Source organism: Gordonia sihwensis (genome assembly GCF_029632925.1).
GTDB lineage: Bacteria > Actinomycetota > Actinomycetes > Mycobacteriales > Mycobacteriaceae > Gordonia > Gordonia sihwensis.
Genome location: NZ_CP121248.1, coordinates 570,736 through 626,436, shown reverse-complemented (window position 1 = coordinate 626,436; position 55,701 = coordinate 570,736). Strand labels below are relative to the sequence as shown.

The 55,701-nt window shown below is 68.6% G+C and carries 56 protein-coding genes and 1 tRNA gene (2 of these 57 cut by a window edge); 20 read left to right on the top strand and 37 right to left on the bottom strand.

The window, feature by feature from the left end; genetic code table 11:
• On the bottom strand, positions 1–73 hold the beginning of the coding sequence (locus P5P27_RS03150) for a sigma 54-interacting transcriptional regulator (RefSeq protein ID WP_006894686.1). It extends 1,379 nt beyond the left edge of the window; only the first 73 of its 1,452 coding nucleotides appear in the window; its start codon is at positions 71–73; its stop codon lies off the left edge, out of view.
• Between the two features lie 103 nt (positions 74–176).
• Between P5P27_RS03150 and P5P27_RS03145 the strand changes: the two genes are divergently transcribed.
• On the top strand, positions 177–776 hold the full coding sequence (locus tag P5P27_RS03145; RefSeq protein ID WP_278126330.1) for a TIGR03086 family metal-binding protein: 600 nt from the start codon (positions 177–179) through the stop codon (positions 774–776).
• A 19-nt stretch (positions 777–795) separates the two neighbouring features.
• Here P5P27_RS03145 and P5P27_RS03140 read toward each other — a convergent pair whose 3' ends face one another.
• The 4 genes from P5P27_RS03140 to P5P27_RS03125 form a co-directional block, all read right to left on the bottom strand.
• Positions 796–1,362 (bottom strand): maleylpyruvate isomerase family mycothiol-dependent enzyme, encoded by a 567-nt coding sequence (locus tag P5P27_RS03140; protein ID WP_006894684.1) that lies wholly within the window; start codon positions 1,360–1,362, stop codon positions 796–798.
• A complete protein-coding gene (locus P5P27_RS03135) occupies positions 1,359–1,853 on the bottom strand; it encodes an SRPBCC family protein (RefSeq protein WP_278126327.1) in 495 nt (164 codons plus the stop codon). Before P5P27_RS03135 ends, P5P27_RS03140 begins: the two co-directional genes overlap by 4 nt.
• Complete coding sequence (locus P5P27_RS03130; protein WP_006894682.1) at positions 1,850–2,212, bottom strand: ArsR/SmtB family transcription factor; 363 nt, start codon at positions 2,210–2,212, stop codon at positions 1,850–1,852. Before P5P27_RS03130 ends, P5P27_RS03135 begins: the two co-directional genes overlap by 4 nt.
• A gap of 148 nt (positions 2,213–2,360) precedes the next feature.
• Entirely contained in the window at positions 2,361–2,756 is a 396-nt protein-coding gene (locus P5P27_RS03125; RefSeq protein ID WP_006894681.1) for a YchJ family protein, read from the bottom strand.
• 96 nt (positions 2,757–2,852) lie between these two features.
• Here P5P27_RS03125 and P5P27_RS03120 point away from each other — a divergent pair, with 96 nt between their 5' ends.
• The 3 genes from P5P27_RS03120 to P5P27_RS03110 are packed head-to-tail and all read left to right on the top strand — an operon-like array spanning position 2,853 to position 4,863.
• Positions 2,853–3,242 (top strand): GntR family transcriptional regulator, encoded by a 390-nt coding sequence (locus tag P5P27_RS03120; RefSeq protein WP_006894680.1) that lies wholly within the window; start codon positions 2,853–2,855, stop codon positions 3,240–3,242.
• On the top strand, positions 3,239–4,165 hold the full coding sequence (locus P5P27_RS03115) for an ABC transporter ATP-binding protein (RefSeq protein ID WP_006894679.1): 927 nt from the start codon (positions 3,239–3,241) through the stop codon (positions 4,163–4,165). The genes P5P27_RS03120 and P5P27_RS03115 overlap by 4 nt, the downstream gene beginning before the upstream one ends.
• Positions 4,162–4,863 carry a hypothetical protein gene (locus tag P5P27_RS03110; protein WP_006894677.1) on the top strand — a complete coding sequence of 234 codons (702 nt, stop codon included), beginning with the start codon at positions 4,162–4,164 and terminating at the stop codon, positions 4,861–4,863. Before P5P27_RS03115 ends, P5P27_RS03110 begins: the two co-directional genes overlap by 4 nt.
• A 29-nt stretch (positions 4,864–4,892) precedes the next feature.
• On the opposite strand, the gene P5P27_RS03105 is transcribed toward P5P27_RS03110, so the two are convergent.
• The 20 genes from P5P27_RS03105 to sucC all read right to left on the bottom strand — a co-directional run bounded on the left by P5P27_RS03105 (position 4,893) and on the right by sucC (position 27,039).
• On the bottom strand, positions 4,893–5,648 hold the full coding sequence (locus P5P27_RS03105) for a sulfite exporter TauE/SafE family protein (protein WP_006894676.1): 756 nt from the start codon (positions 5,646–5,648) through the stop codon (positions 4,893–4,895).
• 45 nt (positions 5,649–5,693) lie between these two features.
• The gene (gene purH / locus P5P27_RS03100) at positions 5,694–7,295 is read right to left on the bottom strand and encodes a bifunctional phosphoribosylaminoimidazolecarboxamide formyltransferase/IMP cyclohydrolase (RefSeq protein WP_278126324.1); all 1,602 of its coding nucleotides are present in this window, start codon (positions 7,293–7,295) and stop codon (positions 5,694–5,696) included.
• Entirely contained in the window at positions 7,292–7,873 is a 582-nt protein-coding gene (gene purN / locus P5P27_RS03095) for a phosphoribosylglycinamide formyltransferase (RefSeq protein ID WP_222111768.1), read from the bottom strand. The genes purH and purN overlap by 4 nt, the downstream gene beginning before the upstream one ends.
• Positions 7,874–7,922: 49 nt before the next feature.
• Positions 7,923–9,362, bottom strand: coding sequence for a cell division protein PerM (locus tag P5P27_RS03090; RefSeq protein ID WP_278126323.1), 1,440 nt, complete (start codon positions 9,360–9,362; stop codon positions 7,923–7,925).
• A gap of 134 nt (positions 9,363–9,496) precedes the next feature.
• Positions 9,497–10,405 carry a DUF5336 domain-containing protein gene (locus P5P27_RS03085; RefSeq protein ID WP_006894672.1) on the bottom strand — a complete coding sequence of 303 codons (909 nt, stop codon included), beginning with the start codon at positions 10,403–10,405 and terminating at the stop codon, positions 9,497–9,499.
• A 109-nt stretch (positions 10,406–10,514) separates the two neighbouring features.
• Positions 10,515–12,473 carry an acetoacetate--CoA ligase gene (locus P5P27_RS03080; protein ID WP_082781316.1) on the bottom strand — a complete coding sequence of 653 codons (1,959 nt, stop codon included), beginning with the start codon at positions 12,471–12,473 and terminating at the stop codon, positions 10,515–10,517.
• The gene (locus P5P27_RS03075) at positions 12,470–14,122 is read right to left on the bottom strand and encodes an AMP-binding protein (protein WP_278126322.1); all 1,653 of its coding nucleotides are present in this window, start codon (positions 14,120–14,122) and stop codon (positions 12,470–12,472) included. The genes P5P27_RS03080 and P5P27_RS03075 overlap by 4 nt, the downstream gene beginning before the upstream one ends.
• Before the next feature lie 73 nt (positions 14,123–14,195).
• The gene (locus tag P5P27_RS03070) at positions 14,196–15,050 is read right to left on the bottom strand and encodes an HpcH/HpaI aldolase/citrate lyase family protein (RefSeq protein WP_101841611.1); all 855 of its coding nucleotides are present in this window, start codon (positions 15,048–15,050) and stop codon (positions 14,196–14,198) included.
• Positions 15,051–15,076: 26 nt separating this feature from the next.
• Positions 15,077–15,577: a MaoC family dehydratase gene (locus P5P27_RS03065; RefSeq protein ID WP_006894664.1), complete on the bottom strand. Its 501-nt coding sequence runs from the start codon at positions 15,575–15,577 to the stop codon at positions 15,077–15,079.
• Positions 15,574–16,722 carry an acyl-CoA dehydrogenase family protein gene (locus P5P27_RS03060; protein ID WP_278126321.1) on the bottom strand — a complete coding sequence of 383 codons (1,149 nt, stop codon included), beginning with the start codon at positions 16,720–16,722 and terminating at the stop codon, positions 15,574–15,576. Before P5P27_RS03060 ends, P5P27_RS03065 begins: the two co-directional genes overlap by 4 nt.
• 185 nt (positions 16,723–16,907) lie before the next feature.
• A complete protein-coding gene (locus P5P27_RS03055; protein ID WP_006894661.1) occupies positions 16,908–18,986 on the bottom strand; it encodes an acetyl/propionyl/methylcrotonyl-CoA carboxylase subunit alpha in 2,079 nt (692 codons plus the stop codon).
• A 5-nt stretch (positions 18,987–18,991) separates the two neighbouring features.
• Complete coding sequence (locus P5P27_RS03050; RefSeq protein ID WP_006894660.1) at positions 18,992–20,563, bottom strand: carboxyl transferase domain-containing protein; 1,572 nt, start codon at positions 20,561–20,563, stop codon at positions 18,992–18,994.
• Between the two features lie 164 nt (positions 20,564–20,727).
• Entirely contained in the window at positions 20,728–21,342 is a 615-nt protein-coding gene (locus P5P27_RS03045; protein WP_006894659.1) for a TetR/AcrR family transcriptional regulator, read from the bottom strand.
• A 13-nt stretch (positions 21,343–21,355) separates the two neighbouring features.
• Positions 21,356–22,732, bottom strand: coding sequence for a carboxyl transferase domain-containing protein (locus P5P27_RS03040; protein ID WP_411815779.1), 1,377 nt, complete (start codon positions 22,730–22,732; stop codon positions 21,356–21,358).
• Between the two features lie 113 nt (positions 22,733–22,845).
• Positions 22,846–22,986 (bottom strand): hypothetical protein, encoded by a 141-nt coding sequence (locus tag P5P27_RS03035; RefSeq protein ID WP_157225298.1) that lies wholly within the window; start codon positions 22,984–22,986, stop codon positions 22,846–22,848.
• Positions 22,987–23,115: 129 nt separating this feature from the next.
• Positions 23,116–23,793, bottom strand: coding sequence for a DUF5336 domain-containing protein (locus P5P27_RS03030; protein ID WP_039866715.1), 678 nt, complete (start codon positions 23,791–23,793; stop codon positions 23,116–23,118).
• Positions 23,794–23,858: 65 nt separating this feature from the next.
• Complete coding sequence (locus P5P27_RS03025) at positions 23,859–24,299, bottom strand: RDD family protein (RefSeq protein ID WP_006894656.1); 441 nt, start codon at positions 24,297–24,299, stop codon at positions 23,859–23,861.
• Entirely contained in the window at positions 24,292–24,855 is a 564-nt protein-coding gene (locus tag P5P27_RS03020) for a hypothetical protein (RefSeq protein ID WP_006894655.1), read from the bottom strand. Before P5P27_RS03020 ends, P5P27_RS03025 begins: the two co-directional genes overlap by 8 nt.
• Positions 24,856–24,956: 101 nt before the next feature.
• Positions 24,957–25,859, bottom strand: a complete 903-nt coding sequence (sucD, locus tag P5P27_RS03015; protein WP_006894654.1) for a succinate--CoA ligase subunit alpha — start codon at positions 25,857–25,859, stop codon at positions 24,957–24,959.
• A gap of 16 nt (positions 25,860–25,875) precedes the next feature.
• The gene (sucC, locus tag P5P27_RS03010) at positions 25,876–27,039 is read right to left on the bottom strand and encodes an ADP-forming succinate--CoA ligase subunit beta (protein ID WP_006894653.1); all 1,164 of its coding nucleotides are present in this window, start codon (positions 27,037–27,039) and stop codon (positions 25,876–25,878) included.
• Between the two features lie 299 nt (positions 27,040–27,338).
• Here sucC and P5P27_RS03005 point away from each other — a divergent pair, with 299 nt between their 5' ends.
• Positions 27,339–28,349: a M23 family metallopeptidase gene (locus tag P5P27_RS03005; RefSeq protein WP_006894652.1), complete on the top strand. Its 1,011-nt coding sequence runs from the start codon at positions 27,339–27,341 to the stop codon at positions 28,347–28,349.
• A 197-nt stretch (positions 28,350–28,546) separates the two neighbouring features.
• Here the strand turns inward: P5P27_RS03005 and P5P27_RS03000 are convergent, their stop codons facing one another.
• Together P5P27_RS03000 and P5P27_RS02995 are read right to left on the bottom strand one after the other, a co-directional pair.
• Positions 28,547–31,054: a UvrD-helicase domain-containing protein gene (locus tag P5P27_RS03000; RefSeq protein WP_062367658.1), complete on the bottom strand. Its 2,508-nt coding sequence runs from the start codon at positions 31,052–31,054 to the stop codon at positions 28,547–28,549.
• A gap of 65 nt (positions 31,055–31,119) precedes the next feature.
• A complete protein-coding gene (locus P5P27_RS02995) occupies positions 31,120–32,976 on the bottom strand; it encodes a TgpA N-terminal domain-containing protein (RefSeq protein WP_278126319.1) in 1,857 nt (618 codons plus the stop codon).
• Positions 32,977–33,109: 133 nt separating this feature from the next.
• Between P5P27_RS02995 and P5P27_RS02990 the strand changes: the two genes are divergently transcribed.
• Positions 33,110–33,397 carry a chorismate mutase gene (locus tag P5P27_RS02990; protein ID WP_231650238.1) on the top strand — a complete coding sequence of 96 codons (288 nt, stop codon included), beginning with the start codon at positions 33,110–33,112 and terminating at the stop codon, positions 33,395–33,397.
• A 27-nt stretch (positions 33,398–33,424) separates the two neighbouring features.
• On the opposite strand, the gene pgi is transcribed toward P5P27_RS02990, so the two are convergent.
• Both pgi and P5P27_RS02980 read right to left on the bottom strand, forming a co-directional pair.
• Positions 33,425–35,119 (bottom strand): glucose-6-phosphate isomerase, encoded by a 1,695-nt coding sequence (pgi, locus tag P5P27_RS02985; RefSeq protein WP_006894648.1) that lies wholly within the window; start codon positions 35,117–35,119, stop codon positions 33,425–33,427.
• A gap of 48 nt (positions 35,120–35,167) precedes the next feature.
• Positions 35,168–35,908 (bottom strand): SDR family oxidoreductase, encoded by a 741-nt coding sequence (locus P5P27_RS02980; RefSeq protein ID WP_006894647.1) that lies wholly within the window; start codon positions 35,906–35,908, stop codon positions 35,168–35,170.
• Between the two features lie 149 nt (positions 35,909–36,057).
• Between P5P27_RS02980 and P5P27_RS02975 the strand changes: the two genes are divergently transcribed.
• Positions 36,058–37,416 carry a DUF4185 domain-containing protein gene (locus P5P27_RS02975; RefSeq protein WP_278126318.1) on the top strand — a complete coding sequence of 453 codons (1,359 nt, stop codon included), beginning with the start codon at positions 36,058–36,060 and terminating at the stop codon, positions 37,414–37,416.
• 114 nt (positions 37,417–37,530) lie between these two features.
• Complete coding sequence (locus P5P27_RS02970; RefSeq protein ID WP_006894645.1) at positions 37,531–38,733, top strand: DUF4185 domain-containing protein; 1,203 nt, start codon at positions 37,531–37,533, stop codon at positions 38,731–38,733.
• Positions 38,734–38,780: 47 nt separating this feature from the next.
• Here P5P27_RS02970 and P5P27_RS02965 read toward each other — a convergent pair whose 3' ends face one another.
• On the bottom strand, positions 38,781–39,677 hold the full coding sequence (locus P5P27_RS02965; RefSeq protein WP_006894644.1) for an Fpg/Nei family DNA glycosylase: 897 nt from the start codon (positions 39,675–39,677) through the stop codon (positions 38,781–38,783).
• A 104-nt stretch (positions 39,678–39,781) separates the two neighbouring features.
• Here P5P27_RS02965 and P5P27_RS02960 point away from each other — a divergent pair, with 104 nt between their 5' ends.
• A complete protein-coding gene (locus tag P5P27_RS02960; RefSeq protein ID WP_278126317.1) occupies positions 39,782–40,531 on the top strand; it encodes a 3'(2'),5'-bisphosphate nucleotidase CysQ in 750 nt (249 codons plus the stop codon).
• A 9-nt stretch (positions 40,532–40,540) separates the two neighbouring features.
• Here P5P27_RS02960 and cobF read toward each other — a convergent pair whose 3' ends face one another.
• Complete coding sequence (gene cobF, locus P5P27_RS02955; protein ID WP_006894642.1) at positions 40,541–41,293, bottom strand: precorrin-6A synthase (deacetylating); 753 nt, start codon at positions 41,291–41,293, stop codon at positions 40,541–40,543.
• Positions 41,294–41,298: 5 nt separating this feature from the next.
• Positions 41,299–42,123, bottom strand: coding sequence for an SDR family oxidoreductase (locus tag P5P27_RS02950; protein ID WP_006894638.1), 825 nt, complete (start codon positions 42,121–42,123; stop codon positions 41,299–41,301).
• A gap of 211 nt (positions 42,124–42,334) precedes the next feature.
• Between P5P27_RS02950 and P5P27_RS02945 the strand changes: the two genes are divergently transcribed.
• The 5 genes from P5P27_RS02945 (at position 42,335) to P5P27_RS02925 (ending at position 46,076) form a co-directional block, all read left to right on the top strand.
• A tRNA-Arg gene (locus P5P27_RS02945) sits at positions 42,335–42,407 on the top strand.
• Between the two features lie 79 nt (positions 42,408–42,486).
• Positions 42,487–43,350, top strand: coding sequence for a sunset domain-containing protein (locus P5P27_RS02940; protein ID WP_278126316.1), 864 nt, complete (start codon positions 42,487–42,489; stop codon positions 43,348–43,350).
• 317 nt (positions 43,351–43,667) lie between these two features.
• Positions 43,668–44,204 carry a hypothetical protein gene (locus tag P5P27_RS02935; RefSeq protein ID WP_045539179.1) on the top strand — a complete coding sequence of 179 codons (537 nt, stop codon included), beginning with the start codon at positions 43,668–43,670 and terminating at the stop codon, positions 44,202–44,204.
• Between the two features lie 73 nt (positions 44,205–44,277).
• The gene (locus tag P5P27_RS02930; protein ID WP_278126315.1) at positions 44,278–45,327 is read left to right on the top strand and encodes a hypothetical protein; all 1,050 of its coding nucleotides are present in this window, start codon (positions 44,278–44,280) and stop codon (positions 45,325–45,327) included.
• Complete coding sequence (locus P5P27_RS02925) at positions 45,324–46,076, top strand: hypothetical protein (RefSeq protein WP_278126314.1); 753 nt, start codon at positions 45,324–45,326, stop codon at positions 46,074–46,076. Before P5P27_RS02930 ends, P5P27_RS02925 begins: the two co-directional genes overlap by 4 nt.
• Before the next feature lie 24 nt (positions 46,077–46,100).
• Here the strand turns inward: P5P27_RS02925 and P5P27_RS02920 are convergent, their stop codons facing one another.
• Positions 46,101–46,538, bottom strand: a complete 438-nt coding sequence (locus P5P27_RS02920; RefSeq protein WP_006894629.1) for a type II toxin-antitoxin system Rv0910 family toxin — start codon at positions 46,536–46,538, stop codon at positions 46,101–46,103.
• On the opposite strand from P5P27_RS02920, the gene P5P27_RS02915 reads away from it, so the two are divergent.
• Positions 46,516–47,169, top strand: coding sequence for a DNA-3-methyladenine glycosylase (locus P5P27_RS02915; RefSeq protein ID WP_062367679.1), 654 nt, complete (start codon positions 46,516–46,518; stop codon positions 47,167–47,169). The two genes, P5P27_RS02920 and P5P27_RS02915, sit on opposite strands and share 23 nt — an antisense overlap.
• Before the next feature lie 18 nt (positions 47,170–47,187).
• Here the strand turns inward: P5P27_RS02915 and P5P27_RS02910 are convergent, their stop codons facing one another.
• From P5P27_RS02910 to P5P27_RS02900, 3 genes are read right to left on the bottom strand one after another with little or no spacing between them, the layout of a single operon-like run.
• Positions 47,188–47,448 carry an antitoxin gene (locus P5P27_RS02910; RefSeq protein ID WP_039866711.1) on the bottom strand — a complete coding sequence of 87 codons (261 nt, stop codon included), beginning with the start codon at positions 47,446–47,448 and terminating at the stop codon, positions 47,188–47,190.
• 51 nt (positions 47,449–47,499) lie between these two features.
• Positions 47,500–50,037, bottom strand: coding sequence for an HAD-IC family P-type ATPase (locus P5P27_RS02905; protein ID WP_278126312.1), 2,538 nt, complete (start codon positions 50,035–50,037; stop codon positions 47,500–47,502).
• Positions 50,034–51,086, bottom strand: a complete 1,053-nt coding sequence (locus tag P5P27_RS02900; RefSeq protein WP_006894624.1) for an MBL fold metallo-hydrolase — start codon at positions 51,084–51,086, stop codon at positions 50,034–50,036. The genes P5P27_RS02905 and P5P27_RS02900 overlap by 4 nt, the downstream gene beginning before the upstream one ends.
• A 143-nt stretch (positions 51,087–51,229) precedes the next feature.
• Here P5P27_RS02900 and P5P27_RS02895 point away from each other — a divergent pair, with 143 nt between their 5' ends.
• Both P5P27_RS02895 and P5P27_RS02890 read left to right on the top strand, forming a co-directional pair.
• Entirely contained in the window at positions 51,230–52,480 is a 1,251-nt protein-coding gene (locus tag P5P27_RS02895) for an alanine racemase (RefSeq protein ID WP_045539187.1), read from the top strand.
• Entirely contained in the window at positions 52,477–53,796 is a 1,320-nt protein-coding gene (locus P5P27_RS02890; RefSeq protein WP_045539188.1) for a D-arabinono-1,4-lactone oxidase, read from the top strand. Before P5P27_RS02895 ends, P5P27_RS02890 begins: the two co-directional genes overlap by 4 nt.
• Positions 53,797–53,812: 16 nt before the next feature.
• Here the strand turns inward: P5P27_RS02890 and P5P27_RS02885 are convergent, their stop codons facing one another.
• Positions 53,813–54,544 carry an enoyl-CoA hydratase gene (locus tag P5P27_RS02885; protein WP_045539190.1) on the bottom strand — a complete coding sequence of 244 codons (732 nt, stop codon included), beginning with the start codon at positions 54,542–54,544 and terminating at the stop codon, positions 53,813–53,815.
• A 97-nt stretch (positions 54,545–54,641) separates the two neighbouring features.
• Here P5P27_RS02885 and P5P27_RS02880 point away from each other — a divergent pair, with 97 nt between their 5' ends.
• The 3 genes in view from P5P27_RS02880 to P5P27_RS02870 are tightly spaced (at most 9 nt apart) and all read left to right on the top strand, a layout consistent with a single transcriptional unit that may run on beyond the window.
• The gene (locus P5P27_RS02880) at positions 54,642–54,914 is read left to right on the top strand and encodes a helix-turn-helix transcriptional regulator (protein ID WP_006894618.1); all 273 of its coding nucleotides are present in this window, start codon (positions 54,642–54,644) and stop codon (positions 54,912–54,914) included.
• A complete protein-coding gene (locus P5P27_RS02875; RefSeq protein ID WP_006894616.1) occupies positions 54,907–55,482 on the top strand; it encodes a hypothetical protein in 576 nt (191 codons plus the stop codon). The genes P5P27_RS02880 and P5P27_RS02875 overlap by 8 nt, the downstream gene beginning before the upstream one ends.
• Before the next feature lie 9 nt (positions 55,483–55,491).
• On the top strand, positions 55,492–55,701 hold the start of the coding sequence (locus tag P5P27_RS02870; protein ID WP_006894615.1) for an ABC transporter ATP-binding protein. It continues 681 nt past the right edge of the window; the window shows 210 of its 891 coding nt (coding positions 1–210); it begins with the start codon at positions 55,492–55,494; its stop codon lies off the right edge, out of view.

Genomic DNA, 55,701 nt, shown 5'->3' with positions numbered 1-55,701 from the left:
AGGCACGCAGTTCGCCGACGGTGGTGAGAGCCGGTGCAGGAGTGTCGATATCGGTGACAGCCACGTCATCCACGCTACCTCCCGATCCGGCCCGCCCGCTGAAGGCGGCGAATTCGTCCGTGGTCTGTCAGTGCTCGTCGATACGCTCTACTCACCTCTTCGGAAGGATTCGCATCATGTCCTCGAACACCGCTCCCTGGGATTCCCTCGACACCTACGACAACGGGCTGACCTTCTTCACCGGCGTGGTGGAGACCGTGCCCGCCGACCGCTGGACCGCTCCGTCTCCCTGCGACGGATGGACGGCACTGGACGTCCTCGGGCACGTGGGCGAGGCGGCACTGGTCGGCGCGCGCATACTCCGCGGAGGCGAGCGCGAGTTCAACAGACACGATCCGCCCTCGTCGGCGGTCGAGGGCGACCCGGCGGTGTGGTGGGCGGCCGCAGCGGCACAGGCCCGTCAGGCCCTGGCCGAGGTGACCGATCTGGACCGCGAGGTCGACAGCCCCGTCGGACGCCGGACGGTGAGGGAGGGTCTGTCCTTCCCCGCGGTGGACTTGTACCTGCACGGTTGGGACCTCGCCGCGGCCACCGGCTCGCGCGTGCGGTTCCCGGCCGCAGCCGTCCAGTTCATCCGCGACGTCTTCGCCCACGTCCCCGACGAGGTGACCCGCAGGCCCGGCGTTTTCGGCGCCCCCGTCGAGGTCGGCGCGGATCGCGACGAGACGGACCACATCCTCGGATTCGCCGGCCGGGACCCGGACTGGTCCGCCTGAGGGCCCTGCTCCGGGACGGCTATCGGGCGTCGGCGAAGTGCGGGTCGCGGCCGATGAACGCCGCCAGGCGCATCACTGGGTCGGCGCCGGCCGGTGCGGTCTTCGCGGGACCGTACTGACCGGACGAGCGCAGCACCTCTTCCATCCCCCGCAGTCCGTCCAGCAACTGCGCCGCGAACTCCGCGTCCAGGTCCGGGCGACGGCCGCTCGCCTGCGCGAGATCCCAGGTGTGCATGAACACGTCGGCTGTGTAGAAGCGGTCGACGGCATCAGCCAGCGGCATCGTGCCCACCCTCGGGTGCGAGAACTCGACGTCGTCGCGCATGAACAGCTCCTGGACGCGCGCCGAGTGCGCCGACCAGACGGCGGCCGGATCGTCGGCCGACGGCGCCGCGTCGAACCGAACGCCGCCGTCGGCGAGAAACGCCGGAAACCACCCGGTGAGGTGGGCGACGACGTCCCGTGCTCGCCAGCCGTCGACGGGCGACGGCGCGTCCCAGTCGGCCGTGGCGGCCGCCTGCGAACCGAAGTCGGAGGCGACCACGCGGTGACGATCGGACGCCGTGAGACCGCTCAGTCGGCTCACGTCCGGACCTCGCCGTCGGCGAGCAATCGGTCGAGCTTCGCATAGCCCTCCCGCACGCCGACCTCCATACCCGACCGCAGCCAGGCGTCACGGACCTCGATGGAGTCGCAGAGCGACTGCGCCTCCAATCGGGTGCGCCCGTCGCCCAGATCGATGAAGCGGAGGGTCTCCAACGACACCTCGTCGGGCATGCCCTCGAAGGTGAAAGTCTGAACGATGCGATCGTCGCCGACGGTGTGGAAGCAGCCCCGGAACCCGAACTCCTGCCCCTCGTGTTCGGAGACGTACCGCCATTCGCCGCCGCTGCGGGCATCCCAGATCACGACGCGCGAGGTGATGGCGTCGGGTCCCACCCACCGCATGAACAGTTCCGGGTCGAGGTGCGCTTTGGCGAGTTGGGCCGGTGTGGCCCGGAAGTCGCGGGTGATCCGGATGATCGGCAGCGCCGGGTCGGCGTCGATCGCGGCTTCGGGATAGGTCTCGGTGTTCATGATGCGGCCCCTTCGGTGTCGGTGGAGTGCGCGGCATCGGCGCCCGTCATCTCTGCGAGGACTGCGTCGAGCCGCTGGTACCGCGCTTCCGCTCGGCGGCGATACCGTTCGATCCATTTGGCCATCAGGTCGAAGACCTCGGTCTCCAGGTGCACCGGACGTCGTTGCCCGTCCCGTGAGCGCGTCACCAGGCCGGCCTCTTCGAGCACCTTCAGATGCTTGGAGATCGCCTGCACGCTGACGTCGTAGGGTTCGGCGAGCTGCCCCACGGTCGCGTCCGCGGACGTGAGACGCGCGACCATGTCTCGACGCGTCGGATCCGCCAGTGCCGCGAATATGAGAGACAACTCGTCGGCCATCGCCGTCGACCTCCTTATTCAACCAAATGGTTGTCTACGAGTAGACGCCGCGTGAGGTGCGTTGTCAACCCCTTGGTTGAGCATCGACGACCGCCGCCTGTCGCGGGAGAACGCCGCGGCAGCCCGTTCACAGCGCGTGGCGGCCGCTTCACCCCGCGTGCACGCCGTCCACGTAGAGCCAGACACGGCCGACTCGGACGAATCTGCTGCGCTCGTGCAGTTCACCGCGGCCTCCGGAGTCGCGGAAGACGGCAGTGAAGGCGACGACGCCCGTCTGATGAAAGGGCGACCCGTCCACCACCTCGTCGATATGGAGATGCAGCCAGCGCGTGCCGGGGTCGGGTGCACACTCGTCCGGCCTGGTGTCCGGATGCCAGGTCGCGAGCAGGTGCTCCTCGTCACCGAGTGCGAACGCCGTGAACCTGCTGCGCATCAACGCTTCGGCCGTCGGCGCCGGCCTCCCCACACCGAGGCCCGTGAGGTAGCGCCCGCAACACTCCGACAGCACCTCTCCCGAACCGCACGGGCATCGCCGATCGCTCATTCGGCCAACCTATCGCACCGCACCCCTTGACAACCTCCGACGACTGGTTGCATGGTTAGTTAGTCGAGTAATTAACCAAGAAACCGAGGCGGTCCAATGATTGACGACGGGAGGGCCATCTTCCAGCAGGTCGCCGACCACGTTGCCGATTCGATCATCGACGGCACCCTGCCCGAGGAGACTCGCGCGCCCTCCACCAACGAACTCGCCGCCTTCTATCGCATCAATCCCGCGACCGCAGCGAAGGGCATCAACCTGCTCGTCGACCAAGGCGTCCTCTACAAGAAGCGCGGCGTGGGAATGTTCGTCGCCGCCGGGGCCCGCGCCGCATTGAGCGTGCGTCGCCGGGAGGCCTTCGCCGACCGGTTCGTGACTCCGCTGCTGGTGGAGTCACGCCGGCTGAACCTGACCACCGACGACGTCGTCGCCCTCATTCACGAACGTTCCACCACCATCGATCAGCCGTCGGAAGGAGTCCGGCCATGACCAGCCAGACCAGCGCACCCGCCATCAGCGCGCGAGGCCTCACCAAGCGATACGGATCGACGAACGCCCTCGACGACGTGAGCTTCGACCTTCCGGCGAACACCGTCTGCGGGCTGTTCGGCCGCAACGGCGCGGGCAAGACCACGCTGATGTCGATCCTCACCGCTCAGAACTTCGCGACGTCCGGTGAGCCCCGGATCTTCGGCGAAGACCCGTACGAGAACACGCACGTCCTGCCGCGCATCTGCTTCGTACGCGAGAGCCAGCGCTACCCCGAGGACTCCACTCCGGCCCAGGCTTTCCAGATGGCACGGTTGTTCTTCCCGAACTGGGACCAAGAACTCGCCGACCGCCTCGTGGAGGAGTTCCGGCTTCCCGACTGCCGGCGCATCAAGAAGCTCTCCCGGGGTCAGCTGTCCGCGGTCGGAGTCATCATCGGCCTCGCCTCCCGCGCCGACGTGACCTTCTTCGACGAGCCCTACCTCGGTCTCGACGCCGTCGCCCGACAACTGTTCTACGACCGTCTCCTCGAGGACTACAGCGACTTCCCCCGCACCATTCTGCTGTCGAGCCATCTCATCGACGAGGTCTCGAACCTCGTCGAGCAGGTGCTCGTGGTCGACGAGGGCAGGCTCGTCCTGAACGAGTCGGCCGACGACCTCCGCGGCATGGCGTTCACCGTGGTCGGCGCCGAATCCGCCGTCGACGCCTTCATCGGCGACCGCGAAGAACTGCACCGCGACCGACTCGGCTCCGTCGCCTCGGTGACCGTCCTGGGACGACTCGAGGACACCGACCTGGCCGAACTGTCCGCCCGCGGCATCGCCACCGCTCCGGTCTCGATGCAGGAACTGATCGTCCGTCTCACCACTCGCGCCGACCGGCGTGAGCGAACCTCTCGTCCGATGGGAGCCTCGCGATGAACCGCACAGCGAACGTCGTCCGCATGCAACTGATCAACAAGAAGATCTTCGTCTGGCTGCCGCTGACGATCTTCGGCGCCGCGTTCGCGATCTCGCTGATCATCTACGGCGCGATCTACGCCTCGGTCAGCGACCTCACCGACCCGATCTACGGCGGCGCATCACAGGCACCCCTCTGGTACTTCGCCGTGATCGGCATCCAGGCGATGTCGCTGACCTTCCCGTTCTCCCAGGCCATGAGCGTCACTCGTCGCGAGTTCTATCTCGGGACCACCCTCACCGCCCTCCTCGCGTCCATCGGCCTCGCCGTGCTGTACGTGATCGGCGGCCTGATCGAGAAGGCCACCGACGGTTGGGGGATCGACGGCTACTTCTTCGCGGTGCCGTGGATCTGGAACCAGGGACCCGCGGCCGCCGGCCTGCTGTACTTCATGGCGCCGATGCTCACGTTCACCATCGGCTTCTTCGCCGCCACCGTGTACAAGCGGTTCGGCATGCTGACACTGGTCCTCATCGGCATCGGTCTGGCCGCGGCGATCGCCCTCGCGATCTTGGGCATCAGTCTCGGCGGCGGCTGGCCGGCCGTCGGACGCTGGTTCACCGGTCTCACGCCGGTCGCGGTAGGCGGTTACGGGCTCGTCCTGGTGGCGGCGCTGTCGGGCGTCTCGTACGCGACTCTGCGGCGAGCGATTCCGTAGGACGCGTACGGCTCAGGTACGCGTACGGCTCAGCCGGCCGGACGGAGGCCGAGCCATACCGCGAGTCCGAGACCGCACAGACCGATCGCGATCCGCAGGGGCCGGGCAGGCAGCCGAGCGACCAGCGGCGGCCCCATCCAGCCGCCGAGCAGACAGCCGATGCCCATCGCCACCGCCGCCGGCCAGTGCACCGGACCGAAGACGATGAAGGCGACGGCCGCGACCGCATTGGCGACGCCCAGAAGCGCCGATTTCAGCAGCATGGAGTGCCACAGCGGCAGACTCGTCAGGAGCAGCGCGAGCGCGAGAAAGATCACGCCGGCTCCCGCACCGAAATAGCCGCCGTAGATCGACACCACGAACACCGCGACCGGCCAGGCCACCGGACGGTCGGAGCCGTGCTCGATCCACCGTCGAAGACCGGGCTGCGCCAGCAGCGCGACCGACGCCAGCGCCACCAGGTACGGAACGACGTATCCGAACGCCGCGGCGGGCGCCAGCAGCAGCAACGCCGCACCCACGATTCCGCCGGCCAGCGCCATCAGCGACGAGCGCAGCAGCGACCGGCCGCCGTCGTCGGCAGTGAGCGCCCGGCCCGACTTCGCGAAACTCCCCACACCGACGGCGACCAGAGCCACCGTGTTGGTGACATTGGCGGACAGGGGCGTCAGGCCCGCCGCGAGCAGCGCCGGATAGCTCACGATAGAAGCCAGCCCGGTCACGTAGCCGACCACGCCCGCACCGAATCCCGCGGCCACGAGTGCGAGGAGCCCGATCACCGTCATGCGGCGAGAGCGCTGTTCATGCGCGCCTCACGTGCCGTACGGCACTCAGTGTGCGAAGTGACGCGCCCCGGTCAGGTACATCGTGACGCCCGCAGCCTTGGCGGCCTCGATCACCTCGTTGTCGCGGACCGAACCGCCCGGCTGGACCACCGCGCGCACGCCGGCGTCGATCAGCACCTGAAGACCGTCGGGGAACGGGAAGAAGGCGTCGGACGCACCGACCGCGCCCGCCGCGCGCTCGCCCGCCCGGTTCACCGCCAGATGCGCGGAGTCGACGCGGTTGACCTGACCCATTCCGACGCCGACCGACGCACCGTCGGAGGCGAGCAGAATGGCGTTCGATTTGACCGCACGGCAGGCACGCCAGGCGAAGACCAGATCGCGCAGCGTCTGCTCGTCGGCCGCGGTACCCGTGGCGAGCGTCCAGTTGGCCGGATCGTCGCCCTCGGCGTCGATCACGTCGCGCTCCTGCAGGAGCAACCCGCCCGAGACCGGACGCATCTCGATACCGCTCTCGGCCGGAGCCTGCGCGACGAGGATGCGGATGTTCTTCTTCCGCGAGAGGACGTCCACCGCGCCGTCGGCGTAGCTCGGCGCGATGATGACCTCGGTGAAGATCTCCGCCACCTGCTCGGCCATCTCGACCGACACCTCGCGGTTGGTGGCGATCACGCCACCGTACGCGCTGACCGGATCGCAGGCGTGCGCCTTGCGGTGCGCTTCGGCGATGTCGGCCCCCACCGCGATGCCGCAGGGGTTCGCGTGTTTGATGATCGCGACCGCCGGTTCGGTGTGGTCGTAGGCGGCACGCCAGGCGGCGTCGCCGTCGGTGTAGTTGTTGAACGACATCTCCTTGCCGTGCAGCTGCTCGGCCTGAGCCAGCCCCGGTGCTGCGTCGGTGTCGACGTAGAGCGCGGCCCCCTGATGCGGGTTCTCCCCGTAGCGCAGGGTGGCCGACCGCTTCCAGGTGGCGCCGGCCCACACGGGGAACTGCGCACCGGTGGTCGCACCCGGTTCGCCTGCGGTCTCCTCCGACGGCGCGACCACCGAGGTCATCCACGAGGCGACGGCGACGTCGTAATCGGCTGTATGACGGAAGGCCTTGGCCGCCAGCTGCTTCCGCTGTGCCAGGGTGAACCCGCCACCGGCGACGGCGGCGGCTGCGTCCGGGTAGTCGGCGGGATCCACCACCACGCCCACCGACGGGTGGTTCTTGGCGGCGGCACGGACCATCGAAGGACCGCCGATGTCGATCTGCTCGACGCACTCGTCGGGGGCGGCACCGGAGGCGACGGTCTCGGTGAACGGGTACAGGTTCACGACCACCAACTCGAAGGGCGCCACGCCCAGCTCGTCGAGCTGCGCCAGATGATCGTCCTTGCGAGTGTCGGCCAGGATGCCCGCGTGCACCCGCGGATGCAGGGTCTTGACCCGCCCCTCGAGGCACTCCGGGAAGCCGGTCAGTTCGCTGACCTCGACCACCGGAACGCCCGCACCGGCGATGGTCTTGGCGGTGGAGCCGGTCGAGACGATCTCGACGCCCGCGCCGTGGAGGGCGGTCGCCAGTTCGGTGAGCCCGCTCTTGTCATAGACGCTGATCAGCGCGCGCTTCACCGCGCGAGCTCCGGAGTCTGCAGGTGCATTCACTTGATGTGTGCCTTTCGTCCATCTGTGACAACGCCACGGGTCACGACCGCATGCACCACTTCCGGCAGCAGCACACGTTCGACTTCTTTGATGCGTTCGTGAAGGGTCTCTTCGGAATCGTCGGGCAGCACCTCCACGATGCGCTGCGCGAGGATCGGTCCGGTGTCGACGCCGTCGTCGACGAGGTGCACCGTGGTGCCGGTGACCTTGACGCCGTACGCGAGGGCGTCGGCGACCCCGTGCGCGCCGGGGAACGCGGGCAGCAGCGCGGGATGCGAGTTGAGGATCCGGCCGCCGAAACGGTCGAGGAATGCGGGGCCGAGGATCTTCATGAAGCCTGCGGTGACCACCCACTCCGGGGCCAACTCCGCGACCGAGGCGGTGAGCGCCGCGTCCCACGCCTCACGGTCGGGGTACTCCCGCAACTCGCAGAGGATCACGGGCAGGTCGGCGTCGACGGCGCGGTCGGCGGCCCCGCAGTCGCGGTCGACCACTACGCCGACGACGCGGAAGGGTGCGTCGTCGGTTGCTGCGAGGTCGAGGACTGCGGCCATCAACGATCCGGTGCCGGATGCCATGACGACCACGGGCACACGGGCGTCCTGGGCTGATGTCACGACCTACAGCTTAGTTGTCCAGTTCCCGCACTGAACCGGGAGGTCGGTCCCCCGCCGGGGGTCCGTGGTCTGCGCCACTCGCGACCGCCGGATCGACGTCGTCGAGCGCCTCGGTCCCGTCCCCGTCACCCGAGTCCGGGTCTTGGTCCGAATTCGAGTCCGAATCCGCGTCCGCTCCTGAGTTCGAGTCCGCATCCGCGTCCACCGGTTCCGGCTCGTCGAGCAGTTCGTCAAGATCCAGGTCGGGAGCCCCGTACGCCCGCCGACCGCCGAACCTGCGGTTGAGCCAGAGGATCCCGGCGGTCGCCGTCGCCGTCACCCCGAGCGCGGTCAGTGTGAAGACCCCGGCCAGCGGAACACTGACGCCGGCCTCCCCCATCTCGCCGAGCGTGCCGCCCGAGAACGCCACAGCCACCACCATCAGCAGTGAGGCCACCGCCGCCCCCACGCCGATCGCCCGCAGATGGGCGACGAGGTCGTCGCTGCGGGTGTGCCAGCCGATCAGCACACCGGCCAGTGCGGGCACGGCGTAGAGCAACGCCCCCCAGGCGCCGAGATCGGAGCCGGGGACCACCGCCGCGATCGGCACCGGCGGCAGCGTCCCCGGATGCGTGCTCAGCGCATCGATCGTCGTGCCGCCCAGCGTCGCGCTCGCGCCCGCGGTGACGGCCGCGGCGTTCACCACGAAGTTCGGCAGGTAGAGGATCGACAACACCGACAGCCCGAGGTAGCCGTCGAAGGTGTTGCCTCGCGAGACGAGATCGGAGACCGCGCCGAGATGCGCGAGGAAGCCCGCGAACACGGCGACCCCGCCCCCGGCGATCAAGGCGAAGAAGGCGGCGACCCCGGCTTCGGCGCCGATCCGGTCGGACGCCGCGACGGCGAACTCATCGAGGAACGGCCCGATCACGCGAGGGACCACGCCTGCCAGCGCCGCCACACCGTGGACCACGATCGTCATGCCGAACGCGACGAGCGGACTCGGACTGCCCACCGGACCGGACGAACTGCCGTCGGCGACCACCGCGAGAGCGAGCGCGGTCGCGACCAGTGGCCCGACCACAGCCGTTCCAGCGATGCGCAGGAGCTCGTTGAACGAGGTCGCGTCGACCGTCGCCCGACGGACCACGCGGTACGTTCCGTATCCGATCAGGAGTGTCGGAACCAGCGGAAGCACCCCGATGGTGACGCCGCCGACGGTCAGCGCCGTCTGATTGGCCGCGAGCCATCCGGCCGCGGTCGCAGACCCGAAGCTGGAGAACCCCGCGCCCGCCGCGACCTTGGTGATCAGCACGATCACCGCCGACACCAGCCAGGCGACGGTCGGAACGGTGAGCCCGACCTTGATCACGTCCCAGGTGGCGGGCAGTTTCGGCTCCTGGTCGGCACGGCGGGCCAGACGGACCTGCCGAAGACGGGCCGCCAGATTCGAAGTTGAAGGCGCGGACATCGCTTACCAGGGTGTCACGGTCCGGCAGTCGAGCCCCGCCGACGCGCCGCACTCCCCTGCCCCGAACGAAAAACTGTCGAGTTCGTACCCCGTACGGGTACGAACTCGACAGTTTCTTGACTGAGCGAGCAGTGCTACTGCTTGTCGGCATCCTCCGGCTTCACGAAGGCGGTGGTCGCCCCGGCGTCCGAGGCCGGCGGGGTGTCGGCCTGACCGTACGACGGTGTCGCCGACGGCTGGCCGTAACTCGAACCGGGCTGGTAGGAGGCCTGCGCCTGCTGACCGTATCCGGCCGCCGGCTGCTGGGCCGCCTGCTGCTGGGCCTGCTGACCGTAGCCGTAGCCGTACGACGACGCCGCGGGATCCGCCGCCGGCGCCGCGTGGGCGGCGGCGGGAGCCGCGGCCGCGGCCGACGCATCGGCGGCGGCCGTCTTGATCTGACCCGCCTCGATGAGCAGCCACACCACCGCGGCCAGGAAGGCCAGGATGGAGGTGATCAGCAGGATGATCGCGCCGGCTCCCTTGCCCGCGTCAGCGGTCGCGAACTGGAACACCGTGATGAGGGCACCGACGGTCGACAGCGCGAACACCACGCCTGCGACCCACTTCTCAGTACCGAGCAGGAAGGTCGCGAGAGCCAGCACACCCGCGACGGCGATCAGACCGTACGGGGTCGCGAACTCGGTCTCGAACAGCTTCGCGCTGTACTGGGCACCGTACGGACCGGTCTCCTTGAAACCCGCCACGAATCCGCAGAACAGCGTGATGACGCCGAGCGCGCCGATGACGGCGGCGAGGATGGTCGTCGTGTTCGCGGGAAGGCCCTGACTCGCGGGCTGCTGCGGCTGCTGGTAGCCGTAGCCCTGCTGGCCGTACTGCTGCTGCGCCGCGTACTGCTGGCCGTAGCCGGCCTGCTGCCCGTATTGCTGCTGGCCGTACTGCTGCTGACCGTAGCCGGACTGCTGGCCGTACTGCTGACCGTAGGCCGACTGGGATCCGGCGTCGCCCTGGCCATAGCCAGACCCCGACTGCGGGTACGTCATCCGATCACTCCTCGTGAGACTAGGGCCACCGTGGGCGATGGCCGGCGAACTTCTGGTCCACGCTAATACACGTCCCTGTCTGTCCGCTGAACGCCGTCCATCGGTCGAATCACCAGCGATGGGCTCTTCCCTGCTCGGCGTACCACTCGATGAGGCCGTAGTCGTCGACCGACTTCGGATCCACGTTGACCTCGCTCCGGCCGGCGAGAATCGCCGTGACCGGCACTTCCAGCTTCTTCCCCGTCCGGGTGTGCGGGATGCCCGGCGCGAGGATCATCTCGTCGGGAACGTGCCGCGGCGACAACCGAGTCTTCACCTCGGCGGCGACACGCGCGGACAGTTCATCGGTGAGTTCGGCACCGGGGACCAGGGTCACGAACAGCGGCATCCAGTACTTGCCGTCCGGTCCGTCGACGCCGAGCACGAAGGCCTCGGCGATCTCCGGCATACCCTCGACCACCTCGTAGATGTCGGCCGAACCCATGCGGATGCCGTGCCGGTTCAGCGTCGCATCGCTGCGGCCGTGGATCACCAGCGATCCGCGCTCGGTGACGGTGACCCAGTCACCGTGCCGCCACACCGGCTTAGCCGGGCCCTCGCCCTCCCATTCGTGAGCGAAGTACGCCTTCCGGTAGCGCTCCCCGTCGGGGTCGTTCCAGAATCTGACCGGCATGGACGGCATCGGCGTGGTGACGACCATCTCGCCCACTTCGCCGATCAGCGGCCGACCGCTCGGCGACCAGCTCTCGAGTCCGACGCCGAGATAGCGTGCCGACAGTTCCCCGGCGACCACCTCCACTCCCGTGGTACCACCCGCGAATGCGCTCACGACGTCGGTGCCACCGCTGATCGAGGACACCGGCAGACCCGCCTTCACGTTCTCGTCGATCCATCCGAACAGATCCGCCGCGAGCGTCGAACCGGTGCTGCCCAGCAGCCGCAGCGCCGAGAGGTCGTGGTCCGCGCCGGGATGGAGTCCGGCCTTGCGCGAGGCCTGCAGCTGTCCCGGGCTGGTGCCGAAGAAGGTGACCCGTTCGTCGGCCACGATCTGCCAGAGGCGGTCCGCGTCCGGGTAGAGCGGCGAACCGCTGTACGTGATGATCCGGGACCCCACCAGCAGCCCGGCGACCTGGTAGTTCCACATCATCCACGACAGGGCCGTCTGCCAGAAGAAGACCGACTCGGTGTCCAGATCCGACTGGATCGCCGCCGCCTTCAGGTGCTCGAGCACCACGCCGCCGTGCCCGTGGACGATGCCTTTGGGGCGGCCCGTGGTGCCCGAGGAGAACAGCACCCACAGCGGATGATCGAACGCGACCTTCACCGGCTCGGGACGGCGACTCTCGTCCGCGATCACCTCCGACCAGCGCACCACTGCGGCGCCGGGGTCGCCGACGTCACCGGCGCCGGGGTCGCCGACCATGATGTGCGTGACCTCGTCGCCGAGCAGTCCGGCGAGCGTGACCGAGTCGGCGCGCTTGTCGACCTCCTTGCCGTTGTATCGGTAGCTCGCGGCGGAGACGAGCACCGTGGGCTCCAACTGCGCGAGCCGGCCGGCCGCACCCTCCGGCGCATAGTCCTGACCGCAGCCCGACCAGATCGCGCCCAGTGACGCGGTGGCGAGGAACGCGATCACGGCCTCCGGGATGTCGGGCAGGTACGCCGCGACGACGTCGCCGCGGCCGACACCCGCCTCGCGGAGCGCGTGCGCGACGGCGCCGACCCGAACCGGGAGTTCGGCCCACGTGACCGACGTGCGGTTGCCGTCCTCGTCCAATCCGACGATCGCCTCGCCGGGCAGATCCGCATGTCTCAGCACCACGTCGACGTAATTCAGTGCCGTACCGGGGAACCACACGGCACCGGGCATGGTGTCGTCGGCAAGCACCGCGTCGTCCCCGTCGCCCAGCGGCGTCTGGGCGATCTCGTCGAGCGCGAAGAAATCCCACACGCACCGCCAGAAGCCCGGCAGATCGGTCACCGACCGTTGCCAGACGTCGTCGTATGAGGTCAGCGGCGCTCCGGCGCGTTCGGAGAACTTCTCGGCGAAACGATCGAAGACGGTCACGACCCCAGCCCCAGGACCTCGATCGCGCGTTCGCGCATCTCCACTTTGCGCACCTTGCCGGTGACGGTCATCGGGAACTCGTCGACGATCTGCACGTACTTGGGAATCTTGTGACGGGAGATGTGACCGGTGGCGAACTCACGGATCGAGTCCGCGGTCAGTTCGTCCGCGCCTTCGCGAACCCGGATCCAGGCCATCAGTTCCTCGCCGTACTTCTCGTCCGGGACACCGATCACCTGGGCGTCGATGATGTCCGGATGCGTGTAGAGGAACTCCTCGATCTCACGCGGGTAGATGTTCTCTCCGCCGCGGATCACCATGTCCTTGATGCGGCCGGTGATTCTGACGTATCCGTTGTCGGCCATGACCCCGAGGTCGCCGGTGGCCATCCAGCCGTCGGCGTCGAGCACCTCGGTGGTCTTCTCCGGATCGTTCCAGTAGCCCTTCATCACCGAGTACCCGCGGGTGCGGAACTCGCCGGTCTCACCGCGCGGCAGGGTCTCGCCGGTCAGCGGGTCGGCGATCTTGATCTCCAAGTGCGGCCCGACACGGCCGACCGTCCCCACGCGAAGGTCGAGGTCGTCGTCCATGCGCGTCTGCGTCGAGACCGGGCTGGTCTCGGTCATGCCGTAGCAGATCGACACCTGCGACATGTTCATCTCGTCGATCACCCGGCGCATCACCTGCTCCGGGCACGGCGAGCCCGCCATGATGCCGGTACGCAGGGAGGACAGGTCGAAGGCGGTGCCCTCGTCGGCGCTCGAGTCCAGGAGAGCCAACTCGGCGATGAACATCGTCGGCACGCCGTAGAGGCTGGTGCACCGATACTTCTCGACCGCCGCGAGTGTGGCTTTCGGATCGAAGGCCGGGGCGGGGATCACCATGGCGCAGCCGAAGGCGATCGCCGCGAGGTTGCCCATCACCATGCCGAAGCAATGGTAGAAGGGCACCGGCAGGCAGATGCGGTCGTGCTGGGTGTACTCCAGCAGCGATCCGACCAGATAACCGTTGTTGCCGATGTTGAGATGAGTGAGCGTGACGCCCTTCGGCGCTCCGGTGGTACCGGACGTGTACTGGATGTTGATCGGATCGTCCGGGTTCAGTCCGGCCGCGATCTCGGCGATCTCGGCCACCTCCGCCGCCGACGGCGGGGTCAGCATCTCGGCGAAGGCATCCGACTCGAACAGCACCACCTCGCGCAGGTCCGGCGTCTGGTCGCGCACGTCCTCGAGCATGACGGCGTACTCCGAGTCGCGGAAGCTCGTGGCCGCCAGCACCAGCGAGGTGCCCGACTGCTTGAGTGCGTACGCGAGCTCGTGGCGCCGGTACGACGGATTGATCACGACCAGGATCGCGCCGATCTCGGCGGCCGCGAACTGAGTCAGCACCCACTCGAACCGGTTCGGGGCCCAGAGCCCCACGCGATCGCCCGGCGCCACCCCGTGCCGGAGAAGTCCGGCCGCCAACGCCACGACGTCGCGGCGGAACTCGGCGTACGTCCAGGTCCGGTCGACGGCGGCGTCGATCAGGGCGTCGGAGTCCGGATAGCTGCCCGCGGTGGCGGCGAGGGTCGCACCGATCGTCTGGGTGAGAAGTGGGGGCTCGGTCTCCCCGATCGCGTACGAGGGGGCGGCGGCTGTGCCGGTCATGGTGTCCTCCGTGAGGGTTGAGGTGTCTCGTGGGGGTCGGGTGGGTCGGTCGGATGCGGGGGCGAGTGCCGGCTCAGCCGGCGGGAGGCTGCATCACCCGGGCGAGGATCGCTCGGGCTTGGGCGATCACCGGGCCGTCGATCATCTGCCCGTCGACGGCGAACACGCCGCCGTCGTGCGCGAGGGCGCCGTCGCACACCTTGCGGGCCCATTCGACGCGCTCGGCCGACGGTGCGTAGCCGGCGCGGATGTGCTCCACCTGACTCGGATGGATGCAGGCGGTGGCCGTGTAACCCTGGGCGACGGCGTCGCGGACCTCCGCCACGAGTCCGTCCACGTCCGCGATGTCGATGTGGACCGCGTCGATCGCCGCCACACCGAAGGCCGCGGCCGCGAGCCGGACCCGTGCCCGGACGTGCCTGGCGATGTCGCGGTAGCCGCCGGTGCCCGGCTCGTCCGCACCGAATCTGCTCGACGTGCCGCCCATCCCGGCCGCGAGATCCTCGGCACCCCACATCAGGCCGACGCAGTTGGGCGCCGCCGCGATCTCCTCGACACGAACCGCGCCGAGAGGTGTCTCGATGAGCGCGATGGTGGGCAGTCCGTGCGCGGTGATCTGCGCCGCGGATTCGACCTTCGCCTGCATCACGACCCGATACGGCGTGCACTGCACCGCGTCCAGATCCCGCTGATGCTCCACGCTGCCCGCGGGGTTGATCCGCACGATCACCCGGTCGGCCGCGATCGGATCGGCGATCAGCGCCTCCCGGGCGTCGGCCTTGTTGACCTCGGCGACGGCGTCCTCGAGATCGAGGATCACCATGTCGGCGCGGTCGAGCGCCTTGGCGTACCGCTCGGGGCGGTCGGCCGGGCAGAACAGCAGAGCCGGTCCGGCCGGCGTCCAGGATTGCGCTGTGGACCCTGTCATTCCCGACCCTCTCACTCCGGACACTGTCATTCCCCTTCGGGTCGAACGCGCACGAGGGTCGAGCGCGAGGCACGGGCCACGATCACTCCGTCCTGATTGCGGCCGATGTGCGTCAGGTCGACGATCCCCTCGCCCGGACGCGACTTGGACAGCCGCTTGCCGGTGCACTCGGTCTCGCCGTACAGGGTGTCGCCGGCGAACATCGGTGCCGGGAAGGCGATGTCGTGGAAGCCGAGATTCGCGACCAGCGTCCCCTGAGTCAGCTGTGCCACCGACAGCCCGACGATCGTCGACAGCGTGAGCATCGAGTTCACCAGCCGCTGACCGCCGAAGCCCGGCTGCGTGGCCGACCACGCCGCGTCCAAGTGCAGGGCCTGGGTGTTCATCGTCAGCGTGGTGAAGAACGTGTTGTCCGCCTCGGTGATGGTGCGCCCGGGACGGTGTTCGTAGACGGTGCCGATCTCGAACTCCTCGAACCAGAGCCCACGCTGCGTGACGTGCTTGGCTCCGCCGTCGGCCGCGGTCATGCCGGCAGTCCCAGCGATCGCGCGATCAGCATGAGCTGCACCTCGGTGGTGCCCTCGCCGATCTCGAGGATCTTGGAGTCGCGGTAGTGCCGGGCCACCGGGTACTCGTTCATGAAGCCGTAGCCGCCGTGGATCTGCGTCGCCGTCCGGGCATTGTCCATCGCGGCCTCCGAGGAGATCATCTTGGCGATCGCGGCCTCCTTCTTGAAGGGCTTGCCCGCGAGCATCTTGGCGGCGGCGTCGTAGTACGCCATCCGCGCGACGTGCGCCCGGGCCTCCATGCGGGCGATCGCGAACGACACCGACTGGAACTCGGCGATCGCCTTGCCGAACGACTTGCGCTCGCGGGCGTACTTGACCGATTCGTCGACGCAGCCCTGGGCGACGCCGGTCGCGAGACCGGCGATGGCGATCCGGCCCTCGTCGAGGATCGACAGGAAGTTCGCATAGCCGCGGCCTCGTTCGCCGAGCAGGTTCTCCCGTGGCACGCGCGCGTCGTCGAAGCTCAGCGGGTGGGTGTCGGAGGCGTTCCAGCCGACCTTGTTGTACGCGGGTTCAGCGGTGAAACCCGGTGTTCGGGCGGGCACAATGATCGTCGAGATCTCCTTCTTGCCGTTGTCGCGCTGCCCGGTGACCGCCGTGACGGTCACGAGCGAGGTGATGTCGGTGCCGGAGTTGGTGATGAACTGCTTGCCACCGTTGATCACCCACTCGTCGCCGTCCTCGCGTGCCGTGGTCGCGGTGGCGCCGGCGTCCGAACCGGCGCCGGGCTCGGTGAGACCGAAGCCCGCGAGACGGCGGCCCGCGAGCAGATCCGGCAGCCAGGTCTCCTTCTGCTCCTGGGTGCCGAACTTGTAGATCGGCATCGCGCCGAGACCGACCCCGGCCTCGAGCGTGATCGCGACCGATTGGTCGACCTTCCCGAGTTCCTCGAGTGCGAGGGCGAGCGCGAAGTAGTCGCCGCCCATCCCGCCGAACTCCTCGCTGAACGGCAGGCCGAACAGGCCCATCTCGCCCATCTGCGCGACGACCTCGTACGGGAAGGTCTTCTTCTCATCGTGTTCGGCGGAGACGGGCGCCACCACCTGCTGTGCGAAGTCGCGCACCGTGTTCACCAGGTCGGTGTATTCCTGCGTCAGTTCCATGGAGTGAGATTCCTCGTCGTATGTGGGGCCGGGTCCATCGGTCCGGCGCTGTCTGTGGATCGCTGTCTGGGGATCGCTGTCTGGGGATCGCTGTCTGGGGATCGCTGTCTGGGGATCGCTGTCTGGGGTTGAAAGTCTCTAGCTGTGGAGCCGTGTGTCGTTGACGTGGTTCGCGTCGAAGCGGCTCAGTCGTCGACCTGGACGTGCGCGAGCAGTTGCTGCGCGTCCACCTTGTCCCCGACCCGGACCTTGATGGACGCGGTTCCGTCGATCGGAGCGCGAAGGGTGTGCTCCATCTTCATCGCCTCGACCACCACCAGCGGGTCGCCGGCCGCGACCTGCTCGCCGTCGACCCCGGGCACCGCGACCACGGTGCCCGGCATCGGACTGACGATGTGGCCCGCGGCATCGCCTTCATCGTGCTCCGACAGCGCGCGGACCGTGTGCAGAATCCAGGTTCCCGGCCGGCCCGACACCCAGCGGCGACCGCCGCGGGCGTCGACCGCCACCTCCCAGCGGTGCGAACGTCCGTCGACGATCAGGTCGAAGGCGTCGCCGGGCACCTGGCGCAGCCGCACCGGGGCCTGCCACGGTTCGCGGTCGAGATCCTCGAAGGAGATCGTCACGTGTGCGTCGAGGGTCCCCGGCCGCGGCGTGCGGTTCTGATCGATCTGCGCCGACACCGTGTAGACGTGCCCGGACTCGGCCAGCCGCGCGAGGACCGGTGACGGTGCGCCGATGCGGAAGCCGATCGCGGACGACCAGAGATCGTCCGGGTCGCCGAGGTCCAGAGCGCCGAGCGCACCCGCGACCAGCGCGTGCGGATCGGGCATCGGGGCGGCGTAGTCGGCGGCGATCCGGTCGAGCAGTTCGGTGTCGAGCACACCGTCGCGCACATCGCGCTGCGCGAGCGCGTAACGGCAGAAGCCGATGTTGGTCACGACGCCGAGCAGCCGGGTCTCCGACAAGGCCTCGTCGAGACGGTCGAGCGCCTCGGCGCGATCGGTGCCGTAAGCGATCACCTTGGCCAGCATCGGGTCGTAATCACTGCCGATCACCGACCCCTCCTCGATGCCGCTGTCGACGCGGACACCGGGCCGCTGAGCCCCGGTGGCGAGCCGAGCCGGCTCCATCGAGGCCGCACGCGGCCACGACAGCCGCGTCACCTCGCCACCGGTCGGCAGGAATCCCTGCGCCGGATCCTCGGCGTAGACGCGTGCCTCCACCGCGTGACCGGTCATCACGATGTCGTCCTGCGTCAAGGCCAGCTTCTCGCCGCGGGCGATCCGCACCTGCTGCTCCACCAGGTCGACACCGGTCACCATCTCGGTCACCGGATGCTCCACCTGCAGCCGGGTGTTCATCTCCATGAAGAAGAAGTCCTCGGGCGCGGTGGCCGAGACGATGAACTCGACGGTTCCCGCCCCGGTGTAGCCGACGCTGCGGGCCGCATCGCAGGCCGCCTCGCCGATCCGCTGCCGGGTGGCCTCGTCGAGCAGCGCCGACGGCGCCTCCTCGATGACCTTCTGGTGGCGGCGCTGCAGGGAGCACTCGCGCTCACCGAGATGGATCACGTTGCCGTGCTCGTCGGCCAGGATCTGCACTTCGATGTGCCGCGGCGTGAGCACGAAGTGTTCGAGGAACAGGGTGTCGTCGCCGAACGCCGACGCCGCTTCGCGACGCGCGGTGGCCAGCGCCTCGGGAAGTCCGGACGGGTCCTCCACTCGGTGCATGCCTTTGCCGCCGCCGCCCGCACTCGGCTTGATGAGTACGGGGAAGCCGACGCCGCCCGCGGCGTCGATCAGTTCCTGATCCGTCAGGCCCGGACGGGAGATGCCCGGGACAACGGGCACGCTGCGTTTGGTGACCGCGTCGCGCGCGGTGATCTTGTCGCCCATCGTGGCGATCGCCGATGCGGGCGGTCCGATGAAGATGATGCCCGCTTCGGCCAGTGCCTCGGCGAACTGCTGGTTCTCCGACAGGAAGCCGTAGCCGGGGTGCACGGCGTCGGCACCGGTGAGCCGGGCCGCCTCGATGACGGCGTCGATCCGCAGATAGCTCTGCGTCGCCGGTGCCGGGCCGAGCCGGACGGCCTCGTCCGCGGCCTTGACGTGCGGGGCGTCCGCATCCGCGTCCGAGTACACGGCCACCGATTTGATGCCCATGTCGTGGAGCGTGGCGATCACACGGCAGGCGATCTCGCCGCGGTTGGCGACGAGGACCTTGCGAATGCTGCGAGTGTCAGTAGTGGTGTTCACGTGCATGTCCCTCACATCCGGAAGACGCCGTAGGCGGGATCGTCGAGCGGCGCGTACCGGCAGGCCTCCAGGGCCAGCCCCAGCACGGTTCGGGTATCGGCGGGATCGATGATCCCGTCGTCCCACAGTCTCGCCGTGGAGTAGTACGCGTCGGATTGACGCTCGAACTGATCGCGGATCGGCGCCTTGAAGGCCTCTTCCTCCTCCGCCGACCAAGTGCCGCCGGAACGTTCGATACCGCCCCGCCGGACCGTGGCCAGGGTGTCGGCGGCCTGCGGTCCGCCCATGACGGAGATCCGGGCGTTGGGCCACATCCACAGGAAGCGCGGCGAGTATGCGCGGCCGCACATGGAGTAGTTGCCCGCGCCGAACGAGCCGCCGATCATCACGGTCAGCTTGGGCACGCGTGCGCAGGCCACGGCGTTGACCATCTTGGCGCCGTTCTTGGCGATGCCGCCCTCCTCGTACTGGCGACCCACCATGAAACCGGTGATGTTCTGGAGGAAGATCAGCGGGATGCGGCGCTGGTCGCACAGTTCGATGAAGTGCGCTCCCTTGAGCGCCGACTCGCTGAACAGCACGCCGTTGTTGGCCACGAACCCGACCGGGTGACCGTGGATCTTCGCGAACGCCGTCACCAGCGAGGTGCCGTAGCCGGCTTTGAACTCGGTGTACTCGCCGCCGTCGGACAGGATCTCGATGACCTCGCGCACGTCATACGGGATCCGCGAATCGGTCGGCACCACGTCGTAGATGTCGGTCTGCGGGCGCTGCGGCGCGCGGGTGGGCACCGTCTCCCACTGCGCGGGCTCGCGCGGGCCGAGGGTGGCGATGATCTCGCGCACCTTGGCCAGTGCCTGCTCGTCGTTGTCGACGAGGTGATCGGTGACGCCGGAGACGGTGGAGTGCATGCTTCCGCCGCCGAGTTCCTCCGCGGTCACGTCCTCGCCCGTCGCCGCCTTCACCAGCGGCGGGCCCGCCAGGAAGATGGTGCCCTGGTTCCGCACGATGACGTTCTCGTCGCTCATCGCCGGGACGTAGGCGCCGCCCGCAGTCGAGGAACCGAGGACTGCCGAGATCTGCGGAATCCCGGCCGCGCTCATGGTGGCCTGGTTGTAGAAGATGCGGCCGAAGTGCTCCCGATCCGGGAAGACGTCGTCCTGGTTGAGGAGCATCGCACCGCCGGAGTCGACCAGGTAGATGCACGGCAGCCGGTTCTGCGACGCGATCTCCTGCGCGCGCAAATGCTTCTTGACGGTCACCGGGTAGTACGTGCCGCCCGACACCGTGGCGTCGTTGGCGACGATCATGCATTCGCGGCCGTGGATCCGGCCGATGCCGGCCACCACGCCGGCCGCCGGAGCCTTGCCGTCGTACATGTCGTAGGCCGCGAGCGGAGCCACCTCCAGGAACGGCGAACCCGGATCGATCAGGGCGTCGATCCGGTCACGTGGGAGGAGCTTGCCGCGCGAGAGATGTCGCTCTCGCGCCTTCTCGCCGCCGCCCTGCGCCGCGGCGAGCAGCCGGGTCCGCAACACGGCCACGTTGGCGTGATGCGCGTCTGAAGAGGATGTCGCCGTCATGCCGCCCTTTCAGTTAGCTTCGATTAACTGAAATACAGGATAGGTGACGGCGCCCACATTCGCCAGTCCCTGGCCGGGTCTCACAGCGGAATGAGTGAATTGTGCAGCTGAGGCGCCCTCGCACGGACCCGAAACGGTCTCGTGGGAGCCTGGCCGGCGTGCCGTCAGCCCTGCAACGCGCCCATCGCCATTCCGGTCAGCAATCCGCGCAGCCGGTCCCGGGGAAACTCCGGAAGCCGCGGTGAGGAGTTGAGCAGACCGAACATGGCGTGGATGCGCACCCGCGCCTCTACCGCTTCGAGTTCGACGCCGCGGTCGATGGCGTGGTCCATCAGCACTCGCACCCACACCTCGACGTAACGGCGCTGCAACGAACGCACGCGGTGCCGCGCCTGCGGCGACAGCGACCACAGATCGCGGTCCTGCACACTGATCAGGTCCGGCCGGGTCACCAGCACGTCGATGTGGAACTCGATGAGTCGTTCGAGCACCTCGACCGGTGTTCCGCCCTCGGCCGCCGCGGCCACGCCGCCGTCGTGCAGCCGCTCGCTGATGTCGATCAGAATCGTGTCGAGCAACTCGGATTTGGACTGGAAGTGCCGGTACATGGCCGGGCCGCTGATCCCGACCTCGGCGCCGATGTCCTCCAGCCGCACTCCGTTGTAGCCGCGCTGGGCCATCTGCCTGGCCGCCGCCGACAGGATCTCCACGCGCCGCGCCGCCTTCGCCTGTTCACGGCGAGTGGCCGGTCGCGGCGTCGGGACGGGTTGCGAAGACATGACGCTGCCGACTCTACCGCCCGACCCGCACCCGCCCCGAGCGATCGGCGACGGGGTCGGTGGCGATCCAGCGGTCGATGGCCGCCACCGTCTCGTCGAGTGTCGTCACGACCTCGTCGACGATTCCCAGCCGGCGCAGCTCGCGCACCCAGACGTGCTGAGCCCGGGCCATCTCAGCCGCATGGCCGACGTCTCCGTGCATGATGACGCTCGCCCCCTCGGGCGGAAGCGGTGCGAGCCAGCCGTCAGCGGCACCGATCACCCGATCGGCCGGGAACATCGCGAGCGCCGCGCCGCCCGTGCCCTGCCCGAGCAGAACCGACGCCGTGGGAGTCGCGGCCGACAGCAGCTCCATCGTGCACGCGGCGATCTGCCGAGCCAGGCCCGATTCCTCGGCCGCCCGCGACAGTTCGCCGCCGCTGGTGTCGACGACGGTCACCAGCGGCAGTCCCCACCGGACGGCGAGCGCGATACCCCGGCGAGCGACGCGAAGGGCGTCGGCCGAGATCGACCGGCCCTCCGATTGGATTCGGCGATCCTGCCCCGCCAGCACCACTGGACGGCCGCCGAACCTCGCGAGCGCGATACGGATCGGCCCGTCGCCCGCCAGCCGCACCGCCCCGAGGTGAGTCTCGAGTTCGGTCAGCCCGGGGCGCATCCGGTCACGTGTGGCGGCCACCGCCGACCACGCGTCGTCGACCTTCGCGGCGAGCGGTCCCGCCGCCTCGTGCCGGACGGCCGCCGCAGCGGGATCGAGCGCCGCGAGGACGCTCGCGACCCGAGCGCCGAGGCGGCGGTGGTCGACGACGTCGTCGACGAATCCCAGGCGGTGCAGGTTCTCGGCGGTCTGCACGCCCGCCGGGAACTGGCGGCCGTGGATGCCCGCGTACACCTTGGGTCCGAGGAATCCGGTCAGCGCTCCGGGTTGAGCCCAGGTGACGTCGCCGAGCGACCCCCAGGAGGCGAAGACCCCGCCCGTGGTCGGATGTCGCAGATACACCAGGTAGAGCAGCCCGGCGTCGCGGTGCTCGGCTACGGCAGCGGTGATGGCGGCCATCTGAAGGAACGCGGGCGTGCCCTCCTGCATGCGCGTTCCGCCGGACGCCGGGAGCGCCAGGAGAGGCAGCCGCTCCGCCGTGGCGCGGCGCACCGCCTCGACGATCCGCGCACCGGCCGTCGCGCCGATCGACCCGCCCGATACGCCGAATTCGCTGACCACCAGGGCGATGGGACGACCGCCGACGCGCCCCGAGCCGGTACAGACCGACTCCGGCTCGGTGGACCGATCCCAGCTGCACCACGTCCCGTCGTCGAGCACGGCGTCGATCATCGCCGCGGCGTCTGGCCGCTCATTACCCGGCCGCCCATTACCCGGCCGCTCAGTACCCATATGCCCGATGATGCCTGACGCCGGGCGTTCGGGCAGTCAACTCATGTTCGGCGTCCACAACGGGTAGCACCAGCGCTGCGGGACCGGCGAGATCGCGTCGATGGCCGCGCAGATCAGAAGCAGACCGTACCCGTGCAGTACATCCGCGGAGGGGGCGCGTGGGTCGGTGCGGCCGACGCGGCCGGTGCCCCGGCGAAGGCGACGGTGAGTCCGACCGCCGCCACGGCGGCGAGGAGCGTGATTCTGCGGATCATGGCGAGCCTCCAATCCCCTGTGGACTGCCTCCGGCGAACGCTCTGTCCTCGACGCTACGACGAGCGACGAGCCTCGTCCAGGGCGCAGCACGATTCGGCCGAACGATCACCGCTCGCGTCCGACCGAGCTCAGAATCGGGGCGGCGGCCCCTGGTCGGCGGGAGCACGACCGTCGATCACCGCGGCGATCGCCAACAACGCCGCTTGGATGAAACCGACCGTCAGCGCCACATAGGCACCGGCCCCGAGACTCAGGAACGGCGGAAGACCCAGTGCGCAGACGAGCAGACCCAGCCAGCCGAAGATCGCGAGGAAGGCCAGCAACGGCAGGTAGCGCCGCCACCTCGGTGCGGCCAGCCCCGCTGCCGCGACACCGACTGTCCCCAGCAGCAGAAAGAACCAGCCGGGACTGAGAATCAGCGACGGGCTGAGGTAAGCGGGCACATCGAAGGTTCCGTTCATGCCAGTGGCCCAGACCTCGGCCTTGTGGTCGATCTCGTCGGAGACCGTCACCCAGCCGAGGAATCCCATGAAGAACGTGACCAGTCCGGCCGCCGTGGACCCGACAGCCATCAGGACCGGCGTCGGAGTGCGCGAGAGGAGCGGGGGCCTGACGGGAGGCGGCGGGTAACCGGGCGCGCCGTACATCATCGGCGGCGGTCCCGGCTGCGCACTCGGTCCCGGACCGTATCCGGGCATCGGGTTGGCGGAAGTCCAGGAATTCGTCTCTTGGCCGAGGGCCTGCTGCGAGTCCGGCTTCGGGTCCGGCTTCGGGTCCGGCTGATTCGGATGCGGCGGGTTGGTCATGTCCGTATCTAACCACCCGGATCCGACACTGCGGGCCCGGTCGACGGCGGCGGTCCGCCCCTCTCTCATCCGTCGGTGTAGATCACCTTGGTCCGCAGCACCGCGTCCTGCAACGACATCCGCCGCGGAGACAGCACAACCCAGAACAGTCCGACCGGGAACACCACGCAGGTCAACGCCCGGAGCAGGATCTGCGCAAAGTGCATCGGCCGTCCGCTGACGCGCACCACACGCAGTCCCATCAGCACGTTCCCCACCGTCCGGCCGGTCACCGACCACCCGGCGACCAGATAGACGAACGCGATGCCGAGGAATCCGCTGGTGGTGAACCACCACCCGACCTGCGGGAAGGCGAAGTTGGTGATATCCATCGTGAACAGGACGAAGGCCGTCCCCAGATAACCGAGACCGAGAAGCGCGACCACCAGCACCACGTCGATGACGGCGGCGATCAGCCTGGTCACGATCCCCGCGGTCCGCGGCCGCGCGTCGCGCGGCTCAGTCATCGTCGGACTTCCGGCGGAAGACCCGGTTCACGAAGCCCTCCACGGCGTCGTCGGCGCGTTCGCTGCTGGTCCGGACGTCGGAGATCATCTCGGTCGTCACGGTGGAACTGGCGTCGCGCACGATCGACGAGAGATCCACGCCGTTGATCACCCGGTTGCCGACCACGACCAGATCGACGCCCGCGAGGACGGCGTCGAGATCGATGCGCCGGACCGCCTTGTCGAGGTCGACTCCGTCGACCACCGCGTCGATGTCGAGTCTGGCCAGAACCGGGTTGAGATCGAGCCGGTCGAGGATCGGCGTCAGGTCGATGCCGTCGAGCACCTTCTGCAGATCGATGGTGTCGATCACCGCGTTGAGGTCCAGTCGTTCCACGACGGCCTGCAGATTCACTTCGCCGAGCACCCGGTCGAGGTCGACGGCTGCGAGCAGCACCTCGGTCAGGTCGATCTCTTCGGTGAGGAATGCGATCGCCTCGGACAGCACGCCGCGGATCACTGCACGCGGAACATCGAGCACGCGGTTCACGGCACCCGAGACCAGATCGGTTATCACTCGACGATTATGGCTGAATGCGAAACGTCCCGGTGCGGCAATGCAGCCGTACCGGGACGTTTCGTCGTCCGACTCTCAGATCCGTCCGGACCGGAGTCCGATCAGAGTGCGTCGAAGAGCTCGCGCGCCAGTGCGGCGGTCTCGCTCGGGGTCTTGCCGACCTTGACGCCGGCGGCCTCGAGGGCCTCCTTCTTGGCCTGCGCGGTGCCGGAACTGCCGGAGACGATGGCGCCGGCGTGGCCCATGGTCTTGCCCTCCGGCGCGGTGAAGCCCGCGACGTAGCCGACGACCGGCTTGGTGACGTTGGCCTTGATGTAGTCGGCCGCACGCTCCTCGGCGTCGCCGCCGATCTCGCCGATCATGACGATGAGCTTGGTCTCCGGATCCTTCTCGAAGGCCTCGATCGCGTCGATGTGGGTGGTGCCGATGACCGGGTCTCCACCGATGCCGATGGCGGTCGAGAAGCCGAGGTCGCGCAGCTCGTACATCATCTGGTAGGTCAGGGTGCCCGACTTCGACACGAGGCCGATCGGGCCCTTGCCGGTGATGTTGTTCGGGGTGATGCCGACCAGCGCCTCGCCCGGCGTGATGATGCCGGGGCAGTTCGGGCCGATGATGCGGGTCTTGGCGCCCTTGTCGACGTTGTACGCCCAGGCGTAGGCCGAATCCTGGACCGGGATGCCCTCGGTGATGACCACGAGCAGCGGGATCTCGGCATCGATGGCCTCGATGATGGCGTCCTTCGAGAAGGCGGGCGGCACGAAGGCGATCGAGGTGTCGGCCCCGGTCTTCTCCATGGCCTCGGCGACCGATGCGAACACCGGCAGTTCGACGGTGTTACCGTCGGCGTCCACGTGCGAGACGGTGGTGCCTGCCTTGCGGGCATTGACACCGCCGACGACGTTGGTGCCGGCCTTCAGCATCAGCGCGGTGTGCTTGGTGCCCTCGCCGCCGGTGATGCCCTGGACGATGACCTTGTTGTTCTTGTTCAGGTAGATCGACATGAGTCTTCTTCGTCTCCTACTGGTTCGCCAGCTCAGCGGCCTTGTCGGCACCCGAGTCCATGGTGTCCGCCAGGGTCACCAGCGGGTGGTTGGCCTCGGCCAGGATCTTGCGACCCTCCTCGACCTTGTTGCCGTCGAGACGGACCACCAGCGGCTTGCTGGCGGCGTCGCCCAGCTTGGCGAGCGCGCCGACGATGCCGTTGGCGACCGCGTCACAGGCGGTGATGCCGCCGAAGACGTTCACGAAGACGCTCTTGACCTGCTCGTCGCCGAGAATGACGTCCAGACCGGCCGCCATCACCTCGGCGGACGCACCGCCGCCGATGTCGAGGAAGTTGGCCGGCTTCACGCCGCCGTGGTTCTCACCGGCGTAGGCGACCACGTCGAGGGTCGACATGACCAGACCCGCACCGTTGCCGATGACGCCGACCTGACCGTCGAGCTTGACGTAGTTGAGGTCGTTCTCCTTGGCCTTGAGCTCGAGCGGATCGGTGGCGTCCTTGTCCGCGAACTCGGCGTGGCCCGGCTGCCGGAACTCGGCGTTGCCGTCCAGCGTCACCTTGCCGTCGAGCGCCAGGATCTGATCGTCCGGCGTGCGCACCAACGGGTTGACCTCGACGAGCAGGGCGTCTTCGGCGACGAAGACCTCCCACAGCTTCTGAATGGTCACGGCGGCCGCGTCGAGGACCTCGGCGGGCAGATGGCCCTTCTCGGCGATCTCGCGCGCGAACGCCAGGTCGACGCCCTTGACCGCGTCGACGGCGATGCGAGCCAGCCGGTCCGGCTTGGTTGCGGCGACCTCTTCGATCTCCATGCCGCCCTCGACCGAGCACATGGCCAGGTAGGTGCGGTTGGCGCGATCGAGCAGGAAGGAGATGTAGTACTCCTCGGCGATGTCACTGGCCTCGGCAACGAGGAGCTTCTTGACAACGTGGCCCTTGATATCGAGCCCGAGGATGTTTTCAGCGTGCGTCTGTGCGTCATCAGGGGTTGCGGCGTACTTGACGCCACCGGCCTTACCGCGGCCGCCGACCTTGACCTGCGCCTTGATCATCACGGGCTTGCCGATTTCCTCGGCGATCGCCCGCGCATCGGCGGCAGTGTCAGTCACCCGACCTGGTGTGGTGGGTACCCCATGCTTGGCGAACAGTTCCTTCGCCTGGTATTCGAAGAGATCCATTCAGCTCACCATCTGAAGTAATGTTTCGCCCGCTCCGGTGTAACGCGGGCCATAGGCGACTCTAAACCCCCGGCGCCGTCGCATTCGAACGCGACCCCAACCTTGTGCCGCATCTCACGCGCTACTGACCAGTAACCCCTTATGCACCGCAATTGTGGCCGCTGAGCAGCCAGAATGAGGACGTCATAGAGAGAGGCGGTGGACTTAGCGCCGACCGTTCGTTACCGTCGTCAGGGTTGGTAACAACTAGGTCACGACATGCGAGCCGCTGCCTCGAGCGGCAGCGCTGAGGATTTGAGGTGAACGACTTGGCAGCACGGAGCCTTCTCGACCGTGACGGCGCAACAGCCGGCCAAGCCGACCCCACTCCTCTCGACACCCCCAGCACTCACGACTTCCCGCTCCCTTCGCGCTCGCTGCGCATCGGCCTCGGCGGGTCCGCACTGAACCAGGACACCGTCAGCACCACCGAGATCCTTCTCACCGACGGCGCAGCGGTCGACGACACCGCTGCCGACACCACCGCCACTGCGGTGGCCGCGCAGCCCGAGACAGGCAAGCCGAAGCACCGCCTCCGCGCCCCCTCGTCGGCCCTGCGTGCTCGTACCGCCCTATTCGCCATCGCCGCGGGCGCCACCGCGATCGCCGTCACCGGCTCCGGATCCGACGGCCAGGCGAGCCCACTCGCCCAGGCCCCCGCCGACCCCGCGCCGGTCGACGGCTCGAACGTCGTCCCGGTGGCGAACACCTCCGCGAGCGACACCGGCCCCGGAGCCGTTCCGGCCGCCTCGCAGGCCGATATGAGCGATTTCGGCGATCAGCTCTCGCAGGGCGTGAAGATCGCCAAGGAGCAGGCGGCCGCCATCGCCGCGAAGCAGAAGCCCCTAGTGGTCTCCCCGATCCCGATGGGCGTCTACAACCTCACGTCGGCCTTCGCGCCCCGCTGGGGCACCTTCCACGGCGGCATCGACATGGCCGCACCGCTCGGTACGCCCATCCATGCCGCCACCGACGGCGTGGTGATCGACGCCGGACCGGCCTCCGGGTTCGGCAACTGGGTGCGGCTCAAGGCGCCGGACGGCACCATCACCGTCTACGGCCATATGGCCTCCTCCGGTGTGCTGGTCCACAAGGGCCAGCAGGTCACCGCCGGCGACACCATCGCGCTGGTGGGCTCCGAGGGGTTCTCCACCGGACCGCACTGCCACTTCGAGGTGTGGATCAAGGGCCCGAGCGGCGCCTACGTGAAGATCGATCCCGCCATCTGGCTCGCCAAGAAGGGCGTCCGCCTCTCCGCACTCACCGGCTAGTCAGACACCGACGGGTTCGGTTCGCCGAGCCGCACCGGCCCACCGACCTTGCCGAGCAGCACCAGCCCCCCAGGCCGGTCGAGTAGCACCAGCCCCCCAGGCTTGCCGAGCAGCACCAGCCCCCCAGGCTTGTCGAGTAGCACGCGAACGTAGTGAGCGAGCGTATCGAGACGTCTGCTCTGCCCACCACCCCCGCCCTACAGCTTCTCCCCCGGCAGTCCGCCGACGGTCATCAACGTCACGCGGCCCACTTTCCCGCCGAAGTCGAACGTGATGCGCTCGGTGACACCGCTCCCCTCCTTCGCCACGGCCTTCCCCATCCCGTACTGCGGATGGTTCATCCGGTCGCCGATCTCGTAGTGGACGTTCTTGTTCCGCCCACGGGTCGGGTCGGACGAGTACGACGACCGTCCGCGCAGCCCCGAGCCGAAACCCGACTCGGAACCGTTGGACGATCCTCCGCCGGCTGAACCGAATCCGAAGCTGCCGCCGCGAGAGCCGAACTCTCGCATGCCACGCTTCGGCTCGGTACGCCGCCAGTCGATCAAGTGCTGCGGAACCTCTTGCAGGAACCGCGATTCCGGATTCGACACCGGCTGTCCCCACGATGCGCGCGACATCGCACGGGTCAGATAGAGACGCTGGCGGGCTCGAGTGATCCCGACATACGCCAGCCGTCGCTCCTCGCTGAGTTCGGCCGGATCGCCGAGAGCCCTCATATGCGGGAAGTGCCCGTCCTCCCAGCCGGTGACGAAGACGACAGGGAATTCCAGCCCCTTGGCGGTGTGCAGCGTCATCAGGGTGACGACGCCCTCTCCCTCGTCGGGCACCTGGTCGGCATCGGCCACTAGGGCCACCTTCTCCAGGAACGCCGCGAGCGAGCCGGGCTCGGGTTCACCGTCGCCAACGATCTCGCCGGCCGCGTCCGTGTCGGGGTCGGTCGGCTCATCGGCCCGCTGCGCGGCTTCCATGCTGAAATCTCGGGCGACGGCGATCAGTTCGTTGAGGTTGTCCATCCGTGCGGCGTCCTGCGGGTCGTTGGACGCCTCCAACTCGGCACGGTAGCCACTGCGATCGACGATCGCGTCGACCAGTTCGCCGATGTCGCCGCCCTCCGTGGTCGCGTCGGCGACGGCGTCGTCGACCGATTCGCCGCCGACGGCGCCGAAGGCCATCAGGAAGTCGCTGCGCAGTCCTTCGATGAGGTCGACGAACAGGGTGATCTGCTTGACCGCGCGTGTATTGAGCAATGGGACGCGGTTCTCGGTCGCCTCCACCAGCGCCTGGTAGAAGCTGATGCCGAGATTCTCCGCATGGACGGCGACGCACGCCTCGGCACGATCGCCGATCCCGCGCCGCGGTGTGTTGAGGATCCGGCGCAGGCTGACCGAGTCGTCGGGGTTCGCCACCACGCGCAGGTAAGCGATCACGTCGCGCACTTCCTTGCGCTCGTAGAACTTGGTGCCGCCGACCACCTTGTAGGGGATTCCGTGGCGGACGAAGACCTCCTCCAGCGACCGCGACCCGGTGTTGGTGCGATAGAACACCGCGACGTCGGCGTACGTGTGGCTCGCCGAACCCCCGATCGAGTAATCGACGAGTTCCTCTATCTCCTTCGCGATGAACGCGGCCTCGTCGCGGTCGGAGTCGGCGACGTAACCGACGATCAGGTCGCCGTCGCCCGAATCGGTCCACAGCTTCTTCTCACGGCGTCCCGCGTTGCGTGAGATGACGGCGTTGGCCGCCGACAGGATGGTCTGGGTGGAGCGATAGTTCTGTTCGAGCAGAATCGTCTCGGCGTCCGGGTAGTCGCGCTCGAACTCCTCGATGTTGCGGATCGTCGCGCCGCGGAAGGCGTAGATCGACTGGTCGGCGTCGCCGACCACGCACAGCTCCGACGGCTCCAGGCCGCTCGGGGTCGTCTGCTCGCCGACGAGCTCCCGCACCAGCACGTACTGCGCGTGGTTGGTGTCCTGGTACTCGTCGATCAGCACGTGCCGGAAGCGGCGCCGGTAGTACTCGGCGACATTGGGGTGCCGCTGCAGCAACGACACCGTCTCGCCGATCAGATCGTCGAAGTCGAAGGCGTTCGCCGCCGCCAGCCGACGCTGGTACTCGGCGTAGATCTGGGCGACGGTGCCCGCCGCCAGATCACTCTGGCCGTCGGCCGCCGCCTCCGCCGCGGCGTCGTCGGGATCCTTCAGTTCGTTCTTGAAGTTGGAGATCAACGTGCCCACACCGCGCGGGCTGAACTTCTTGGGATCCAGGTCGAGGTCGCGGACCACCATGCCGAGCAGTCTGCGCGAGTCGTCGGCGTCGTAGATGGAGAAGTTCGAATTGCGATCACCGAGCAGGCTCGACTGCGCCCGCAGAATCCGAACGCAGGTGGAGTGGAAGGTCGAGACCCACATGTAGGCCGCGCGCGGTCCGACCAGGTCGATCACCCGCTCGCGCATCTCGGCTGCGGCCTTGTTCGTGAACGTGATCGCGAGGATCTGTCCCGGCGTCACGTTCCGTTCGGCGAGCAGGAAGGCGATGCGCCGGGTCAGCACGGCCGTCTTACCCGATCCCGCTCCCGCGACGATCAGCAGCGGCGACCCGGTGTGCAGCACCGCATCTCGCTGCTGGGGGTTCAGTCCGTCGAGGAGTTCGCGTCCCCGGTCGCTCAGCTGGGTCTCGTCGATGGCGGCAGGTGAAGAGTTCATGGCCTCTTCAGGCTACCTTCGGCCCCCGACAGTCCTCGCCGTCACGCCTGTCCCCCGACCATCGGTCACGGCGCCGCCTCGGCCATCACCGGCGCCCCCACCCTGCCGTCCCCGGTGTGCAGGCGCAGCCCCGGCGTCACCGGCCGGATCCGGAGTTCGGTGCCGTGCCCGTCGAGCTGGACGTAGGCCGCGTGCAGTCCCGACCGCACCGGGACCTCGACGGGGTCGCCTCCTTCGAGACGGAGTTCCACGGTGCCGGCTCGGTCGGCGCAGTAGCTGAAACCGACGGTCCACTGCCAGTCGATCAGCGGGCCGCTCAGCGGCAGCCTGGTGAGGTCGTCGATGCCGGGCTTGGCGCAGCTGCCCCGGCTCGGCTCGAAGGTTCGCACCGGCGACACCGCTCCCGCGACCAGGCGACCCTCCGGATTGAGGACCTTCAACTCATCGGTGACCTTCCCGAAGCCGGGACGCTCGCGCAGGCGGCCGAAGACATGGCTGATCATGTTGTTCGGATAAGCGACCGGCAGCAGCACCTCGAGCGGCACCGGCTGATCGAACATCGTCTTGCCGTCCATCGACGCCAGCGACGCACGCGCGGTGCGCAGATAGTCGCCGGTCGGATCGTCACGCCAGGACTGCCCGAAGGACATCGTGGCCGTGACCGCCGAGACCAGGAAGGCCACACCCGCCACCGCGGCCGCGACCGCCATCCGCCGGTCGGGCTGTGAGGGTCCCGCGGTGTGGGCACCGATCGACGGCGCCGCGGCGATCAGGGCCAACGCGATCGCCAGCACCAGCGCGGTGTCGGGCAGGTACCGCATGGTCTGCGCCAGCTCGAGCGCGGTGTTGCCGCTCGACCGGTTCCACATCACAGGAATCTGGGCCGCCACCGCGTACAGCAGTGCGAAGAACCAGATCAGCGCCACGCCGCGTCTGCGGCGCACGGTGATCGCGATCGCCGCCGCCAGCACCACCCACCCGAGGACGATCATCCACACGCTCGGGAAACCCATCGGCGGCGACGGCGTCCACCGCTCCCACACCCACGGACCGCCGGTGAACGAGGGCACGATCGCGTTGTTGATGCTGCGCCACACCAGATGGGCCGTCTGCCCGATGGAGTGGACGCCGGCCGTGGCCGTCGACGTCGCGAGAAAGACCGCGGCCCACACCACGAACACGCCGCCGAGGATCAGCCACAGCGGACGAGCCCGAAGAAAGGCCTGGCTCAGCGGTGACGATCGGTAGTCGGCCTCATCGTCCCAGCGGGCCGATGAGCGACTGCGGAGCGCGAGAACCGCCGCGACGAAGGCGACGGGCAGGATGAACAGTGACTTCTCGAAGAACAGCAGACCGACCACGAAGGCGGCCACCGCGCCGATCAGCAGACGCCGGCTGCGCACCGGGTCCGGGCGGTCGCGGACCAGCGCTACCGCGTTGCCGACCACGACTGCCATCGCGGCCTGCATCGGCAGGGTGTTCAGACCGGCCGCCCACCAGACGTAGGCACTGACGGTCATCGGAACGAACAGATAGAAGCACAGGGCGGCCAGCGCCCAGCCCCCCGCCCGCGGCGCGAGGATGCGGATCATCCGCCACACCGCCAGTGAGGCGACCACCTGCAGGACCAGCAGCGTCAGCGCGGGCAGCCACCACTGCACGGGGGCCAGTGCCGTGGTGAGCCCGGCGACCAGGAACGCGGCGGGCATGAAGTGGCCGTCGTGGCTGTAACCCAGGAAATCCCACGACAGAATCGGGTACGTGGACGCCCGCCCCATGAGGATGAGGTCGTCCCAGTAGAAGTTTCCCCAGATCACCAGCACCGCGCGCACGACGAGCTGCACCATTATCAGCGCCAGTGCCAGTGCTCCGACTCTTCTCGCGGCGGTCGTTCTCGCGGTGGTCATCGCGGCGGTGGTCATCACTGCATTGTTCACTACGCGCCGCCACGCCTGCGAACCCTGCGTGGCAAAATCGGAAGACGTGAGTGACCAGGATGATCAGCAGACCAATGACGGCGCGGCCCACGGAAACGACGGCGGCGGACGGTTCGCGCTGGATCTGGAAGCGCTGGGGCTGAGCGACGATGTCACCGCCCTGCCCGACGACATCGAGGAGCTCCGGGTCGAGATCGACCGCATGGACGCCGTCATCCTCGCCGCCATTCAGCGGCGCAGTGCAGTATCGAAGAAGATCGGCGCGCACCGCATGGCTACGGGTGGACCGCGCCTGGTGCACAGCCGCGAGATGAAGGTCCTCGACCGCTTCTCCGCGCTGGGGTCCGAGGGACACACCCTCGCGATGCTGCTCCTGAGACTGGGCCGTGGACCGCTGGGGCGTTAGCGACCTCCCTGCCTCCCGGCGGCGGCCTCAGGACGGCCGGCCGCGTTCGGTGCGGTACCAGCGCACCAGTGCGTCGGTCGACGAGTCCGGCAGCGGCGCAGGCGCGGCGTCGTCGCTGATCACGCCGAGCAGATCGACGGCCTGCTTCTTCCCGAGTTCCACACCCCACTGGTCGAAGGGGTTGATCCCCCAGATCATCGCCTTCACGAAGGTCTCGTGCTCGTAGAGTGCGATCAGTTGTCCGAGGACCGAGGGCGTGAGCTTGGGCGCCAGAATCGACGTCGACGGGCGGTTTCCGGGCATCACCTTGTGCGGCACCAGCTTCGGCGGCACCCCCTCGGCGGCGATGTCGTCGGCGGTCTTGCCGAAGGCGAGCACCTGCGTCTGTGCGAAGAAGTTGCTCATCAGGATGTCGTGCATCGAACGTCCGTCGGCCGCGGGCAGGTCGTCGAGCGGTTGCGCGAACCCGATGAAATCGGCCGGGATCAGCCAGGTCCCCTGATGCAGGAGCTGGTAGAAGGCGTGCTGCCCGTTGGTCCCCGGCTCACCCCAGTAGATCGAGCCGGTCGGCGAGGTGACGTGATGTCCGGCGGCGGTGACCGACTTCCCGTTCGACTCCATCGTCAGCTGCTGCAGGTATGCCGGAAACCGAGCCATGTCGTCGGAGTACGGCAGCACGGCCTGCGACTGCGCATCCCAGAAGTTGGAGTACCACAGACCCACCAGCGCGAGGATCGCCGGCGCGTTCCGCTCCAGCGGCGCGGTCCGGAAGTGCTCGTCCATCGCGTGGAAACCGGCGAGGAATTCGCCGAACAGCTCACGGCCGATGGCGATCATCAACGACAGCCCGATCGCCGAGTCGATCGAGTAGCGGCCGCCCACCCAGTTCCAAAATCCGAACATGTTGGCGGTGTCGATACCGAACTTCGCGACCTCGTCGGTGTTGGTGCTGACGGCGACGAAATGCTTGGCGACCGCGTCCGAGTCGGCCCCGTCGACCCCGAGCTCGCGCAGCAGCCACCGTTTCGCCGCGGTCGCGTTGGTGATGGTCTCGAGGGTGGTGAAGGTCTTCGACGAGACGACGAACAGCGTGGTCTGGGGGTCGAGTCCCTCGAGCACCGACACCAGATCGGACGGGTCGCTGTTGGAGACGAAGTGCCCGGTGATCCCCGGATGACGGTAGTGGCGAAGCGCCTCGTACGCCATGACCGGACCGAGGTCGCTGCCCCCGATACCGATGTTGACCACGTCGGTGATCGGCTTGCCCGTGTAGCCGGTCCACTCGCCGTTGCGCACCCGGTCGGTGAACTCGCCCATCGCATCGAGGACCGCGTGCACGTCGGCCACCACGTCCTGGCCGTCGACCACGAGTTCGGCGTCGCGCGGGAGCCGCAACGCGATGTGCAGCGCGGCACGGTCTTCCGAGGTGTTCAGATGCGCCCCGGCGAACATGGCATCGCGCTGCTCTTCCACACCGGCCTCACGGGCGAGTGCCGCGAGCAGTTCCACGGTCTCCCGGGTGATCAGGTTCTTGGAGAAGTCGATGTGCAGATCGGCGGCGTCGACCGTCAGATCACGTCCGCGATCAGGATCCATCACGAAGAGTTCACGCAGGTGCAGCGAGTACACATGCTGCTGGTGAGCAGCCAGAGCGTGCCACGAGACAGTCGATGTGATGTCGAAATCGTCCGTCCCGTCGAGCCGTCCACGCAGATTCGTCATCATTGTCCCCACATTATTCGGTCGAACGAGTTCCTCGCGAGGTGTGGCTCAGATCAGCTTCGCCGAGAGCGACTCCGGCAGGTAGCGCAGCGCCCACGAGATCGGCGTCCACGGCCACGCCGGAACCGCCGCGCGGGCGCGTTCGGATTCGATCGCCGCGACCATCGCCTTCACCCCGCGCTCGGTGTCGGTCATCATCGAGGTCTTCACTCCGCGGTTGATGTCCGTCTCGATGTAACCCGGAAGCAGCACTGTCACCGTGATCGGGCTTCCCGCGAGTTCGGCTCTGAGCCCCTGTCCGAGGGCCGAGACTCCTGCCTTCGAGGCCGAGTACGCGGTCTGAGCCTTCGGCAGGCCCCGGACCGCACTCATCGAACTCACCAGGACGAGGTGTCCTGCGTTCTGCCTGCGGAAGATCTCCATCGCCGCTTCGGCTTGCGCGAGCGCACCGACGAGATTGGTCTGAACGGTCTCCATGTTGGCCGCGGCGTGTCCGGTTCCGATCGGAGCACCCTTGCCGAGCCCGGCGTTCACGATCACCCGGTCGACACCGCCGAGGTCCTCCGACAGCGCCTCGAAGGCCACTGGGACCGCATCCGCGTCGGTCACGTCGAGTTGCCTGACTGCCACCCGGCGCGCGGATGATTCGAGTTGCCCGGCAAGCGATTCCAGCCGATCGATCCGTCGCGCCGCGAGTCCCAAACTGCGGCCGCGGGCCGCGAACTCGCGGGCCATCCCCTCTCCGAGACCTGAACTCGCACCGGTGATGATGATCTTCTCGCGAACCATGCAGCCGAATCTACCGGCCGTGACGAGGGTCGGCACCGCGGCGTGATCGGCCCGACGCGCCGTTGCGCGGCGAACCGACGAGATGAGACGATCAACGTCACTCTAGTAACTTCGATCACAATTTCACCTTGCGTAACAGGAGTGAGCCCATGCCTCCCTTCCGCCGCCTCCTTCCCTTCCGCAGCCTCCTCCGCTTCCGCAGCCTCACTGTGTCGGCTGCGACGGCTGCGACGATCACTGCGGCCGTCCTCGTGACGGTTCCGGGAGCCGGAGACGCCGCCGCGGCACCCTGCGGCACCCAGGGCAACGGGTCGAGCCTGCCCTTCTTCGACACCGGATCGCTGGGCTCATCGGGATCGCCGGGCTCATCTGGCTCGCTGGGTTCGTCGGGATCCGGTTCGGGTGCCGCGCAAGGACCACAGGGCCCACTCCCGCACTTCGACAACGGAGTCACCCGCACCGTCGCGTGGACCACCGGACCCCGCAGCGCGAATCGGACCTTCACCCGCTTCGGCATCTCGGGCACCGATCTGGGCATCGCCTGGGACAACGGCGCGGGCCAGACCCTCCTGGCCTTCGGCGACACATTCGGTGACTGCACGGCACCGGGCAGGCAGTGGCGGCACAACGTTCTGCTCCGCACCACCGACGACGACCTGACGAACGGACTCACCGTGCCGGACGGCGTTCCGGGCGACGTCCACTCCGGCGCGTCGGTGGCCGCGGACGCGCCGGCCTTCGCCCGTCAGATGATCGGCGCGATCGGCTGGAGCGGCGTCGAGGTCACCACCATCCCCACATCTGCGATCGCCATCGACGGCAAGCTGTACCTGAACTACATGTCGGTCCGGAAGTGGGGACTCCCCGGCCAGTGGGACACCAATTTCTCCGCGACCGCGGTCTCCTCCGACAATGGACAGACCTGGACCACGCCGCCTGCGACCATCCGCGTGAACGCCGGCGTCTCGCTGCCCATCCCGGAGGGATGGCCGTCTGTTCACGCCAACGACAGCAAGTTCCAGCAGGCCGCCTACGTGAAGGGGCACGGCGACGATGACGGCTGGGTGTACCAGTTCGGCACCCCGAACGGCCGGTTCGGTGGCGCCTACCTCGCCCGATTCCGGCCGTCGGACGTCCTCGACCTGAGCCGCTATCACTACTGGACCGGCAGTGGCTGGTCCGACTCCATCGACGACATCCCCGGCGGCTCCGCCGGGAGGGTCCTTCCCGCACCGGTCACCGAACTGTCGGTGGCGTGGAGTCCGTTCCTGAACAAGTACGTGATGCTGCACAGTCCCACCACCGGGGTCCAGATGCGGACCGCCGACCATCCCGAAGGACCGTGGAGCGCACCCAGGCTGCTCGTCCCCGGGACGCTGGGCCTCTACGCTCCGATGATGCTCCCCCAGTCGCCCGCGCTCACCGGCACCGGCCCCGACCTCTACTTCCACGGCAGCCGATGGGACGACTACAACGTCGCGTTGGTGCGAACTCGCCTGTCACGGTGATATCGCCCATTTCCCTCGAGTCGGCGACACCGGTGCCGTATCGCTGTACGAGCACCGAACCCGCCTGTTACCAAAGAGAGGCACGGTAAGCACTCCAGCCACAGATGAGGAACCATGCGCCGTCTGAGACTCCGAACGCTCCAGATGCTCACCGCCTGTGTCATCACGGCCGCGTCCGCGGCGGCGGCACTGTCGGTGACCGCACCCGCCGACGCTCGCGCCTGCAGCAACAGCGGCCCGGTGGTCCCGATTCCGGTGATCGGCAAGTTCCTGCCCCGCGGCGGCGCCCCGGCCGGTCCGCAGAAGGCCATGCCCGCCTACGACGACGGGACCACCGCGACCGTCGCGTGGGTCACCGGTCCCCGCAGCCCCAATAGGACCTTCGGACGGTTCGGCGTCTCCGGCACCGATGTCGGAGTCGCCTGGGACAACGGCCGCGGGCAGACGCTCCTCGCTTTCGGCGACACCTTCGGCAACTGCCTCACCGGCGATCAGCAGTGGCGCCACAACGCGCTGTTGCGGTCGTCCGACCGGAACCTGTCCGACGGGCTGCGCCTCGACGGCAGCGGCTACGCCGGCCAGATGTTCGGCGCGCTCGGGTTCGACGGCATCGAGAAGACCACGATTCCGACCGCCGGCATCTCGGTCGGCGGCCGGCAGTACGTCAACTACATGTCGGTCCGAGCCTGGGGCCCGCCCAGTGTCTGGTACACGAACTACTCGGCGACGGCGGTCTCGAACGACAACGGCCGCACCTGGTCCACCCCGCAGAACACCATCCGCGTCAATGCCGGAGTCACGGTGCCCACCGGAGCGGGCTCGCCGTCGATCCGGGCCGGTGACGCGCACTTCCAGCAGAGCGCCTACGTGAAGGGGCGCGGCGCCGACGCCGGCTGGATCTACCAGTACGGCACCCCGAACGGCCGCTTCGGTTCCGCGTACGTCGCTCGCTTCCGGCCCGCCGACATCCTCGACCTCGGCAGGTATCAGTACTGGACCGGGCGCGGCTGGGCGCCGTCGCCCGACGCCGCGCGACCGGTGGTGCGCGGACCGGTCACCGAACTGTCGGTGGCCTGGAGTCCCTTCCTGAACAAGTACGTGATGCTCGACAGCCCGCGCGGCGTGCTGATGCGCACGGCACCGTCTCCGCAGGGCCCGTGGAGCGGCCCGCGCCGGATCGCTCCGGCGAGCCTGGATCTGTACGCGCCGATGATGCTCCCGAACTCACCCGCCCTGCGCGGCACCGGTCCCGATCTCTACTTCAACGCGAGCCGCTGGGACGACTACAACGTGCTCCTAGTGCGTACGCGGGTGTAGGAGCGGCGGTCGACGACCGGAGCGCAGCGGCCACGCGCGTCGATCCCCTACTTCAGCAGCCGCGACATCCGGCGGTCGGCCAGCACCTTGCCGCCCGTCTGACACGTCGGGCAGTACTGGAACGAGCGGTCGGCGAAGGACACCTCACGGACGGTGTCGCCGCACACCGGACAGGGCAGGCCGGTGCGCGCGTGGACCCGAAGCCCGGTGCGCTTCTCCGACTTGAGGCGGGCCACCTCCTGTCCTTCGAGCCGTTCGATCGCATCGTGCAGCACCGAGCGGACGGCCCGGTACAGGTCGTCGATCTGCTTGTCCGAGAGGCTCTTCGACGTGGCGAAGGGCGACAGCCGAGCGGTGTGCAGGATCTCGTCCGAGTAGGCGTTGCCCACCCCGGCGACGACCCGCTGATCGGTCAGCAGGTTCTTGATCCGCGCGCTGCTGCCGGCGAGGAGCGCAGCGAACTGGTCGCGGTCCAGCGCCAGAACGTCGGGCCCGAGGCCGGCGATCCGTTCCACTTCTGCGGTGTCGCGCACGATCCAGGCCGCCAGCCGCTTCTGTGTCCCGGCCTCGGTGACGTCGAAGCCCTCACCGGGCAGCCCGCAGTGAACGCGCAGCGCGATGGGGCCCTTGCCTCCCGGTTTCGGCGGAGTCTGCGAGAGCGAGTCGCTCCAACGCACCCACCCGGCACGGGACAGGTGGATCACCAGGTCGATCTCGTCGTCGACCGCGGCATCGCCGGCCGCGGGCCCGGGCGCGGTCCGGATCACCAGGTACTTCCCGATACGGTCGACGCTCGACACGATGCGGCCCGTCAGCGCCGTGTACGGCGGATCGGCGGTCTTGAGCACGGCGAGCGAGGCGACGTCGACCCGCCGGATCGGCAGGCCGGCGGCCCGCGAGTCGAGGTACGTCGCGATGGCGGTCACTTCGGGAAGCTCCGGCATGCCCCCAGTGTGCGCCACGGGTCGGACTTTCTCACGTGCGCCGGACCGACCCGACCGGAAATCCGCCGGTGCTCCAGCCTGCGCCGGTGTGTTCTAGTTAGAGGATGCGCCCGTCCCCTCCCGCGATGTCCGACGCCGAACTCGCCGCCGCGATCGCCGAAGGCGCGGGCGAGATCCTCCTGGGCATCCGCCACCGGGATCTGCTCACCGGTCCCCTGGTCGGCGATGTGGGAGACGCACTGGCGCAAGCGTGGATCTCCACCGTCCTGCGCAGGCACCGAGGACGGGACGCCGTGCTCTCGGAGGAGGCCGAGGACGTCGGCGACCGCTCGCGCGCCGAGCGGGTGTGGATCATCGATCCGCTCGACGGCACGAGCGAGTTCGCGATGGGTACATCGGACTGGGCGGTGCACGTCGCGCTCACGGTGGACGGCACGCCGACCGCGGCCGCGGTGTCGCTCCCGGCGAAGAACGAGGTGTTCCGCAGCGACGACGTACCGGCCACTCACGGGCCGCTCACGGGCCGACTCGCGGCGTCGCGGTACGGACACTCGTATCATTCCGCGGCGGTCGCCGATCGGCTCGGCATGGACGCGATCCGCATCGGTTCGGCGGGCGCCAAGGCGATGGCCGTGGTCCGCGGCGATGTCGACGCCTACGTGCACTCCGGCGGCCAGTACGAGTGGGACAACTGCGCGCCGGTCGGCGTCGCGCTGGCGGCGGGACTGCATTGCAGCCGGCTCGACGGACGGCCGATCGTCTACAACAACCCGCAGCCGTACATGCCCGACTTCGTCATCTGCCGCACGGAGATCGCCGACGCCGTTCTCGAGGCGGTCGCGACACCCTGGTGAAGGGGCCGCTCAGCGAGCCTTCTGCAGCAGGTAGATGTCCATGATCCAGCCGAGCCGTTCACGCGCTCGCGCCCGCTTCTCCTCGATCTCCGCGGTCACGTCCGCCACCCGGCCGCTCACCAGGATCTCGTGTTCGGTGCCCAGGTAGGCGCCCCAGTACACCAGGTCGTCGGGCGCGGCCGTCTCCCGGAAGGCGAGGTCGGAATCGAGCATGACGATCTGATTGGCGTCGGCACCCGCGGGCGTGGCCGAGAGCCGGCGGCCCGTGGTGGTCAGGATCGGTTCGCCGATGCCGTGCGCGACGATCCCGTGCGCGGCGGTCAGCGCCGACGCGCTCGTCACACCGGCGATCACCTCGACCTCGACGGAGACGTCGTCGCGCGCGGCGAGCTGGTCCAGGATGCGGAGTGTGGAGTCGTACAGAGCGGGATCGCCCCACACCAGGAAACCGCCGGTCTCGCCGGGACGCAGATGCTCGGAGACCGCGGCCCGCACCGCGTCGACGCGCGCGGCGTGCCAGCGCCGGACCTCGGCCTCGTAATCGTCGGGACGACGATCGCGCGGCGGGTCGGCGATCGCCACCACGCGATGTCCGGGCGCACCGTACTCGGTCAGGAACTTCTCCCGGAGGGCGGTCAGTTCGCTTGTGCGAGAGCCCTTGTCGAGCAGGAAGAAGACGTCCGTGGCGCCGATAGCGTCCACCGCCTCCAGTGTGATCTGGCGCGGCGACCCCGGTCCGATCCCGATGACGCGCAGCAACACGGCGTTCAGAGCCGCACCTTCTTCAAGCCGTGGATGCGCGCGGTGAGGTCGAGCACCGTTTGACGCGGAACCAGACGCCGCAGTGCGAAGACGATCGGCGCCCGATTGCCGCGGGCGTACAGCGGTCGCGGGTGCTCCGCGAGCGCGGCTTCGACGATCTCCTGCGCCATCGACGCCGCCGAGATCCCCTTCGCCTCATTGCGGCGCGTCGCCGCCGCGAGGGTCTCGTACTCCTCCCGGTACACCGAGTCGGGTTTGATGTGGATGGTGCGCCGCTCGCCGATCCCCGTCGCGATGGTGCCGGGTTCGACGGTGGTGACGCGGATTCCGTACGGCGCCACCTCGCGGCGCAGCGCCATCGCGTAGCCCTTGAGCGCCGACTTGGTGGCCGCGTAGTTGGTGCGGAACGCGACCGGGAAGCTCGAGAGCATCGACCCCACCATCACGATGGTCCCGGTACGACGATGGCGCATACGCGGCAGCACCGCCTTCGTCAGCGCGACCGGCCCGAAGACGTTGACCTTGAACAGGTGCTCGACGGCGTCCATCGGCGTGTCCTCGAAGGCACCCGCGGCACTCTCTCCCGCGTTGTTGATGAGGATGTCGAGATCGCCGACAGCCTCGGCGCACTCGGTGGCCGACGCGTAGTCCTCGTTGTCGAGGCGCAGGTACGTGACACCCGGGATCGGGTTGCGCACCGAGTCCGGGTTGCGACTGGTGCCGTACACCTTGTGTCCGAGCGCCACGAACTGTCGCGCCACGGCCTCCCCGATTCCGCTGCTCGCTCCGGTGACCAGCACAGTCCGCTGCCCGGTGATCGATTTGGTCATGGCACCTACGGTAGCCGGGACAGCGGGCCGTGGGGCGAACGACCGGTCCGGACACCGGCGATGTGGAGTGAGCGTCGCGGGTGCGGAGGAGCAGAGGCGCTCGGCGTCGCAGCCGAGCCGGTGACGTAGACTTCTCCTCGTCGGCGACCGCGTCCCCATCTCGGCCGCCGACCGGGCCGGCGGCGAACCGATGACGCTCACCGCGGTCCCCGCTCTCGTAGCTCAGGGGATAGAGCACCGCTCTCCTAAAGCGGGTGTCGTAGGTTCGAATCCTACCGGGAGCACGCAGTGTCCAGAGTGCTGTGTCTAGAGTCGTGAGCGAAGCACCCGCAGTGCTGTTCAGCTCAGGAGGATCTCTCAGTGATGACGTCGCGAATCCGCGCACTCACCCTCGGACTGGCCGTCGCGGTCACCGCCGCGCTGTCGGTTCCGACCCCCGCTCACGCCGACACGCGCGACGACGCACGGCAGGCGATCAACCAACTCTCGGTCACCACGGAGGACTCGCTCGGTGAGCAGCAGGGCGATCTGACCCAATCAGGCGACGGTTACCGGCAGCTGTATGAGAACGGCGTCATCGTGTGGACCGCGGAGTCGGGGGCGCAGAACGTCGTGTTCGAAGATGCAGGCGCGAAGAACGAGCAGACGAACAGAGTTCGGACGCCGTCCAACGGGTCCCACATCGTTCTTTTCTCCACGAATGCTGCCGCGAGTGAGGCCGAAGCCTCAGACGACGGCATCTCCGCCTGGTGGTGGATGCTCCTGCTGCTGATCCCGCTCGTCGGCCTGATGCTGGCGTGGCTGCGCGGCCTGAACTCCTACAACTACAAGACCTACACCCCGGCGACCGGACCGGGATTCCCTCCGGTCACCGACGAGCGCGCGGACCGGCTGCGGGCCTTGGCGGACGGCCGGGAGACGAGCGCCGCGGACGCGATCGCGAGGGCCGAGGCGGCCGCCGCAGCGGCGAAGGCCGCCGAGGTGCCCGTGCGGCCGGGCGCGCGAGTCCCTTCCCAGGGCGGAGAGGTGCCGCTGCCGATCGGGGCGTCGCGCCCGCTGCCGAACGATCCGATGCAAGCACCCGACGGGTACCCGATCAAGGCGATCGTCGAAGCGGGCCTGTACTACCGGCCGGGCGACGCCGAGTATGCGTCAGTGACACCCGACCTCTGGTTCGCCACTGCCCCGACCGCAGATAAAGGCGGCTTCGCGCCGGCTGGGGACTGACACCGTCGATCCGGGCCGCGCCCCCGAGGACGCACCACCACACGGCGGCTCCACACGACGGCTCTCCGCACGGCGGCTCTCCACACGGCGGCGGAACCGCCGATTTGTGCCACCGGCCGGCACTGCGGCACAGGAACTGTCCGACGATCACACGAAGTGCGGCCCGACCCCGCTTCAGAGTCGGCACATCGCGTTATGTTTCGCGCGCTGACATCCGTCGGCGCGCCCGCCTGTCGGGCACACCTCGCCGTCTACCCGATCAGGTCGCCGAGGTTCCTCCCACCCGATCGGCCACATCCACCAGAGAGCCCCGAAACATGCGCAAACTCCCACTCGTCACGGCGGTGGCCGCCGCTGCCGCCGCCGGAATCCTCGTCCCCTCCGGCGCTGCCGAGGCCGCACCATCGGCCGACACCCAGGTGACCTTCGTCGTGGCCGGCCAGGGCGGCGATCTGTCGATCACCGCTGGGCCGCTCGGCGCCATCGTCCCGAACGCGAACGGCACCCTGGCGACCGGGGGCCTCCCGACGGCCTCGGTGACCGACAATCGCAATGGCTCTCCCCGATCCTGGGAGACCACGGCATCCTCCACCGACTTCACCGGTCAGGGCGTCACGATTCCCGCCTCCGACGTGAAATACGAGGCGAACGCGATCATCGGCAAGGTCGGCGGCGGCGACGTCACCGGGCAGGGAGAGAAGAGCCTCGGATCCCCCGCTACCGTCGTCACCCGGACCGGCCTCACCTGGCCGCTCGAGATCATCACCTGGAGTCCGGCTCTGACGGTCGACTTCCCCACCGGCGGTCTGCCGATTGGGAGCTATTCCGGCACCGTGACCGTCTCCGTCGCCTGACCCCGACAGGCTAGAACCTCGTGGCCGGGACACGCACCGCGCGTGTCCCGGCCACCGCACTCGAAAGCCCAGCATGCGCCCCACCTCCTCCCTCCATGCACTTCTCGCGACGCTGACAGCGGCCCTCCTGACCGGTGTCGTCCTCCTCACCGGTCCCGCCGTCGCCGGTGCCGCGCCCGGATCGTCGACGGCACCGGCCGACCGCGGAACGCCGGACGGTTCCATCGGTATCCGACTGCTCGACGTCCCCGCGAAGTCGAAGGACGATCCTCGGGCGCAGCTCTACATCATCGACAACCTGAACCCCGGCACCACGATCACACGCCATGTCCAGGTGACGAACGGCACCGACACCGCGATGAAGATCGCCGTCTACCCGGGACCGGCCGGCATCGTCGACGGCAGCTTCGTCCCGGGCGAGCCGGGAACGAAGAACCTCCTGACGTCGTGGACGAGCGTCGACAAGCCGAATCTGAACCTCGCGCCGGGACAGAAGGCCAGAGTCGCGGTGACGATCGCCGTACCCAAGGACGCGCCGGAGATGGAGCAGTACGGCGTCATCTGGGCGTCCACGGTCCCGAACCAGAACAAGGAGACCGGCATCGGCCTCGCATCCCGTGTCGGCGTCCGCATGTACCTCTCCACCGGACCCGGCAACGGCCCGCCGTCGGACTTCGCGATCGAGAAGCTCGAGGGACGTCGCGGTGCGGACAACGGCGCCGAAGTGACCGCCCACGTCACGAATACCGGAGGGCGCGCCGTCGACGTCACCGGCACCCTGAAGCTGAGTGAGGGACCCGGAGGGCTCTCCGCCAAGGCGGTCTCGTCGAAGGGCATGACCATCGCTCCGGGTGAGTCGGCCGACGTCGTGTTCGCAGTCCCGAACAGCGCACAGCTCCCGGACGGCCCGTGGAAGGCCGAGGTGCAGTTGGAGAGCGGGGTGCACACGCACGACTCGACCGCATCGATCAGCTTCGACCAGTCGGATCAGACCGAAGGATCGTCGAACACCGCGCTGATCGTCACGATCGTCGTCATCGCCGCCGCAGCACTGGCGGGCATCGCCGCGTGGCTGCTCCGACGACGCCGGGGATCGTCGTCCGGGCCGGGAGAGTCCGTGTGAACAGCGCACTGAGGGCCGCGCTCGGCACCGTCGCCCTCGCGACTGCCGGAGTGTTGGCTGTCGGCGTCTGCCCCGCCTCGGCCACACCCTCTGAATCGACCACATCGACGACGTCGCCGGCCGATTCCGCGGATGCGCAGTTCTCCGAGTCGCCGGCTCCGGACACGACGGCCGTGGTTCCGACCGCGGAGCCGACTGTCACGCCTACCGCGGAGACCACTGAGCCCATCACCGAGACCACCCCCCAGGCCGCCACCAGCCGTCCCCCGTCGTCGGTGTCCCCGGCGACCTCGACGACTTCCTCGAACCCGTCCACCGAGGACCTGAAACACGGACGCGCCGCCGTCGCGCCGTCGGCGGCATCGGATCTGTCGGTCTCGGCGGGCTCCTACGGGACCATCGTGCCGTACGCCACCAGCGCCACCGGCATCCTGCCCACCGTCACGGTGAGTACGTGGCAGGGACAGGGCTGGTCCGCGAGCGCGTCTTCGACGGACTTCACTTGCCCGAACGGCGCAGTGATTCCTAAATCGCAGGTCACCTACAGTGCGACGGCGCCCGCCGGCGTCGCGGGCACCGCGACCGGCCCGCAGACGCTCGCGTCGCCGAAGACCGTGTTCACCAGCGGCGGATCTGGGCTGAACGGTGTTCTCAACACCGGCACCTGGACTCCGGCGCTCACCGTCGCCTACCCGAACGGCGCCTCGATGTGCACCTACACGGGAACGATCACCGTGTCGGCGTACTGATCGGTCGGCTCCGCTCTGCCGGGCTCAGCCGAACAATTCGTTGAACTTGACGAGCGACTTCTCGATGTCGCCCTTGACCGCCATCGCCGCGGCCTTGCCCGCCGGTCCGATCAGCGGCAGACCGCCGAGGTCGATGAGGAACGTGACCCGGGAGCCGTCGCCCTCCGGCTTCACGAGCAGGTTGATCTTGGCCTTCACTCCGCCCTTGCCGTTACCCTTGAGCACGACCTCGCCGGGCCGGTCGAGCTTCTCGATCTCCCACGCGAACCGCACGCGCGCCCCCTTGACGGAGACCACCGACGAGACCGCGGTGCCCTTCTTGAGGTCGTCGGGGGCGGGCAGCGGGCTGCGCCAGCCGTCGTGGAGGACCAGCCAGTCGTCGTACCGGGCGAGATCGGCGGCACACTTGAAGGCGTCTTCCGGGGAGAGCGCGACATGAATGGAGTCACTGGTCTTTGCCATGAGTACAGAGACTAACCGCCACCGCGCGTCACAGGTAGATCCGGCCCACGCCGGGACGGCACCCGAGCCGACGATCCTCGCGGCGGCGCGGTCGCTCCTGAACCGTGTCCTGGTGGGGCACGGCGTGTCGGTGCGAATCACCGAAGTGGAGGCGTACAACGGGCCCGACGACCCCGCTTCGCACGCGTTCACCCGGACGCCGCGGTCGGAGATCATGTACGGTCCGCCGAACCGCCTGTACGTGTATCAGATCCACACCCACCACTGCGCGAACGTGGTCACCAGTCCGGAGGGGCAGGGCTCGGCGGTGCTGATCCGAGCCGGCGCGGTGATCGACGGAGTGCAGGCGGCCCGCGACCGCCGCGGAGGCGTCGCCGATCATCTCCTCGCACGCGGCCCGGGCAATCTCACCCGCGCACTCGGAATCACCAAAGCCGACCTCGACACCGATCTGCTCGATCCGGTCGGCGTGCACCTGCTGCCCGCCGACCCGGCGTCGGATCCGACCGCCGGCGGGCACGTGATCGCCGGGCCGCGCGTGGGCGTCCGGCTCGCCGCCGACCGACCGTGGCGGTTCTGGATCGACGGCGAGCCGTCGGTGTCGGCGTACCGGCGGCATCCACGGGCCTGACCGACCCCCGGGAGTTGCCTACTGGGCCGGGCCTTCGCCCTTCGGCGGTTCGGCCTGTTCGGCCTGGGGCTGCTCGGCCGGGGCGTGCTCGGCTCTGCGGTCCTCGGGCTTCGACTGCTCGGCACCGACCGCCTTGCGCGCGGCGTCCTGAGCCTTGTCGACCTGCGAGGCGTACTTGTTGCCGGTGGCCTTGTCGATGAGGTCGCCGCCCTTCTCGATGAGATCGGGGTTCGACTTCAGCGCGTCCTTGGCCTTGTCCACGAGTCCTTTGAGATCCATGTGCCGATGGTACGTCGACTCAGTCGGGCGCGCGTCACACCGGCGGTCCAGTCACACCAGCGGTTCAGCGGTGCGCGACCGCCGATTCAGCACGCCGTCGAGCACGCGTGTGGAGACCTCCACCGCGACGATGCCCACGACCGCACACACTCCCGCGACCGCCATCATCGGACCGTTCGACGAGTCGAGGTGGAACCACCGCTGGCTCAGCGGAGGCATGAAGATCAGCACGTACATCCCGACCGAGACCGCGAGCAGCAGGATCTTCCACCAGTTGTAGGGACGCGCGACCACCACGAGCACGTACACCGCGACCGCGATCATGGTCGCGAGCGCGGCCGTGGCAGCCTGCGTCTGGACCGCGCCGACGGTCTGCGTGGCGTTGGCGACGGCGGCGATCCCGTCGGAGGGCCGGGTCGCCGCGTTCGCGACGTACCCGCCCAGGGCCGCGGAGTAGTCGCGGTTCACCAGCAGGAAGCAGACGAATGTGGACAGGCCCACGATGATGCCGTTCGGCACCGCCTGCGTCAGCACCCGGCGGACGAAGCCCGGCTGAGCGCGCTCGTTGTTCGGCGCCAGCGAGAGGATGAAGGCAGGCACCCCGATGGTGAACCAGGCCGAGATGGTGACATGGATCGGCTGGAACGGGTAGCTGATCGACGCCCAGCCCATCACCTTGGCGAGCAGCCCCGCGCCGCCGATGAGCAGCGCCAGCAGCACCGCGTACACCGTCTTGGTGAGGAACAGGTTCGACACACGCTCGATGTTGCCGATCACTCGGCGGCCCTCGCCGACCACGTAGGGCAGCGTCGCGAACTTGTTGTCCAGCAGGACGATCTGCGCCACCGAACGCGCGGCCGACGAACCCGAACCCATCGCGACGCCGATGTCGGAGTCCTTGAGCGCGAGCACGTCGTTGACGCCGTCGCCGGTCATCGCGACGGTGTGGTCCTTGGACTGCAGGGCCTTGACCATCGCGCGTTTCTGGTCCGGGCGCACCCGGCCGAAGGCATCGTGGTCGGCGATCACACCGGCCAGTTCGGCGTCGTCGGTCGGCAACTCGCGAGCGTCGACGGCGGTCTCGGGCGAGCCGAGTCCCAGCGACTCCCCGACGGCGCCCACCGATCGGGCGTTGTCGCCGGAGATGATCTTGACCGCGACATTCTGCGACTCGAAGTACTCGATGGTGTCGCGGGCGTCGGGTCGCACACGCTGCTCCAACACCACCAGGGCGGTGGGCACGAGCGTTCCGGGCACCGCCGTGTCGGCCGTCGGCTCGGTATCGACCGGAACATCGGTGGTCGCGACCAGCAGCACCCGCAATCCGGTCGATCCGAGGTCGGACGCCAGCCGGGCCGTGTCGCTGTCGGGGTCGAGCAATACGTCGGGTGCGCCGATCAGCCAGTTCCCCACCGAGACGCCGGACGCGTCGATGAACGACATGCCCGAGAACTTGTTGGCCGAACTGAACGGCAGCACCGCGGAGGTCGACCACTCGGGAGCGTCCGGGAACGCCTCCTGGATCGCCGCGATGCTGGCGTTGGGCCGCGGATCGTGCGCGGCGATCGCCGCGAGGGCCGCTTCCACATCCCCCTGCTTCACCGCGCCCGGACCCGAGCCGGGTGCCACGATCCGCACCTCCGACAGCCGCATGCCGTTCTCGGTCAGCGTGCCGGTCTTGTCGGTGCACACCACATCGACGCGCGCCAGACCTTCGATGGCCGGGAGTTCGTTCACCAGGCACTGCCGCTGCCCCAGGCGGACCACACCGACCGCGAAGGCGATCGACGTCATCAGCACGAGGCCTTCGGGCACCATCGGAACCAGCGCGGCGACCATGCCCAGCAGTGCGGTGCGCAGCCCGTTCTGGCTGATGAACAGCTGGTTGATGATCGTCAGGATGCCCGCCGGGATCAGCAGCCAGGTGATCACCCGGAGGATCTGATCGATTCCCGAACGCAGCTCCGACGACACGAGCGAGAACTTCGAGGCCTCCGCGGCGAGCTTGTTGGCGTACGAATCAGCGCCGACCTTGGTGGCGCGATACGCACCCGAGCCGGCCACCACGAAGCTGCCGGACATGATCTCGTCGCCGAGAGACTTATCGACGGCGTCCGCCTCGCCGGTGAGCAGCGACTCGTCCATGTCGAGCGACTCCGACTCGATGGTCTCGCCGTCGACGATCACCTGATCGCCGGGACCGAGTTCGATGACGTCGCCCAGCACCACCTGATCCGAGGGGATCTCGGCGGCGATTCCGTTGCGCCGGACCACCGGTCTGGTCTGTCCGACGATCGCCAGCCGGTCGAGGGTGCGCTTGGCGCGGACCTCCTGAATGATGCCGATGCCGCTGTTGGCGACGATCAGCAGCCCGAACAGTCCGTTGATGAACGAGCCGGTGGCGGCGACGATCAGGAACAGCACCCCGAGGATTGCGTTGATCCTGGTGAACACGTTGGCCCGGACGATGTCGGCGACCGAGCGGCCCGACTTGTCGGAGGTGACGTTGACCTGCCCCGCCGCGACGCGTGCGGCCACCTGCTCGTCGGTGAGCCCCGGATCGCGCTCGGTGGTCGTCGATGTGGTCATGCGGATCGCTCCCACCAGGTCGGATCGGAAAAGGCTGTGCCGCTGCGGCTGTGCGCGACCAGCGTGGCGCCGGGCCGCGGCACGCAGATGTCGACGCCCACCCGGTCCGCCTCGGTCGTGAGTCTGCCGACGGGGTCGGCCCACGAGTGCCGCGCGAGATTGAACGTACCCCAGTGGATCGGGACGAAGAGCGCGTCGCGCTCGTCGCCGTTCAGCAGTCGATGGACCACGAGTGCCTCTTCCGGGTCGACGTGGACGTCCGGCCACACGGGATCGTAGGCGCCGACGGCCACGAGGCTGAGATCGAACGGGCCGAGCGCCGCGCCGGTGTCGGCGTAGCTCTCCGTGAATCCGGTGTCGCCCGAGAAGAAGAAGCGGTGCTGCGGTCCCACGGCCGCCCAGCTGACCCACTGGGTCAGGTTGCGGGAGAGTCCACGGCCCGAGAAGTGCCGGGCGGGCACCGCGTGGAAGCTGATCGTGGTGCCGCGGACCGTCAGATCCACCTGTTCGAACCAGTCGGCCTGCCGAATGCGCGCGGCATCGACGCCCCATGAGATCAGATGCGCCGCGACACCGATCGGCACGACGAAGATCGCGTTCGGCTGTGTCAGCGCGATGGTCAGCACCGTCGGGGTGTCCAGATGGTCGTAGTGATCGTGGCTGATCAGCACGACGTCGAGCGGGGGCAGCTCGCCGGCCGTCAGGGGCGCCCGGTGCATGCGCCGGGGACCGATGCTCTGCGAGGGCGAGCAACGGTCGGACAGCACCGGATCGGTGACGATCCGCACGCCGTCGAGTTCGACGGCCATGCTCGCATGGCCCAGCCAGGTGGCCGACAGCGCACCGGGTTCGCCGGAGAACTCGGGACGCAGAACCGGGACGCGGTGGCCGGGCCTCCCCCGACGCCGCATCATGTCGATCATCACCGACATGTCCGGGCCCTGGACCTGAGCGGCGGCCTCGCGGTTGGCGAAGACTCCGTCCGTCGCGAACCGCGAAGCCGCGGTCATCGGTGCGATCTGTTCGCGGCTCGCGCCCACCGCGTGCACGGGCGGCAAGATCCGTGCCGTCCGCGCGAGTCTCGCCTGTACTGCCGAAGCGCTTTCGGCGACGGTGTTTCCCAGTGTCCTCACGCTTGTCTAGCGTAATCGTTGTCGAAACCGCCGGAGTTCTACACAAGGAGTGCCGCGCCATGCCGCCCACGCGAAGCCCGTACGTCACCGATCCCGCGGACTACTGGGGCGGGATCGACGACGCGGTGCGCCGCGCCGGACTCGACTCCCCTGTGCTCGCACTCGATCTCGGGGCACTCGAACACAACATCGCCGATCTGCGCGCCCGCGCCGGGGGCGTCCCGATCCGGGTGGCCAGCAAGTCGCTGCGTGTGCGCTCGGTCATCGACGACGTCCTCGGGCGCGACGGATTCGCCGGCGTCCTGGCCTACGACGTCGCCGAAGCGCACTGGCTGGCCACCGAATCCGGGATCACCGACGTACTCCTCGGGTACCCGACGGTCAGACGGGGCGCCCTGGAACGGCTGCTGGCCGACGAGACGGCGTGCGAGCGGGTGACCCTGCTCATCGACGACCCGGCTCAACTCGACATCGTCGACGACGTCGCCGCCGCAGGGCGGCGACCGGAGGTCCGGATCGCGATCGACCTCGACGCCTCCCTGCGCGCCGCCGCCGGCCACGTCCACGTCGGGGTCCGCCGCTCCCCCGTTCACACCGTGGAGCAGGCACGCTCCCTGGCGCGCACGGTCGTCGCGCGCGACGGGTTCCGTCTGGTGGGCGCGATGTCGTACGAAGCGCAGGTCGCGGGGGTCGGAAACGAGGTCGCGGGCAAGCTCCTGACCAACACCGCGGTGCAGACCATGCAGGCGGTGTCGATGCTGGAACTGCGGCGCCGCCGCGGAAAGGCGATCGCGGCGCTGCGCGAGGTGGCCGACCTGGAGTTCGTCAACGCCGGCGGCACCGGATCGCTGGAGGAGACGGCCAAGGACCGGGCGATCACCGACATCGCCGCGGGCAGCGGCTTCTTCGGCGGACATCTCTTCGACACGTACAGGCACTTCCGTCCGGCGCCCGCGCTGTCCTTCGGACTCGACGTTCTGCGCCGTCCCGACGACGAAATCGTGACATGTGCCGGGGGTGGATGGATCGCCTCCGGCCCCCCGGGACCCGACCGTCTCCCCAAGCCGGTCTGGCCCGCCGGCCTGCAGTTCATCGGCACCGAGGCCGCGGGCGAGGTGCAGACTCCGCTGCGCGGTTCGGCCGCACGGTCGCTGACGGTCGGCGATAGGGTGTGGTTCCGGCACACCAAGTCGGGTGAAGTGTGCGAGAGGTCGGAGTCGGTGGCCCTCATCGAACGAGACTCCGCCGGGCGTGCGGACGTCGTCGAGGTGGTTCCGACCTACCGTGGAGAAGGGAAGTGTTTCTTGTGAGCCGAGCGGCATCGGGTACGTGGACGAACTGGGGCGGGACCGCGCACTGCGCCCCCAGCAGGCTCGTCGTCCCGCAGAGCGTCGACGAACTGGCCGCCGCCGTCCGGGCCGCGGCCGAACGCGGTGAGACGGTGAAGCCGGTCGGCGCAGGCCACAGTTTCTCGGAGATCGCCGTCGCACCGGGCATCCAGATCGGCATGTCGGGATTCCAGGGCGTTCGCGCCGTCGACGCCGACCGCAAACGCATCACCCTCGGAGCCGGCACCCATCTGCACCAGATTCCGGCGATGCTCGAGCCGCTGGGTCTGGCGATGACCAATCTCGGCGACATCGACCGGCAGACGGTCTCCGGCGCCACGTCCACCGGCACACACGGCACGGGCGGGGCGTTCGGAGGCATCTCGACGCAGATCCGCGGCGTCACGCTGGTCGACGGAACCGGGCAGGTCCGCACCGTCGGCGAGGACGACCCCGACCTGAAGGCCGCAGCTCTCGGCCTCGGCGCACTCGGCGTGCTGACCGATGTCACGCTCCAGCTGGTGGACGCCTTCGCGATCGAAGCGGTGGAGGCACCCGCCGACGCGGACGAGACCATCGACGGCTTCCTCGATCGAGTCGCCTCCGTGGATCACTACGAGTTCTACTGGTTCCCGCACACCACCCGCACCCTCACCAAGACCAACACCCGGCTGCCCGCGGGCACCCCCGCGAACGGACCGTCCAAGATACGCCGCTACATCGACGACGAACTGCTCTCGAACGGGATGTTCCGGGTGCTGTGCACGCTCAGCGCCACCCAACCGCGCGTGGTCCCCGCGATCAATCAGGTGTCGGGGCGGGCGCTGTCGGCGCGCACATACACCGACCGCTCCGACAAGATCTTCATCTCCGCACGCAACGTTCGGTTCCGCGAGATGGAGTACGCGATCCCCCTCGAAGCGGTACCGGAGGCGCTGCGCGAACTGCGTGCCACCATCAACCGGCGCAGGCACAAGGTGAGCTTCCCGGTCGAGGTGCGCGCGGCCGCGGCCGACGACCTGATGCTCTCGACGGCGAGCGGCCGTGCATCGGGTTACATCGCGGTACACCGCTATCACCGCGACGACGTGCGCGACTCCGAGGCCTACTTCCGCGACGTCGAGGACATCATGGTCGCGCACGGCGGCCGGCCGCACTGGGGCAAGATGCACACCCGCGACGCGGAGTACCTCCGCAGTGTGTATCCCGAGTTCGACGACTTCCTCGCCGTCCGGAATCACTTCGATCCGAACCGCACCTTCGCGAACCCCTATCTGCGGCAGACCCTCGGCGACTGATCAGCGCCCCTGAAACTCAGCGTCCCCGAAAAACCGGGGCACGCTTCTCCGCCCGCGCGGCACGGGCCTCCTGAACGTCCTCGCTGAGCCACGCCGCGCGCATGGCGGCCGCTCGTTCCTCGGGCGCGTCGTCTCGCGCTCCGTCTCCGGTGAGCACGAGCTTGTAGTGCCGCAGGGTGAGCGGCGCGTACTCGGCGATCTCGGCGGCCCACTTCTGGGCGACGGCCAGATCACCGAACCTGTTGGCGAAGCCGAGCGTGAGGGCACGGTCCGACGAGAGCGGCTCGCAGCCGAGCAGCATCCCGCGCGCCTGGCCCGCACCCACCAGCGACACGAGCCTCCTGATGGTCCACTCGTCGACGGCGACGCCGATCTTTGCCGCCGGAATCCCCGCGAACGCCACATCGGCCATCACCCGGAGATCGGCCGCCATCGCCAGCTGCAATCCGGCTCCGAGCGCGGCGCCGTTCAGTGCGGCGATGACGGGGACGGGAGTCGATTCGATCTGCTCGATTAGTGCGACGAGCCGGTCCAGGAACGACTGGTCGTAGACGGGACCGGAGAGGTCGGCGCCAGCACTGAAGACATTGCCCCGACCGGTGAGCACGATGGCGCGGGCGCCGCCGTCGACCGCGGCCGTGAACGCCTCCGAGAGGCCCTGGACCATGTCCTGATCGAGGGCGTTCCGCTTCTCCTCGCGGGCGAGTTCGATGGTCGTCACGGATCCCACGGTGCTGCTCACAATCATGCGGGCATGCTATCCACCGCGCTTCAGCGGTGCCCTCCGGGCCCGACTTGATACTGAACCATTGACAATTTGTTGTGTTTTCCCAACACTGTGTTCTGTGAGTCCGATCAGGCGGGGACCCAAGCTCCCCATCTACAACCGCATCGCCGTTCTGCGCGCGGAGCGGAAGATGTCACGGGCGCAGTTGGCCGAACTGGTCGACATCAATGTTCAGTCGGTCGGCGCGCTGGAGCGTGGCGACAACTATCCGAGCCTCGACCTGGCGTTCCGGATCTGCGACGTCTTCGGCCTGCCGGTCGAAGCGGTCTTCAGCCGGACCGAGTTCACCGCCATGTCGACGGAACTGTACGGGGGACCCGACCATGCATGACCCGAACTACGTGTTTCCAGACTCCGCCATCCCCGAATGGGTGCGGCGGTACAGCCGGTCGGCGGCGCGACGCCACGACACCTTCGTCCGAACCACCGGTACGTGGCTGCCCGGCCTTCGCAACCGCCGCGGCCGACGATTGCTGTCGTCGGTCCTGCTGATCCTGCTCTGCGTGGTGGTGATCTCCTCGATCGCATCGTTCTGGGCGCCGCTGTGGTCGGCCGTGCCCTTCGCGATCGGCCTGGTGACCTCCCTCGTGGTGCTGATGATGCTGCGAGTGGTCACCGAATCCATCGCGGGCGCACCCGCCGACACCCTCGACGAGTTGCAGCTGACTCAGCGCAACGCCGCCCGCGCGCTCAGCTACAACCTGCTCCTGCCGCCGATGATGGTCGTCTACGCCATCCTCATCGTCCTCGGCTACCGCGACTACGTCTCCGGTGAGACCGTCATGTCGATCGCGTGGCTGCTGATCGCGTCCGTGTACGCGCTCTCCTGCGTTCCCGACGTCCTCATGTCCTGGTGGATGCAGGACCCCGAACCCGAACACTCCAGCGACGAGATCTAGGAGATCCCCGTGCCACAAGCACTGAACATCAATCACCTCGCCAAGTCGTACGGCTCCGTGCGGGCGCTCGACGATGTCACCTTCTCCGTGGCGCCGGGCGAGATCTTCGGATTCGTCGGCAGCAACGGGGCAGGCAAGTCGACGACGATGCGCATCGTGCTCGGCGTGCTGGCCGCCGATTCCGGCGACGTGCGGCTCGGCGACGCGCCCATCGACTTC

What these genes read in the sequence shown, in the direction of transcription:
- P5P27_RS02940 (WP_278126316.1), top strand. Translation starts at nt 42,487, where the DNA reads ATGACGTCGCGAATCCGCGCACTCACCCTCGGACTGGCCGTCGCGGTC.
- P5P27_RS02965 (WP_006894644.1), bottom strand. Translation starts at nt 39,677, where the DNA reads ATGCCGGAGCTTCCCGAAGTGACCGCCATCGCGACGTACCTCGACTCG.
- pgi (WP_006894648.1), bottom strand. Translation starts at nt 35,119, where the DNA reads ATGACGAATCTGCGTGGACGGCTCGACGGGACGGACGATTTCGACATC.
- P5P27_RS03135 (WP_278126327.1), bottom strand. Translation starts at nt 1,853, where the DNA reads ATGAACACCGAGACCTATCCCGAAGCCGCGATCGACGCCGACCCGGCG.
- P5P27_RS02950 (WP_006894638.1), bottom strand. Translation starts at nt 42,123, where the DNA reads ATGACCAAATCGATCACCGGGCAGCGGACTGTGCTGGTCACCGGAGCG.
- P5P27_RS03085 (WP_006894672.1), bottom strand. Translation starts at nt 10,405, where the DNA reads ATGACGTACCCGCAGTCGGGGTCTGGCTATGGCCAGGGCGACGCCGGA.
- P5P27_RS03105 (WP_006894676.1), bottom strand. Translation starts at nt 5,648, where the DNA reads ATGACGGTGATCGGGCTCCTCGCACTCGTGGCCGCGGGATTCGGTGCG.
- P5P27_RS02915 (WP_062367679.1), top strand. Translation starts at nt 46,516, where the DNA reads ATGGAGTCACTGGTCTTTGCCATGAGTACAGAGACTAACCGCCACCGC.
- P5P27_RS02935 (WP_045539179.1), top strand. Translation starts at nt 43,668, where the DNA reads ATGCGCAAACTCCCACTCGTCACGGCGGTGGCCGCCGCTGCCGCCGCC.
- sucD (WP_006894654.1), bottom strand. Translation starts at nt 25,859, where the DNA reads ATGTCGATCTACCTGAACAAGAACAACAAGGTCATCGTCCAGGGCATC.
- P5P27_RS02930 (WP_278126315.1), top strand. Translation starts at nt 44,278, where the DNA reads ATGCGCCCCACCTCCTCCCTCCATGCACTTCTCGCGACGCTGACAGCG.
- P5P27_RS03110 (WP_006894677.1), top strand. Translation starts at nt 4,162, where the DNA reads ATGAACCGCACAGCGAACGTCGTCCGCATGCAACTGATCAACAAGAAG.
- P5P27_RS03030 (WP_039866715.1), bottom strand. Translation starts at nt 23,793, where the DNA reads ATGACCAACCCGCCGCATCCGAATCAGCCGGACCCGAAGCCGGACCCG.
- P5P27_RS02920 (WP_006894629.1), bottom strand. Translation starts at nt 46,538, where the DNA reads ATGGCAAAGACCAGTGACTCCATTCATGTCGCGCTCTCCCCGGAAGAC.
- P5P27_RS03120 (WP_006894680.1), top strand. Translation starts at nt 2,853, where the DNA reads ATGATTGACGACGGGAGGGCCATCTTCCAGCAGGTCGCCGACCACGTT.
- P5P27_RS02970 (WP_006894645.1), top strand. Translation starts at nt 37,531, where the DNA reads ATGCGCCGTCTGAGACTCCGAACGCTCCAGATGCTCACCGCCTGTGTC.
- P5P27_RS02960 (WP_278126317.1), top strand. Translation starts at nt 39,782, where the DNA reads ATGCGCCCGTCCCCTCCCGCGATGTCCGACGCCGAACTCGCCGCCGCG.
- P5P27_RS02910 (WP_039866711.1), bottom strand. Translation starts at nt 47,448, where the DNA reads ATGGATCTCAAAGGACTCGTGGACAAGGCCAAGGACGCGCTGAAGTCG.
- P5P27_RS03035 (WP_157225298.1), bottom strand. Translation starts at nt 22,986, where the DNA reads ATGATCCGCAGAATCACGCTCCTCGCCGCCGTGGCGGCGGTCGGACTC.
- P5P27_RS02975 (WP_278126318.1), top strand. Translation starts at nt 36,058, where the DNA reads ATGCCTCCCTTCCGCCGCCTCCTTCCCTTCCGCAGCCTCCTCCGCTTC.
- P5P27_RS03130 (WP_006894682.1), bottom strand. Translation starts at nt 2,212, where the DNA reads ATGGCCGACGAGTTGTCTCTCATATTCGCGGCACTGGCGGATCCGACG.
- P5P27_RS02885 (WP_045539190.1), bottom strand. Translation starts at nt 54,544, where the DNA reads ATGATTGTGAGCAGCACCGTGGGATCCGTGACGACCATCGAACTCGCC.
- P5P27_RS03060 (WP_278126321.1), bottom strand. Translation starts at nt 16,722, where the DNA reads ATGGAACTGACGCAGGAATACACCGACCTGGTGAACACGGTGCGCGAC.
- P5P27_RS03070 (WP_101841611.1), bottom strand. Translation starts at nt 15,050, where the DNA reads ATGACAGGGTCCACAGCGCAATCCTGGACGCCGGCCGGACCGGCTCTG.
- P5P27_RS02875 (WP_006894616.1), top strand. Translation starts at nt 54,907, where the DNA reads ATGCATGACCCGAACTACGTGTTTCCAGACTCCGCCATCCCCGAATGG.
- sucC (WP_006894653.1), bottom strand. Translation starts at nt 27,039, where the DNA reads ATGGATCTCTTCGAATACCAGGCGAAGGAACTGTTCGCCAAGCATGGG.
- P5P27_RS03055 (WP_006894661.1), bottom strand. Translation starts at nt 18,986, where the DNA reads ATGCACGTGAACACCACTACTGACACTCGCAGCATTCGCAAGGTCCTC.
- P5P27_RS03050 (WP_006894660.1), bottom strand. Translation starts at nt 20,563, where the DNA reads ATGACGGCGACATCCTCTTCAGACGCGCATCACGCCAACGTGGCCGTG.
- P5P27_RS03000 (WP_062367658.1), bottom strand. Translation starts at nt 31,054, where the DNA reads ATGAACTCTTCACCTGCCGCCATCGACGAGACCCAGCTGAGCGACCGG.
- P5P27_RS02905 (WP_278126312.1), bottom strand. Translation starts at nt 50,037, where the DNA reads ATGACCACATCGACGACCACCGAGCGCGATCCGGGGCTCACCGACGAG.
- P5P27_RS02995 (WP_278126319.1), bottom strand. Translation starts at nt 32,976, where the DNA reads ATGACCACCGCCGCGATGACCACCGCGAGAACGACCGCCGCGAGAAGA.
- purN (WP_222111768.1), bottom strand. Translation starts at nt 7,873, where the DNA reads ATGGCATCCGGCACCGGATCGTTGATGGCCGCAGTCCTCGACCTCGCA.
- P5P27_RS03045 (WP_006894659.1), bottom strand. Translation starts at nt 21,342, where the DNA reads ATGTCTTCGCAACCCGTCCCGACGCCGCGACCGGCCACTCGCCGTGAA.
- P5P27_RS02980 (WP_006894647.1), bottom strand. Translation starts at nt 35,908, where the DNA reads ATGGTTCGCGAGAAGATCATCATCACCGGTGCGAGTTCAGGTCTCGGA.
- P5P27_RS03065 (WP_006894664.1), bottom strand. Translation starts at nt 15,577, where the DNA reads ATGACCGCGGCCGACGGCGGAGCCAAGCACGTCACGCAGCGTGGGCTC.
- P5P27_RS03115 (WP_006894679.1), top strand. Translation starts at nt 3,239, where the DNA reads ATGACCAGCCAGACCAGCGCACCCGCCATCAGCGCGCGAGGCCTCACC.
- P5P27_RS02895 (WP_045539187.1), top strand. Translation starts at nt 51,230, where the DNA reads ATGCCGCCCACGCGAAGCCCGTACGTCACCGATCCCGCGGACTACTGG.
- P5P27_RS03075 (WP_278126322.1), bottom strand. Translation starts at nt 14,122, where the DNA reads ATGACCGGCACAGCCGCCGCCCCCTCGTACGCGATCGGGGAGACCGAG.
- P5P27_RS03145 (WP_278126330.1), top strand. Translation starts at nt 177, where the DNA reads ATGTCCTCGAACACCGCTCCCTGGGATTCCCTCGACACCTACGACAAC.
- P5P27_RS03025 (WP_006894656.1), bottom strand. Translation starts at nt 24,299, where the DNA reads ATGACTGAGCCGCGCGACGCGCGGCCGCGGACCGCGGGGATCGTGACC.
- P5P27_RS03040 (WP_411815779.1), bottom strand. Translation starts at nt 22,732, where the DNA reads ATGGGTACTGAGCGGCCGGGTAATGGGCGGCCGGGTAATGAGCGGCCA.
- P5P27_RS03125 (WP_006894681.1), bottom strand. Translation starts at nt 2,756, where the DNA reads ATGAGCGATCGGCGATGCCCGTGCGGTTCGGGAGAGGTGCTGTCGGAG.
- P5P27_RS03090 (WP_278126323.1), bottom strand. Translation starts at nt 9,362, where the DNA reads ATGTCCGCGCCTTCAACTTCGAATCTGGCGGCCCGTCTTCGGCAGGTC.